Genomic DNA, 49,921 nt, shown 5'->3' with positions numbered 1-49,921 from the left:
AAGTGGGTCAATTTTATTGGCCAAAAGTGGGTCAAAATTAATGGCCATTGACACAAACATTTTGGGCATCGTATTAAAGTGCCATAAAACTGCGCCAACTATTTGACTCGCACTGTAAATCTGACTACCTTTAGGCAAAGATTATAAGTGTGGCCCTCCGCTATCAAAGCACCGGGCCCTATAATGTGTGTTTACAGGACGCCCACCTCGCCTATGTTGCCCAACAGCCATATTTTGCTGATCGATGATGCGCCTCAAGGTCGTCAGGACCTGAGCGTGATTCTTGCCTTCCTGGGCGAAGAAGTTGTTTTGACCACCTCAGCCGATTGGCAAACAGATGTGGAAAAACAGGATACCAGTCCCGGTTTCTTCAAATGCGTGATCCTCGGGTACTGTGAACAGTCAATTGGTGTTCAGGGCTTACTTGGACAGTTGGACAAGTGGGACGAAAACCTCCCGGTCATATTGCAGGACGCAGAACAGGCTGCGCACTGGCCTGAGCATCTCCGCCAGCGTCTACTCGCTGTGCTTACCCCGCCCCTGGGCTATAACCAGTTGCTCGATGCATTGCATCGAGCTCAGGTTTACCGCGAGGTGTTCGACGAGCGCAATCGTCAGCGTCAGCGTGAGCCCAATCTGTTTCGTAGTCTTGTTGGTACCAGCCGCAGTATTCAGTCAGTGCGACAGATGATGCAACAGGTGGCCGATACCGAAGCCACTGTGTTGATTCTTGGTGAGTCGGGCACGGGCAAGGAAGTGGTTGCGCGTAACCTGCATTACCACTCCAAACGCAAGGATCAGCCGTTTGTGCCGGTCAATTGCGGCGCTATACCGGCTGAGCTGCTTGAGAGCGAGCTGTTCGGCCACGAGAAGGGTGCGTTTACCGGAGCGATTACCAGCCGTGCAGGCCGCTTCGAGCTCGCCCAGGGCGGCACTTTGTTTCTTGATGAAATCGGCGACATGCCTCTGCCGATGCAGGTCAAGCTGCTGCGTGTCCTGCAGGAGAGAACCTTTGAGCGTGTCGGCAGCAATAAAGTACAGGTTGCTGATGTGCGGGTGATTGCGGCGACCCACAAAAATCTCGAAACCATGATCGAGGCAGGTGGGTTCCGTGAGGACCTCTACTATCGCCTGCACGTGTTCCCGATCGAGATGCCAGCCATGCGTGAGCGCATTGAGGATCTTCCCCTGCTGCTCAATGAGTTGATCACCCGCCTGGAAAAGGAAAAGCGTGGCTCGATTCGTTTCAGCACCTCGGCCATTATGTCGCTGTGTCAGCACGACTGGCCAGGCAATGTGCGCGAGCTGGCCAATCTTGTCGAACGGATGGCAATCATGCATCCCCACGGCGTGATTGGTGTCGGTGAGTTACCGCGCAAATTCCGTTATGTGGAAGATGATCAGGAAGACCTGCGCAAGCTGAGCGCGGATGAAGATGAGCGTGACGAAGCTTTCAGCGGCCTGGTCGGACTCGATAGTCCAGCTTATCTTCCACCGGAAGGGCTGGACCTCAAGGAGTATCTGGGTGGTCTGGAGCAGACGCTGATTCAGCAGGCGCTTGATGAATGTAATAGCGTTGTTGCGCGAGCTGCTGAACGACTGCGTATTCGCCGAACTACCCTGGTCGAGAAGATGCGCAAGTACGGTATTAACCGTGGCGCTGATCTGTCAGAAGACTGACGCGTATTTGCAAGAATGTCCGTAAGTGCATGATATATATGCATTCGCATTAGATGGCACAGGCCTTGCTTTATCACCCCTGACGAGACGTATTGTAATCAGGGGATACCCAATGGTTCTGACTGCCCAACACCTGCCCGCGACTGACACCGACACTGACCATCAGGTTAGTGACCCCGGCGCACGTCCGCAGCGCAGCGAAGCTCAGCTGCAACGGGCCCATGCGTTGTTCAAGGAAATGTCGGACCGGCTGTCCTCCTCCCATACACTGTTGCAGGCGCAGGTCGCCTCTCTCCAGGGGCAATTGGATCAGGCCCGCGTGCAGCGAGACCAGGAGCTGGCCGAAAAGGCCTGCCTGGCTTCACGCTTGCAGAATTTGCTGGATCTGTTGCCCGGCGGCGTGGTTGTCCTTGATGGCAACGGCAGGGTTCGCGAAGCCAATCCGGCTGCCCGCGAACTGCTCGGGGAGCCCTTGGAAGGTCAGCTCTGGCGTGATCTGATCCGCGAGCGTTTTGCGCCGCGGGACGATGATTATCATGAGGTATCCCTGCGCAGTGGCCGTCGCGTTTCTTTGGCCACCCGCTCGCTCAACGGAGAGCCGGGCCAGATCATCCTGATCAATGATCAGACCGAAACCCGTCAGCTACAAAGCCAGTTAGCCCGCCACGAGCGACTTTCCGCTCTGGGGCGTATGGTTGCGTCGCTTGCCCACCAGATTCGTACTCCACTTTCTACAGCGATGCTCTACGCCAGCCATTTGAATGACACAGCCCTGCCAGCGGAACACCGGCAGCGCTTCGGCGAGCGCCTGACTTGCAGGTTGCAGACTATAGAGCATCAGGTGAGGGACATGCTCTTGTTCGCCAAAGGGGACCTGTCTCTGACCGAGAAGTTGACCGTCGCCGAATTTTTCGATGCGTTGCGCCAGCAAGCCGAACCCATGCTGGGCCATGCCGGCGCGACCTGCCGCTGGGATAATCGTTGTGACAGCCAGGCACTACTGCGCTGTAATCAGGATACCTTGATCGGGGCAATGACCAACCTGATAGACAATGCCATACAGGCCGGCGGACATTATCCGCGGCTGAAAGTCTGTGCGCGATTGATCGAGGGTCAGCTCAGTCTGGCGGTAATCGATACCGGATGCGGTATGGATGCTGCGCAGCGCGCCCAGATAGGTGAGCCCTTCTTTACCACCCGGTCGCAGGGCACAGGTCTGGGTGTTTCTGTGGTCAAGTCGGTGGCTGCGGCCCATGGCGGCGCGTTTTTCCTGCGCAGCAAGGCAGGCTGGGGTACCTGTGCTGAACTCCTTTTGCCTTTACAGGCTGCAGCCACAAATTACATCGATCCGGAAGCAGCTCCATGAGTAAGCCACGCATTCTTCTGGTTGAAGACGACCGCGCCCTGCGTGAAGCCTTGGCCGATACCCTTACCCTGGGAGGGTACGACTATATTGAAGCGGGTGATGGTGAATCCGCTCTGGCGCTGTTGCAGCGCGAGTCGGTCTGCATGGTGGTCAGCGATGTAAATATGCCGGGTATGGATGGGCATGGCCTTTTACGCGCTCTGCGTGTGCAGCATCCGCAGCTGCCGGTGTTGTTGATGACCGCTTATGGCACCGTTCAGAACGCCGTTGGCGCCATGCGCGATGGGGCGGTCGATTACCTGGTCAAGCCATTCGAGCCGAAGGCATTGCTTGATCTGTTGGGTCAGTATGCGCTTGGTCGGTTGCAATCAGGCAAGCTTGAAGGCCCAGTGGCGGTGGAGCCGGCCAGTCAACAATTATTGCAACTCGCCAGCCGGGTTGCGGCCAGTGATTCGACGGTGTTGATTTCCGGCGAGTCCGGCACCGGTAAGGAGGTTCTGGCGCGCTATATTCACCAGGCGTCCTCGCGGGCTCAACAACCGTTTATTGCGATCAACTGCGCCGCCATTCCTGACAACATGCTGGAGGCGACGCTTTTCGGTCACGAGAAGGGCGCCTTCACCGGCGCCGTAGCAGCGCAGTCCGGCAAGTTCGAGCAGGCCAACGGTGGTACCTTGCTGCTGGACGAGATATCCGAGATGCCGCTGGCGCTTCAGGCAAAATTACTGCGCGTATTGCAGGAACGTGAAGTCGAGCGCGTTGGCGGACGGAAGCTCATCCAGCTTGATATCCGAGTGATTGCTACCACCAACCGTGATTTGCCAGCGGAAGTGGCGGCGGGGCGTTTCCGGGAAGATCTGTACTATCGGCTCGGTGTTTTTCCGCTGCAATGGCAACCCCTGAGAGGGCGCGTTGGTGACATCGTACCTATCGCTCAGCGTCTGCTCGACAAGCATATACGCAAGATGAATCAGCCTCCCGTGCGATTCGCTGAGGATGCCTGTCAGGCTATGCGTCAGCATGGCTGGCCGGGTAACGTTCGCGAGTTGGACAACGCCGTGCAACGCGCGCTCATTCTGCAGCACGGTGGTGTGATCCATGCTCAGGACCTGTGTCTTTCGGTATTGCCGGGCAGCCCTGTTACTCCAGCGGCTACGGGGCTCTCTGAGCGCCCTTCGTTCAGTGCTCCGACTATGCCAGATATGGGCTATGAGGACCGCGGCGGCAATCCGACGCCGGCCGGAGATCCGTCTGAGCCCGCCAGTCGCTCTGCCTGCAATCTGACAACCGACCTCGGTGTCGGTGTGCGCCAGCGCGAGTACCAGTTGATTCTTGACGTGTTGCGAGCCGAGCGGGGCCGCCGCAAAGAGGCTGCGGACAAGCTGGGCATCAGCCCTCGCACCCTTCGCTATAAGCTCGCCCAGATGCGTGATGCCGGTCTGGATGTCGAGATGCGTTTTTAGTTGGCATCGATCTTGCTATATCAATCTTAAAGCTACAGTCGCCGTCAAAAAAATACGGTTTGGAGATTGGTATGACCCAGGGTGTCGAGTTCAATCGTTTGATGTTGCAGATGCGTTCCATGCAGATGGAAGCCATGGGTCGGCCGCAAGCGCCGACGCCTTTGGAGCAGAACGCCGACGTCAAAGGCCCCGCTTTCGACGATCTACTGAAAAATGCAGTGGACCGGGTCAGCGAATTACAGAAAACTACTTCTGAACTGCAAACTGGCTATGAGCGTGGCGACGCCGGTATTGATCTCACCCAGGTAATGATTGCTTCGCAGAAATCCAGTGTCGCGTTCCAGGCAGCTTTACAGGTGCGGAACAAGATGGTGACTGCCTACGAAAGCATCATGAACATGCCCATCTGATTTGCTGTGATTGACCGAGGGTAGAAAATGGATTCCGCGAACACTGCAAATACACCGGTCACCCGGCCCCAGGCAAGCACGGGCGCTGACCGCAAGCCGTTTCTGGGTATGAGCTTCCTGGACAACCTGGCTCAGCTACCCATGCTGCGTCAGTTTGGTCTTCTGGTCGGGCTGGCTGCCAGTGTCGCCATCGGTTTTGCAGTTGTGCTCTGGTCACAGCAGCCTGATTATCAGATTCTCTACAACGACATGCAGCGCTTCGATTCGGCTCAGGTGACAGAAATCCTGCAAACCAGTCGTATCGAGTATCGTATCGATCCCAACACCGGCGCGCTGCTGGTCGCCAGTGCCGATATCAACGATGCCCGCATGCGTCTGGCCGGTGCTGGTGTAACGCCCCGTGATGACAATCTGGGTTTCGAAATTCTCGATCGCGAGCGGGGCCTGGGTACCAGTCAGTTCATGGAGGCGGCAACCTACAGACGCGGCCTCGAGGGTGAGATCGCCCGTACCATTTCCAGTATGTACAACATCAAGTCGACGCGTGTGCACATTGCCATGCCCCGTTCCACCGTGTTTGTGCGTGATGAGCGCAAGCCTAGCGCCTCGGTACTGCTGGAGATGTATTCGGGACGTTCGCTTGAGCCGGCGCAGGTCATGGCTATCGTCAATCTCGTGGCTACCAGCGTTCCCGAGTTGGATAAGGACCAGGTCACCATCGTTGACCAGGCGGGCAATCTGCTTTCCGACCAGAGTGAATTGAGCGAGCTGACTGTAGCGGGACGTCAATTTGACTACGCCAGACGCATGGAAGAGAGTTACGAGCGGCGGGTTAACGGAATTCTGCTACCCATCGTCGGGGAAGGCCGCTACCGTGCCGAGGTGTCTGCGGAGGTCGACTTCAGTACTGTTGAGTCCACTGCCGAAATGTACAGTCCCGAGTCTGCTCTGCGCAGTGAGCAGGTCATGACTGAGGCCCGTGGCGCCGGTCAGGAGGCTAGAGGTATTCCCGGCGCTCTGACCAATCAGCCCCCCGGCGCTACACAGGTACCCGAACAGCCCGCCGATCCGGCCGTTGAAGGTGCTCCCCTCCCGGGCGCCTCTCCGATGGATACCCGTCAGCAGGCCACCCGCAACTTTGAACTCGATCGCCAGATCAGCTACACACGCCAGCAGCAGGGCAGGCTTGCGCGGTTGTCTGTGGCAGTCGTAGTGGATGATCCGGTTACCGTTAATCCGGAGACGGGCGAAAGCACACGCATACCGCTGACCGAAGCCGATCTTGCCCGGTTGACGCGACTGGTTCAGGATGCAGTAGGCTATGATGTGAGCCGCGGTGACAGCGTCAGCGTCGTCAACAGTCCTTTCGTGGCTCAAGCAGCATTGGAGCCGCTGCCAGAGATCCCATTCTGGTCGCAGCCCTGGTTCTGGGACGTTGCCAAGCAGATACTGGGTGTTCTGTTCATACTTATCCTGGTATTCGGTGTGCTGCGCCCCGTACTTAAAAACCTGACAACCAATAGTCGTGACAATGGGGCTGGCGGATATCCTGCGGAGTATGGCGGTTCGGACGAACTGGGCAGCGATCTACGCGACGACCACGTCAGTTTGTCTGGTGCTGTCGCTGGTGGCGCAGGGGCCGCTATGCTCCTGCCGTCACCCGGTGCCGATTACGAACAGCAACTGAATGCAATCAAGGGTCTGCTGGCTGAAGATACCGGCCGGGTCGCCCAGGTAGTCAAAGAGTGGATCAACGCCGATGAGTGAAGAAGCAGCTGCCAAGCGCCCCGCCAAGCTATCAAAGCTGGATAAGGCCGCGATCTTTTTGTTGAGCCTGGGTGAGTCCGACGCCGCAGCGCTTCTCAAGCACATGGGACCGAAAGAGGTCCAGCGGGTTGGTAGTGCCATGGCGGGTCTGCGAACCGTCAATCGCGAGCAGGTGCACCAGGTCATGGGTGACTTCATCGAAACTGTCGGAGAGCAGACAGGCCTGGGTGTTGGTGCTGACAGCTATATTCGGACAATGCTTACCCAGGCTCTGGGTGAAGACAAGGCCAACGGGCTGGTAGATCGTATTCTGCTGGGCGGCAGCACGTCGGGCCTGGACAGTCTCAAATGGATGGAGCCCAGGGCTGTGGCCGACGTCATCCGTTTTGAACATCCCCAGATTCAGGCGATCGTAGTGGCCTACCTCGATCCCGATATGGCGGCCGAGGTGATTGGTTATTTCGATCACAAGGTTCGTCTGGACGTGTTGCTGCGTGTGGCATCCCTTAATACGGTACAGCCATCAGCGCTCAAGGAGCTCAACGAGATCCTTGAAAAGCAGTTTGCCGGTAACTCCAATACAACACGGGCCAACATGGGTGGCGTCAAGCGTACGGCAGACATCATGAACTTCCTTGAGTCGAGCACTGAATCCCAGATCATCGAAGCCATCCGTGACATGGATGAAGACCTTTCCAGCAAGATCGAGGATCTGATGTTTGTGTTCGACAACCTTGCAGACGTCGACGACCGTGGCATCCAGGCGCTGCTGCGGGAGATTTCCTCCGATGTGCTGATCATTGCCCTCAAGGGAGCTGACGAGGCGATCAAGGACAAGATTCTCAAGAACATGTCAAAGCGCGCTTCAGAATTGCTGCAAGATGATCTGGAGGCCAAGGGTCCAGTCCGCATCAGCGAGGTCGAAGCTGCGCAAAAGGAAATTCTCACTATCGCGCGGCGCATGGCCGACGCAGGCGAAATTGTTCTGGGCGGCAAGGGCGGCGAGGAGATGATTTGATATGCCGGTACTGGAAAGCCTGTAAATGAAAACTCCAGGCACTACCGCGCCAAGGACAGAGGATAGCGAATTGCTGCGCGGCGGCGAACAGTCTGCCTTTGCGCGATGGGATTTGCCCAGCTTTGACGCCGAACCCCACCAGGTTCCGCTGGACCGCGAGGAGCCGGAAGCTGACCTCAGAGCTCCTCTGGATGAGCCAGACCTGGATGGCGACCAAGAGCCGCAGGAAGAAGCGCCCAAACCTTTCACCGTGGAAGAGCTTGAGCAGATCCGTGAGGAAGCTTACAACGAGGGTTTTGCCACGGGTGAGAAGGATGGTTTCCATTCTGGCCAGCTCAAGGGCCAGAAGGAAGCAAAGTCCAGGATTGATGCTCGTCTGGCCGAACTGGAAGCGCTGATGACGCAGTTGTTGGAGCCGATGCACGATCAGGATGACCAGATCGAAGACATGTTGCTCAAACTCGTCGAGACCATGGTAAGCCAGGTTTTGCAGCGCGAACTCCAGATTGACTCCAGCCAGATCACCAAGGTACTCAGGGGCGCATTAAAGGCGCTGCCCATGGGCGCCGAGAATATTCGTATCTATCTCAATCCGGTCGACTTTGAAGCTGCAAAGGCACTTCGTGAACGCCATGAGGAAAAATGGCGCCTACTCGAAGATGATCAGTTATTACCTGGCGGTTGCCGGCTCGAGACCGAACAGAGCCAGCTTGATGCCACTGTGGAGACGCGTCTGCAGCAAATCATTGATCAGCTGTTTGAGCAGCAACGCGAGCAGCGCGCCCATCCCCCAGAGCCAGATATCAGTGTCGAGCCGCCAGGTTCTGACGATAGCAGCGAGGCGCCGAGCGATGGACAGACCTGAGCGTATCAGCTTCGCCCGCCGCCTGGCCTCATACGAACCCGTTCTGACGTTACCTGACGAGCCCATAGTCGAGGGTCGTCTGATACGCATGGTTGGTCTTACCCTGGAAGCTGAAGGTTGCAAGGCGCCGGTAGGTAGCCGCTGCCTGGTGATCAGTGATACAGCCCAGGGGCGTAGCCAGATTGAAGCCGAGGTCATGGGTTTTGCCGGCAGCAAGATTTATCTGATGCCGGTGGACAGCCTGCAGGGTGTCCAGCCGGGAGCCCGCGTGGTGCCATCGAAGGGCGGCGGCAAGCTACCCATGGGCACAGCAATGCTGGGCCGTGTAGTGGACGGTATTGGTCGACCACTGGATGGCAAAGGCGATTTCCGGGCTGACGACTGGGTAGATCTGAACGGACCGACCATCAATCCGCTCAAGCGCCATCCGATTGAAGAGCCACTGGATGTGGGTATTCGCTCGATCAACAGTTTGCTGACTGTCGGGCGGGGCCAGCGTCTGGGTCTTTTCGCCGGCAGCGGGGTGGGCAAGAGTATGTTGCTGGGGATGATGACGCGTTTCACCGATGCCGATATCACTATCGTGGGCCTGGTCGGTGAGCGGGGTCGTGAGGTGAAGGAGTTCATCGAGCAGATCCTGGGTGAAAAAGGTATGGCCCGCTCAGTCGTGGTTGCTTCACCTGCTGACGATGCGCCGCTCATGAGGCTACGGGCGGCAATGTATTGCACCCGCATCGCTGAGTACTTTCGTGACCAGGGCAAGAATGTGCTGCTGCTCATGGACTCGCTGACCCGCTTCGCCCAGGCCCAACGTGAGATTGCTTTGGCCATCGGTGAGCCTCCGGCCACCAAGGGTTATCCACCATCGGTGTTTGCCAAGCTGCCGCAACTGGTAGAACGGGCGGGCAACGCGGAGCAGGGCGGTGGATCGATCACTGCCTTTTATACGGTGTTGTCCGAGGGTGACGATCAACAGGATCCAATTGCCGATGCATCACGTGCGATTCTGGACGGCCACGTGGTGCTGTCGCGCCGGCTGGCCGAGGAAGGGCATTACCCCGCGATTGATATTGAAGCCTCCATCAGCCGCGCGATGCCGCAGATCGTCAATGATGAGCAGATGCAGGGCGCCCAGCGCTTCAAGCAGATTTATGCCCGCTATCAGCAGAGCCGTGACTTGATCAGCGTCGGCGCCTATTCCGCCGGATCAGATCCGCTGACTGATATGGCCATGGAGAAAATGCCCGAGATGCAGGCTTTCCTGCGCCAGGGCCTGCACGTCAAGGTCAACTTGGCTGACAGCCGTACTGCCCTGGAACAGCTGATCAGCCATGAGTGAAAACCGCATACGGCGACTGGTGCCGGTGCTAGACATGGCTCTTGAAGAAGAACGCAAGGCGGCAGGAAGGCTAGGGGAAGCACAACAGCAGCTTGATAGCGCCCGTGCGCGCCTACAGGACCTGGAGTTCTATTGCAGCGAGTATCAGAAAGGCTGGGTTCAGCGTGGGCAGCAAGGCGTAGGGCGTGACTGGCTACTCAATTACCAGCGTTTTCTGGCGCAGATGCAGACGGCCATCGAGCAGCAGCAGCAGACTGTCACATGGAACGCTCAGAGTCTGGATAAGGCGCGTGAGCAGTGGCGTCAGCGTTATCAGCGGCTGGAAGGTATGCGCAAGTTGATTGACCGTTACCGGGAAGAGGCAAGACTCAAGGCAGACAGGCAGGAGCAAAAGCTGCTTGATGAATTGTCCCAGCGTGCCTTCGAAAGTCGCCCTAAATAAACCCTGACAGGTTACCCTTGCTGTGCTAGAACTTAAAAACATGTGCAGACATCAATAAGGAAGATACATGCCCATCAAAGCCATCCTGTCCCCAGACGGTCAGGAACTAACAATAAAGGTGTCCGGGCGATTCGATTTCAGCGCGCATCAGGATTTCCGAGAAGCCTATGAACGCGGCGGACTGGCCCCCGAACGCTTTGTGGTCGATCTTCATGACACTGACTACATAGACAGCTCTGCACTGGGAATGCTGTTGTTGCTCAGGGATCATGCCGGTGGCGATGCAGCTGAAATACGGATCATTCATTGCAATCAGAATGTGCGCAAGGTTCTGAGCATCTCTAATTTCGAACAGCTCTTCAGTATCGAATAGTCCATGGCTGACAACCGGTCCACGGACCTGCGTCTTCAGCAGGTAGCCCCGCTGAAGATACTGATAGCGGACGATAATCCTACCGACCGGATGATCCTTGCTCGACTGGTCGAGCGGCTTGGTCACGAGGTGCTCAGTGCGGAGAACGGTCTTGAGGCGCTGGTCCAGTTCAGCTTGCAGCGGCCTGACCTGGTGTTGCTGGATGCATTGATGCCCGTAATGGATGGCTTCGAGGCTGCTCGCCGGATGAAGTTGCAGTCGGGCGAGAACCTGATCCCAATCATTTTTCTTACCAGCCTGACTGATACCGGGGCACTGGTTAAGTGCCTTGAGGCCGGTGGTGATGACTTTCTCACCAAGCCCTACAACCCAGTCATCCTGCAGGCCAAGATCCATGCTTTCAATCGCATGCAGGAGATGCATCAGACCTTGCAGGATCAGCGTGATCTGATCAGCAGTCAGCACGAACGTCTGTTACACGAGCAGGAATTGGCGAAGATCATCTATGATCGCGTGGCCCATGCTGGCAGTCTTGGTGCTGACAATCTGCGCTATGTGCAAACGGCTTTTGCGATGTTCAATGGCGATATTCTGCTCGCCGCCTACCGCCCATCCGGCGGCATGCATATTCTGCTCGGCGACTTCACAGGTCATGGTCTCTCCGCCGCCATAGGCGCAATGCCCCTGGCAGAGATTTTCTATTCGATGACCGCCCGTGGTTACAACCTGAGCGATATTCTGCTCGAGGCGAACAGCAAGTTGAGTCGCATACTCCCGATAGATATCTTCTGCTGCGCGGTGCTGATCGAAATCAATCCAGACAAGGGGCTGGTGGCAATCTGGAATGGGGGGTTACCGGAGGTGCTGCTGCTGGATCGCAGCGGCGAGTTACTTCATCGGATCCCTTCCACACATCTGCCTCTGGCCGTAGCGAATTCAGATCGATTTGATCCGACGCCGGTGGTGCTGCCGATGACCACCGGAGAGCGCCTTTTGTGCCTCACTGATGGTGTGATCGAAAGCCGAAATCGGGCTGGTGATCAATATGGTGAAGAGCGAGTGGTCGATCTCATTGGTCGTTATCAGGGCCGGCCTGAGGGTATATTCGACGGCTTGCTGGAATCACTTGAAGCCTTCCATGGTAGCCCCGAGGACGATATCAGTTTGCTGGAGGTTATCATGCAGCCGCTCAGCGCGCCGCCGGCAACACTCCTGCATGAGGATGTCAGACACCTGGATGGTCAGGACTGGCAACTGGCTTATACCTTCCGCGCAGCGTCGATTCGAGAGCATAATCCGCTGCCCTTCCTGCTCAAGGTCCTGATGGAGGTGCCAGGACTGCGTGCCCATGCAGGCAGGCTATTCACAATCCTCAGCGAGTTGTACAGCAACGCTTTGGAACATGGGCTATTACAGCTCGATTCATCCGTGAAGCTCGATTCATTGGGTTTCAATAGTTATTATCGTGACCGCAATCAGCGCTTGCAGGGACTAAGAGACGGTTGGATACGCGTGATGCTGGACCATCAGCCGAATGCAGGTGGAGGGGTCCTGGCCATAGAGGTTGAGGATAGCGGCGAGGGTTTTGTCGAGCAGTGCCCAGGCGACACCCGTGGCGGTTATGCGGGCCGTGGTCTCGAATTGATTCGCGCGCTTTCCGATGAAGTACGCTTCAATCCGCGTGGTAACGAGGTCAGGGTAGTGTTTGCCTGGCAGCTTGGGCATACTGCCGGCACCTGAATGATGACAGGCTGATGAGAGCCAGGGAGACACAAGCGGCATGGCAGATTTGCCCATCGACATTGACTCGAGTGTGCAGGATGCGCTGCGCGAATTGATGCAGGAAGATTATGCGTTGTTGGTTGATACTTTCAGCCGCGATGCGCACAAGCGTCTTGCCCAGTTGCGTCTTTGCCTTGAGTCGGAAGATTGGGAAGCTTTTCGCCAGGCGGCCCATAGTTTCAAGGGCAGCTGCGGTAATATGGGCGCAGTGGCCCTTCAGGAGGCCTGTGAAGTAGCTGAGCGTGCAGGTCTGGAAGCTGATCCGGTAGCCGCGCAGGATGGCTTCGAACAGGTTCAATATTGCTTCCAGCGGGTTGCTCCGTTGCTAGGCATTCCAGCTTCTCGCTGACCCCCCCATACAGACTCTTCTTTTGTAAAAACTCTAAAGCTGGCGCGTGACTTGCATTGACAGGAAATAGGCTTCATTCCCTTTCTTGTAGTGGAGAGTACGCAATGTCGGTCAGTCAGAATCTGCTGGCGTTTTTCAGTGGCGGATCGCCACAGGTTTCATCCTCGGTGACGCCTGCAAGCACCACGGAGAATACCAAGATAGAGGGTTTGGCAAATTTTGCCGAGATTCTCATGGACCAGCAGCCCGACGATGTCGAGGCACTCATGCAACTGCTGGGAGATGCCGAGGGCGAACAGACCCAGGGTCTGTTGGACCTGGCCGAGATTGCCGCAGACGGCAAGAACTTGCCGGCGGGTATGCAGGAATGGCTTGCGCAGCTGGATGAACTGCGTAGCGAAACCGAAGACCAGGCGGCTTCGCTGCAGACAGGAGAGACTTCTGAGGAGCAGCAGCTGGAACTGGGAGCTCTGGTTGAGGACTGGTCCCAATGGTTGGATCAAGCGCGACAGTTCATGGGCAAGGCTCAGGATACGGAAGTTACCGCCAGCGAACCGGTGGACGCCGACGCGGCTGACGCGCTGGCAACCATGGCAGAGCTGGTTGGCACCCAGCTCGCTTCCAAAGCAGTTGAAGCGGCGAACACCGTGCTGGAAGCGCCGGGGGCTGTTAAGACTGCGCCGGCTATTGCCAGCGCGGCGACAAGTGCCGAGCCTCTCCTTGATCCGGTCAGAAAACTGCGTCGTGACGCAGGGGCGACGGGTCTTCAGTTATCCCAGGAACAGACTTCCCGAGCAGAGCGTGATATGCGACAGGAGCCTGCAGGTAATAACGGTTTGCGAGCGATGGCTGAGCGTGGAGTTTCAGCCGATGGGCAGCAACCGGTACAGCGTAATCTGGACATGACGCCCGCCGCGGCAGAGGGCAGGGCGGCCTTTGCCGGCAAGCTTGCCGAGACACTGGAAGCGCTAGGTGGTCGGACTGCAAAGTCTGATCCGGATTCGGCCGAGGCGATGCTTCGCCCAGGGACGCAAACCCAGGCTGCAGCCCAGGGCGCGCTGGCAGCTCGTCCAGTATTGGCTGCGAGTCAGACGCTCAACGTGCCCTTCGGCCAGGCAGGCTGGGGTGATGCGGTCATGGACAAGATGATGTGGATGTCCAGTCAGAACCTGCGCAGTGTCGAAATCCGGTTGGATCCGGCTGATCTGGGACCTCTTGAAATACACATCCAGACGCGGGGTCAGGAGCATCAGGTCCAGTTCGTGACCCAGAACCCCTCAGTGCGTGAAGCGCTGGAGGCTCAGATGTTCCGTTTACGCGAAGCGTTCAATCAGCAGGGTATGGATCTGGTCAATGTTTCCGTCGGTGACTCGGCCGTGGATCAGCAGGCCCATCATAGTGAAGGCGGGGGTTCTGATGGCCGCGGTCGCGGTGTGGTTGGCACCCAGACACGGGAATCTGATGAAGCAGGCATGATGATAGCCTCCGCCGCATTGAGTCAGGCGGAGACTAGTCGGCTGGTCGACTATTACGCCTGATTTCAGGCTTGCGCATTACCTCAAACCGGGCCCAGGCCCGGTTTTGTTTCGTCTGGAATGCTGTAACCTGCAAGCGAAGACATTTGTCTCGCTTAGCTTTATCCTTGGCGCTCTTATACTGCATGGCCTATGGAAGTTGGCACGGTCAGTGCAGCAAGCTATTCAACAGTCTGTGGAAAGGCTTTTTCACGGCACAAGTGACGGTATTCTGGCATGGCAAAGCAGGAACAGGTTAAACAGGCAGCCGCTGATGGCGAAGCCACCCCGGTTAAAAGCAAGAAGAAATTGTTTATTCTGATAGGCGTCGCTTTTCTGGCGGTTTTGCTGTCCGCAGGGGGTGCAGCTTTCTTTCTCATGGGAGGGGAAGAAGAGCCGGAAGAGGCTGCGGCAGATGCTGTACCTGTGCAGCAGTCAGCCCTGTACCAGCCGATGGAACCCGCCTTCGTCGTGAACTATACCCACGAAGGTCGTCGACGCTACATGCAGGTTAACGTGGTTCTGATGGGGCGCGACCCCGAGTTGATGGCAGCGCTTGCCCAGCATATGCCACTGATACGCAACGAACTGGTGTTGCAATTCAGCAGTGAAGAATTTTCGTCGCTCTTTACACCCGAGGGCAAAGAGGCCCTGCGTGAAAGAGCAACGCTGGCAGTAAAGTCGACCCTCGAGAAAGAGTTGGGTAATCCGGTAATCGAAGCCCTGCTGTTCACCAACATAGTCTTGCAATAGGAATTACCGATGGCCGTACAGGATCTGCTGTCACAGGACGAAATCGACGCGCTTTTGCACGGCGTCGACGATGGGGCAGTCGATACAGAGATCGATTCAGATCCCGGCTCGATCAAAAGTTACGATCTCACCAGCCAGGACCGCATCGTCCGCGGGCGTATGCCGACCCTGGAAATGATCAACGAGCGATTTGCCCGCTATACGCGTATCAGCATGTTCAACCTGCTGCGTCGCTCCGCCGATGTTGCGGTCGGAGGCGTGCAGGTCATGAAGTTTGGCGAATACATACACTCGCTCTACGTGCCGACCAGTCTCAACCTGGTCAAAATGAAACCGCTGCGCGGTACCGCCCTGTTCATCCTGGATGCCAAGCTGGTCTTCAAACTGGTGGACAACTTCTTTGGTGGTGACGGCCGGCACGCCAAGATTGAGGGCCGGGAGTTTACCCCGACCGAACTGCGCGTGGTGCGCATGGTGCTGGATCAGACTTTCCTCGATCTCAAGGAAGCCTGGCAGGCAGTTCAGGATGTGAACTTCGAATATGTTAACTCGGAGGTCAATCCGGCCCTGGCCAACATCGTCAGTCCAAGCGAAGTAGTGGTCGTCTCGACCTTCCACGTAGAACTCGACGGCGGCGGTGGTGATATGCATATCACCTTCCCTTATTCGATGATCGAGCCACTTCGCGAGGTTCTCGACTCGGGTGTGCAGTCGGATGTGGACGATCATGACGAGCGTTGGATACGCGCGCTGCGCGAAGAAATTACCGCTGCCCGCGTGCCGCTGAGTGCGACCGTTGTGCGGCGTCAACTGAAACTCAAGGACCTGCTGAGCATGCAGGCCGGGGACGTGATTCCGGTCGAACTGCCCGAGCATATGGTTCTATGCGCCAATGGCGTTCCCACGTTCAAGGCCAAGTTGGGTTCGGTCAAGGGCAATCTGGCACTGCAGATACTGGGGCCAGTAAACAGGCCGCGTTGAGCCCGACCGTAAGACGCACCATAGAAATTGATAAAATCACGCCAATAATCAGCATTGAGGAATAACAAGATGGCCGATGACAAAGATTCCGGCGACGTAACCCCCGAAGAGCAAGCTCTGGCGGATGAATGGGCTGCGGCACTGGATGAGTCGGGCGACGCCAGTCAGGACGATATTGATGCCATGCTCGCGGAGAGCGAAAAATCGCCACGCATGGCCATGGAGGAGTTCAACGCGCCAACTATCCAGCCTGGTGATAACTTCGAGACTGGCGGCGATACGCCCAATCTGGATGTCATTCTGGATATTCCAGTGACCATTTCAATGGAAGTGGGCAACACCGATATTACCATTCGCAACCTGTTGCAGCTTAACCAGGGCTCCGTTGTCGAGTTGGACAGACTGGCCGGCGAGCCGCTTGATGTGAAGGTAAACGGCACTCTCATTGCCCATGGTGAAGTGGTAGTGGTGAACGAGAAGTTTGGTATTCGTTTGACCGATGTAATCAGTCCTTCTGAACGAATCAAGAAGCTCCGCTGATGCGTGCCGCATGTATTTGCAGTGGCGGTGCACTGATGCTGCTGTCTTCACCTGCGGCCTATGCGCAGCAGGCTGGAGAGGGGAGCCAGATCAATATTATGGGGCAGCTGGGTCAGCTGGCGCTGGGTTTGGTATTGGTCGTCGGTCTGATATTCCTGATTGGCTACCTGATGCGCCGCGTTGGTCCGCTAGCCCCACATGGAGGGCAGCAGATCAAGCTGATCAGCAGCCTGGCGCTCGGACCGCGTGATCGATTGATTCTGGTTGACGTTGCAGGAAAGCAACTACTGCTGGGTGCCTCTCCAGGGCGGATAACCACGCTCCATGCTTTTGATGAGCCGGTGGCAGAGGTTCCGGATAGGTCGGGTATGAACAGTGAATTTGCCAAAACCCTGCGGACATTGCTCAAGCGGGAGCCACAGCCATGATTCGCTGGATGTTGCTGTTATTGACCTTTGTGACACCGACAGTATTTGCGCAGGACGCGGGCGATCTCCTGAGCATGGATGCCATTACGCTGACAACCGACGAAGACGGCGGGCAGACCTACGGGGTCAGCCTGCAGATTCTGTTGCTTATGTCTGCGCTGACCTTCATACCGGCTTTCGTGATGATGATGACCAGTTTCACCCGGATCATCATCGTTTTTGCGATTCTGCGACAGGCACTAGGCTTGCAGCAGACGCCGTCCAGCCAGATCATGATCGGTCTGGCGATATTCTTGTCGATCTTCATCATGGCCCCGGTATTCGAGCGGATGAATGAGACCGCTCTGCAGCCCTACCTGAATGAAGAACTTTCACCACAGCAGGCCCTTGAGCGGGCCAGCATCCCCTTGAGAGGGTTTATGCTGGCGCAGACGCGGGAAACCGACCTTGAGCTTTTTGTGCGCCTGGCCCGCCGCGATGACATCACCAGCCCCCAGGAAGTGCCCTTTCATATTCTGGTGCCAGCTTTTGTCACCTCAGAGTTGAAAACAGCATTTCAGATAGGCTTCATGATCTTCATTCCGTTTCTGGTGATCGATCTGGTGGTGGCCAGTGTCTTGATGGCTATGGGTATGATGATGCTGTCGCCGCTGATTATCTCTCTGCCGTTCAAGATCATGCTGTTCGTGCTGGTAGATGGTTGGGCCCTGATCATTGGTACCCTTGCCGCCAGCTTTGCCGTGACATAGGAGCCGGACCATGACCCCCGAAGTAGCTGTAGAGCTGTTTCGCCAGGCACTCTGGCTTACCACTGTACTGGTAGCGATTATCGTCGTGCCGAGCTTGCTGGTTGGCTTGGTCGTGGCGATGTTTCAGGCTGCGACCCAGATCAACGAGCAAACGTTGAGCTTTCTGCCCCGCTTGCTACTCACCTTCATAACTCTGATTTTTCTGGGTCCCTGGATTGTTACCCAACTTATCGAGTACACCGATAGCCTGTATCGCAGCATACCGGGTCTGATCGGCTGATGCTGGAGCTCTCCGGTGCCGATATCAGCCGTTGGGTATCCAGCTACATGTGGGTTTTCTTCCGTATTGCCAGTGTCATGATGACCATGCCGGTGATCGGGACGCAGCTGGTCCCTGCGCGTATTCGCCTGTTTCTCGCAGTGGCGTTGACCTTCCTTGTCGCGCCACATATTCCTTCTCCGCCATCCCTGGATCCATTAAGTCTGGGCACCTGGGCGATTATTGCCGAGCAGATACTGATCGGTGTCACCATGGGATTTGTTTTGCAGCTGCTGTTCCAGGTCCATGTGCTTGCAGGTCAGATTGTTGCTATGCAAATGGGTCTGGGTTTTGCTTCGATGAACGATCCGGCAATGGGTATCTCGGTAGCGGTAGTTGCTCAGGTATTCACTATGCTGACCACGCTGTTGTTTCTGGCGGTCAATGGCCACCTGATTGTTATCGAGGTATTGGTCGAAAGCTTTACCACCCTCCCGATAGGCGAATTTTTCAGAGTGTCGGACTTTCAAGCGGTGGTACTGAGGTTTTCCTGGGTGCTTGCCGCGGCTTTGCTGATTGGTCTGCCGGCGATTACTGCGTTACTGATCGTCAACCTGTCTTTTGGCGTCATGATGCGTGCAGCCCCGCAGTTGAACATTTTCTCGATTGGCTTCCCGCTTACCCTGGTATTCGGCATCTTCATACTCTGGGTGCTGATCGGCAGTGTGGGTGAACAGTACCAGGTCGTGGTTTCCGACACGCTTATCTGGTTGCGTGAACTGGTGAGGGCGAGCTGATGTCTGAGCAGCCGGACAGCGGTCAGGAAAAAACCGAGGACCCCACGGAGAAACGCCTCAAGGAATCCCGTGACAAGGGCCAGATTGCCCGTTCCAAGGAATTGAATACTCTTGTGGTAGTGATGTGCTCGGCAGTCGGTCTGCTCACCTTTGGTCCTGCCATGTTCCGATTGCTGCTCGACCTGATGTCCTACAACTTTGCCATGGAGCGCGAAGAGCTGTTTGGTACTGACAGTATGGGAATACACCTGCTCGAGTCTGTAAACATAGGCTTGATGATCCTCGGGCCCATATTTTTCGTCCTGTTTGTTGCTTCCATTGTGGGCCCGATCATGCTTGGTGGCTGGTTATTCAGTGGCAAATCCCTGGCACCCAAATTCAGCAGGATGGATCCCCTGGCCGGCCTCAAACGCATGTTCTCGCTCCAGGCGCTGGTAGAGCTGCTCAAGGCCCTTGCCAAATTTCTGGTGGTACTGGCGATGGCCCTGGGAGTACTTGCCTTTTTTCAGAACGAAATGCTTGAACTCGACAGCGAATCCGTGCCCGATGCCATCGGGCACAGTCTCTGGATTCTGGGCACGGCCCTGATTTTCCTGGCCTGCTCATTGATTCTGATCGCCGCAGTGGATATCCCGTTTCAAATATGGGACAACAAACAGAAGCTGAAAATGACCAAGCAGGAAATCCGCGACGAGTTCAAGGATTCCGAGGGCAAACCAGAGGTTAAAGGGCGTATTCGCCAGTTGCAGCGCGAAATGGCCGAGCGACGGATGATGGGTGAGGTACCCCAGGCCGACGTGGTGATTACTAACCCGACCCACTTTGCCGTAGCTTTGAAATACGATCCACTGAACTCTGGTGCGCCCGTGCTGGTAGCCAAGGGCGCCGATTTCGTCGCCCAGCGTATTCGCGAGGTTGCCACCGAGCACAATGTAGTTGTGCTGGAGTCACCACCGTTGGCCAGGGCAGTATTCTACAGCACGGAACTGGATCAGCAGATTCCCGCCGGGCTTTATCTTGCTGTGGCACAGGTCCTCGCCTATGTATTCCAATTGCGTCAATATCGAGCGGGGCAGGGCAAACGGCCAGGGCCAATACCCAATCCGGATATACCTGTAGACCTGCGCAAGGATGAGTAAGCGGTTGCTGACAATGGGGCTGAGGCGTATACATTCCAAATAGTGTGGCACTGCATTCATCACGGGAGTTCAAACAATGACAGGAAGGTCCGGTGCGGTATGGCAGATGTTGGCAGGTGCGTTCATCGCCCTGGCCTTGGCATTCATGGCAATTAATATCAAAAGTGGCATGCTGCAGTTTCGCGATGCCGACCGCGTGGTTAGCGTAAAGGGCCTTGCAGAGCGGACTGTCGAGGCGGACCTGGCGCTGTGGCCGATCAATTTTTCGGTCCTCGGTAATGGTCTGGACCAGTTACAGAATGACATCGAGTCGCAACAGAGTCTGATCAGATCATTTCTGCTTCTCAAGGGGTTCGCGGAGGACGAAATCCAGCTATCCATGCCCAAGATTACCGACCAGCATGCCAATGTTTACGGCTCGACGCTTCCAGCGGACCGTTACAGGGCGGAGGCGACGGTGTTAGTGCGCACTCAGGATGTTGAGGGGGTCAAGTCGGCGATGCAGTCAGTTGGCGAACTGGTCAAGTCGGGCGTTGCTTTGACCCAGAGCTATGAGTTTCAGCCGAGCTTCGTCTTTACCGGCCTGGAGTCAATAAAGCCAGAAATGATCGCCGATGCTACTCGCGACGCGCGGGCCGCTGCAGATCAGTTTGCGCACGATGCTGAGGCCAGTGTTGGCAGCATCCGGCGCGCATCACAGGGCTACTTCTCGATCGAGGATGTGGATCCATTTACACCCGAAATCAAACGGGTGCGGGTGGTTACCAGTGTTGATTACATATTGCGTTGACTATTCCAGGCTCTGAATGACGAAGGGGATGAAGTTTTCCCCTTCCACCTCCTGCTCTTCTCCCAGCTCACACCATACCCGCTCAACCAGCACTGGTTCGGGAAGACTTGCGTGGAATGGCGGTAATTGCCCGTTTACTTCGAGAAGAAAGGATTGCTGGTCTTGCGGACTCAAACGGCCTAGAAGCTCCAGAAGAATATCCTGACCAAAATCCAGGGACAGCGCGTGGATTTCCCCGTCATCTCCCCAGGGGACATCAAACAGGGTCGTGCAGAGATCGTGACTCACAAAATCGATTTCGCTGAAGCGTATCTGCAGAAACTCCACAGGTTGATTGGAGGCGAGTGCTTGCAATTGGTACGTCAAACCGAGGTCGGGATTCATGTGAGGCCGTGGCAGTTGTTTTTGTAGTAAACACATACTAGCAGTTGAAGACGCCTGCGTAGAGGCTCCCGCTGATTTTTTACCTGAAAACGGCTTCAATCTTTCATGTCTTTAGTGTTATGTTATAACAGTTTTAAAGGCTGATTGTTATTTGGAGAGCGCATGATGCAACACAATGATTTGCTATTGCCCGTGAGCGTATTGTCGGGATTTCTTGGTGCTGGCAAGAGCACTCTGCTCAACCAGATCCTGCGAAATCGGGAGAACTTGCGAGTGGCGGTTATCGTCAACGATATGAGCGAGATCAATATCGATGCCAGCGAAGTACAGCGTGACGTTACGCTGAATCGTGCGCAGGAAAAGCTGATAGAAATGAGTAATGGCTGTATCTGCTGTACCTTGCGTGAGGATTTGCTAGAGGAGGTAGCGAGGCTCGCCGCAGAGGGTCGCTTTGATTACCTGTTGATTGAATCCACTGGCATATCCGAGCCGTTGCCTGTGGCAGAAACCTTTACTTTTCGAGATGAGACGGGCCGCAGCCTCTCTGACCTGGCACGTCTCGACACCATGATAACGGTGGTCGACGGGGTCAATTTTCTCAGTGACTTTCAGGCGGCTGAGAGTCTGGCTAGCCGCGGTGAGACTCTGGGCGAAGAGGATGAGCGTTCGATTACCGACCTTTTGATTGAACAAGTCGAATTTGCCGACGTCATTCTGATCAGCAAGGTTGATCTGATTTCGTCCTCAGCACGTGAAGAGCTACAGGCTGTTCTGCGTGGATTGAACAGTGAAGCTGAGATGGTACCGATGGTGATGGGTGGCGTGCCTTTGGACAAGGTATTGAACACCGGTCGTTTCAGTTTTGAGCGCGCATCCATGGCGCCGGGCTGGCTCAAGGTAATGCGTGGTGAGCACGTGTCGGAAACTGAAGAGTACGGTATTGCTTCCGGTACGTACGCGGCGCGCAAGCCCTTTCATCCCGAGCGCTTTCATGCCTTCCTTGCACGCACCTGGGACAACGGCAGGCTGCTGCGTTCAAAGGGCTACTTCTGGTTGGCCAGCAGACCGTCCGAGGCGGGCAGCTGGTCGCAGGCAGGTGGGCTTATGCGCTACAGCTATGCTGGCCGCTGGTGGCGCTCGGTGTCCCGGGAGCACTGGCCCAAGGATGATCAGGAAGTTCAGGTCATTATGGCTAAGTGGGATGCCCGTGTGGGTGACTGCAGACAGGAACTGGTATTTATCGGTCAGCATATCGATTTTGACCGTTTGACCAAGGAGCTTGATAGCTGCCTGCTGACTGAGCAGGAAATGGCGCTTGGCCAAGAGGTCTGGCTCCAGCTGGCCGACCCCTTCGGACCCTGGTCTGAAGAGCAGGCTGCCTGATGCGGTTCGCCCATGATCCTGGAGTCCCGACGTGGTTCCAGGCCGACCGGATTGAGAGTCTGCTGGAGATCCTTCGCGATGAGGTCAATCTGGCGGTCTGGCAGCGCCCCCTTGCGCCTCCAGTGCAAGCTTTTGTCAGTGCCTTGCTGCAGCACAGTGGACAGCTGGCTGAAGCCCATACCCTGGAGGTTAGAAAAGATCGTCAGGATGACACCCCGGTGGTTATTCCACGTCTGGCAGGAGCCATGAGCCAGCTCGAGGGCTACACCGAATTCATCGCTGATGTGGCGTATCTGATCGACGCCTTTGCGAGTCTGGTCGATGCGCAATTGATAGGTCTGCGCTTGCGTTTGCTTGATCAGGACATGTGTCCGCGCTGGCATGTCGATCACGTTCCGGTCAGATTGGTCAGCAGTTATGCCGGACCCGGTTCGGAATGGTTGGAGGAGGGCCAGCTGCCGCGCGAGTATCTGGGTGGTCCGGGGATTGATCGCTACTCCCGCGGGGTCAGCAGCCAGATCCTTGGGGTCGGCGATGTAGCCTTGCTCAAGGGTGAGCGCTGGCAGGGCAATGTAGGGCGGGGACTGATCCATCGTTCTCCGGCTGTAGCGGAGGGTGAGCGTCGGCTGCTACTAACGCTGGATTGGTTGAAGTAGTAGTTATAACAGCAACGGGCTACTGACTGGAGGAGCCCCCGGGAGGATCCGATCGGCCGTATAAGCCGCTGACAGATACGTTTCAGGTCTCTAGAATGACGCTTTAATCACAAGAGCCGCCCCCATGCAATTGTTACCCTGGAGTCACGATACCCACGCTGGTTTTACCCTGCGCGGCTGGCATACGGCGCCCAGCGGCAAACCCCTGCTGCATTTTTTGCACGGTAACGGCTTTTGCACGCGCACCTACGAACCGATGCTGGCATTACTGGCACAGGATTTTGATCTCTGGCTCTGTGATCTCCAGGGTCATGGCGAAAGTGATCACGGCGGCTCATTTGTGGGCTGGAACCGCAACGCTGAGTTGGCTCTTGAAGCTTTTACCGTTGGGCGCGACCTGTTTGGAGAGGTACCCGTATATGCTTGTGGGCACAGCTTCGGCGGGGTTCTGACCAGCTTGATGCTGTCGGCTCATCCAGATGTTTTCCGGCGCGCGGTGTTGCTTGATCCGGTCCTGTTTCCGCTGAAGCTGATTGGGTTGCGTGTCAGCCTGAGTCTGCTTGGAATTCGCCGTAATCCGATGGCTGATGGTGCCCGTGCCCGTCGCCACCATTGGCCTGATCGAGAGGCAGCTTATGCTGCCTTGCATGGTCGTGGCATCTTCAGAGGTTGGGAGGACGCCGCGTTCCGCGCCCATATCGATCATGCATTAAAGGATCATGCCGAGCTCGGTGTCGAATTGAAATGCAGGCCCACCCGCGAGGCCGATGTGTTCGAGAGCATGCCCGACCGCCTCTGGCCCGCCCTGAAGCGCATACGCACTGAAACCCTGTTGATTTACGGTGAAAAAACCTACCCGTTCGTCATCCAGTCGGCGCGCAAACTGGCTGCTAACAACGCGCGGGTAACTGCACGCCCGACGCCCGGCGGACACTGTTTCATGCAGGAGCACTCACTTGCAGCTGCACAGCAAGTGAGCGCATTTCTTCTTTCGGATAACTAGCCGTTTTGGCCTTCCGGCTTGGGTTGACGGCTGATGATCGCTCGATTCACCTGCTCTGCAAGGCCATTGCCTGCCTCACTCATGGTTAGATAAGCCAGATCTGCGCCGGCATCCAGAATGCGCTCGGCGATGTCTTCGTACATGGCGTGTGAAACGATCAGGCCCTGAAACCCTCGGCTGCGCAGCTTTTGAACTGCGATTGTCTTGGCTTCAGCATCGTTCATGGCCAACACCACAGAGTGCACTTGAGGCATCTGCAGGCTTTGCCAGAACACCTGGTCTTCTGCGTCGGCAAATAGCGCTCGCCGTCCTGCCACAATGCTTGCCTCGATTGCTACCGGGTCGGAATCCAGACCCACTACCCGGTAGCCCTTAGCAGTGAGACTATCGTATGCGGCGCGCCCCGTGCGGCCTTGACCCATTACCAGTATCTCCGCATCGCCCAGCGACAGTGGCTGTTCGTCTGGATGACGAATATCCCTTTCAAAGGGGATCAGACGACTGGCCAGGCGTTCATAGAGGGGATGAGCAAAGCGATTGATGGGGGCAGAAAAGATAAAGGAGAGCGATACAGTGATGGCTAGGGGAATCAGCCACTCCGGCAAAACCACACTGGCGACGATCAGGCCGAACTCGCTATAGTTGGTCAGGCTCGCACTACTGAGAAAGGCGCTGCGCGCGCGCAGTTTGAACAGCAGGAAAAGAAAGAAGAACAGTACACCCTTGAGGGGAAGCACCACCGCCATGACCAGGGCAAAGACGATCGCGTCGGCGTCAGGCAATCCACCAATACCGATCTGCAGAAAGAAACCGACCAGAAAGACCTCTTTCAGACTCCACAGCGATTGTGACAACTCACCAGCTCGCTTGTGGTTGGCTAACATCGCTCCGAATGCCAGCGCGCCCAGTTCGGAACTTAATCCAACTGATTCGAAACCTACGCCACCGATTACCAGCGCGAGGAACAGACCCAGCAATACCAGTAGCTCCTCGTGGCCACACATATCCAGCAGACGATATAGCATGGGTTTGAGCAGCGGTATTGCGAATACCAGCAATGCCCATGCCGAGGGAGTGGTGCCGCTGGCAATGCTGATGACCAGCAGGGCGATTAGGTCCTGCATGATCAGCACGCCGATGGCTACGCGGCCGTGAAAGGCACGGAGCTCACGCTTGCTCTCAAGTACCTTGGCTGCCAGCACGGTACTGGAAAAGGACAGGGCTACTGCCAGCAGTATCGATTCGCGCATAGTGATGTCCAGCAGCACCAGGATGCCAGGCAGGAAAATCACAGTTGAAAGCACAAAGTGGATCAGGCTGCCGCCGATCACCTCTGGGCGCACCAGATTCTTGAGCTTGAGCTTCAAGCCGACGGTAAAGAGCAGCAGTAGAACGCCAAGATGAGCAATGTGCGCCAGAATGTAGCTGTCCTGCGGACCGACGCCAAAGAAATCACCGAAGGCTGCCAGCGAAAAACCCGCTGCAAGGTAACCAATCAGTGGTGGCAGTCCAACCTGACGCATGATCAGGCCGAGGATGAAAGCAAAGGCGATCCAGACAGCTTCGATCAAAATGGAATTCCCGTTCTTTGTGTCGTTATGGGCCATTCTAGGGGCCTGGCCTGACAGGGGCTAGCAATCAGCCATAAAAAAAGCTGCAAGCATGTACTTGCAGCTTTTTTCTGTTTTGCCGCCATTGTGTTTCAGGTGGCTATGTCACGCGACATTTCACGCGACATTTCATGCGACAGCTATTACATCACCGTGATTTTCGGGCTCAATTAGCGCCCGGTGAAGTGCAGCCACTGCAGCATCGTAATCATCTTCGTTGATGATGCACTGCATTTCCACCTGACGGATCGACTGGTGAATGGCTTGGATGCTGATGTCAGCGCCTGCCAGTGCGGCGACTGTCTTGGCCAGAATACCCTTGACCTTCAGATCGGAGCCGATGGCCGAGACGATGGCGATATTGTGCACGTGCACTTCCGCCATGGGGTACTTTTCCTCGATCAGGCGTGCCGCTCTGTTGATCATCTTCCGTGAGCCGGAGGCGTAATAGGTAATGCTGTTGGCGTCGGAGTCCTTGTTGACTACATACAGCTTGAGCTGCTTGAGCAACTTGGTTATCTCGATATCGTAGGCCACGTCACCGAGCATCTCCTGGTCAAAGACCTCCAGGCCAAAAACGTCCTTGCGACCGGCAATAATCTCTACGCAGGGCTTCTCGCTGCAGTAGTCCTGACTGATCAGAGTACCTGCGTGGTCGGGTTCGAACGCATTCTTGATGCGGAGCTGAATGCCCGCGCGACGTAATGTGCGTGCAGCCTTGGGGTGTATTGCTTCCATACCCAGATTGGATAACTGGTCGGCCACATCGTAGTTGGTACGACCAATGGTGACCACGTTATCCAGGCCTACCAGGTTCGGATCGGCGCTGGAAAGATGGTATTCCTTGTGAATCACGGCTTCGCGCGCGCTGGTAGTGGCAGCAATCTGAGCGAAAGTGATCTCACTGTACCCGCGGTCAAAGGTATTCATCTGACCTTCGCTGCAATGTGTGTAGCCTGTGGCAACCACCAGCTCCTTGCTAAGGTCGATCCCGGCGAAACTGTCCTTGATCATTTCCAGAAACGGCTTCGGTTCAGCCTGATTCCAACCTGTGAGGTCGACCAGGCGTGCATTGACGCCGTACTTCTTCAAGGCCAGTACGGTATTGAAAGCACTGTGAGCCTCACCCAGTGAAGCCAGCATTTCGCGTACTTTCATCAGGTGTTCTGTAAGCTGAAAGTGACCGTAGGTGCACAGCTGCTGCAGGCTGAGCATGCAATCTCGCACGTCGCCTATGCGGCCTTCTATGAAGCGATCTGCTGCCTGACGCTCATATTCACCGCTGAAGAGTTCAGCGTTCTTGGCTTGCATGCTGACCAGTACTGCATCAAGCGCATCCAGCCAGGCATCTTCATTCTGGGCGTCGGCGAATCGCTCGTACACGCCGGGCTCACCGGACTTTTTGTGTTCCAGCAGCAGGTTCGTCATGCCGCCGTAGGCGGAAACGACGAAAACACGGTTGTACAGCTCGCTTTTTTTACGGTCACCGATGAAAAGGGAGTCTAGTACTTCGTCGAAGCGACTCATCGAGGTGCCGCCGATTTTTTCTACTGTATGCATAATTCTCATTTTGCGTTGGTGAATGTTGCTCGCATCCCTGGAAGGGTGCGGGTGACTTCTTACCAACGGCTTCAGCCGTCACTGCCAGCAGGGGCATATAATGCGCTCTTGGCAGACGCCTACTACATGCGCCCCCGCTGGAAGCTGGCAATCAGCCAGAAACGCTATCGTCAACCGGATAGACGCCGTCCTTGTCATGCACTTCCTTGCCGCTCAATGGCGGATTGAATACGCATGCCATTTTCATGTCGGTCTTGCCGCCACGAAGCCAGTGCTCATCGTTCTTGTCAAGAATATATAGCACGCCCGGCTCGATTTTGTAGACCTTGCCATCAGAAATGGTCTCGATCTCGCCGTCACCGCTCATGCAGTAAACCGACTCCAGATGATTCTTGTACCAGATGTGCGTTGTGGTACCGGCATAAATGGTGGTGATGTGGAAGGAAAAGCCCATGTTGTCGTCCTTCAACAACATACGGGTACTTTCCCAGTTATCCGACTTGACCCGGCGATCCGAGGCTTCGCAGTCCTTCAGTGTACGTACGATCATATTATGTTCTCCTCAAGACGCCTGTTCGGCGATTTCCTCATTCATGACTTTCGCGAACGCTGCGTCGAGAATCGTCATGGCCTTGTCAATCTGTTCTTCGGTAATAACCAGCGGTGCAAGGCATTTGACGACCTGGCTGTGATTACCGCTGGTTTCAATGACCAGGCCGTGCTGGAAGGCTTCGCGGCAGATAGCTGAGGCTATCTCGCCGTTGGGGCAGCTGATACCGACCATCATGCCGCGGCCCTTGACGAACAATGAATCAGGGCCATGCTTGCGAACGATCTTCTGCATGCGGTCCTTGACCATCTTGCCTTTGGCCTGGACGCTCTTGGCGAATTCATCAGTGGTCCAGAAGTGTTCCATGGCTGCAGCAGCAGTTACAAAGGCCAGGTTATTGCCTCTAAAAGTACCGTTGTGCTCGCCCGGTTCCCACTGGTCCAGCTCGCGACGCATTACGACCACCGCAAAGGGAAGACCGTAACCGCTCAGCGACTTGGACAAAGTGATGATGTCAGGCTGAATACCCATGCCCTCAAAGCTGAAGAACGTGCCGGTACGGCCACAGCCTGCCTGGATGTCATCAGCGATCAACAACATCTCGTGCTTTCTGCAAAGCTTTTGCAGTTTGCGCATCCATTCTGCGGATGCGGTGTTAAGCCCGCCTTCGCCCTGAACCACTTCAACGATAACTGCAGCTGGCTTGTCTATTCCGCTGCTGGGGTCGCTAAGCAGTTTGTCCATCATGGAGATGGTATTAACGCCTTCACCGAAGTAGTTGGCATAGGGCATGCGGCTGACGTCGGTCAGCGGGACGCCTGCGGCACCGCGGTGGTGTTGGTTGCCTGTTACAGCCAGAGCACCGACGGTAACGCCGTGGAAGCCGTTGGTAAAACTGATGACGTTATTGCGGCCAGTCACCTTGCGGGCCAGCTTAAGGGCTGCTTCAACCGAGTTGGTTCCGGTAGGGCCACTGAATTGGGTAACGTAATCACCAAAACCGCGCGGCTCAAGGATGATCCGATGGAACGCTTCAAGGAAGGTTTCCTTGGCGCCGGAATACATGTCCAGGCCGTGAGTGATGCCGTCTTCGGCAATGTAGTCGATCAGGGCCTTTTTCAGGACCGGGTGATTATGACCGTAGTTCAGCGTTCCGGCGCCGGCGAGGAAGTCGATATAGTGCTTGCCTTCGCTGGTGATCAGTTCTGCGCCGCGTGCCTGTTTGAACAGGACGGGGAAGGAACGGCAGTAGCTACGGATGCCGGATTCATGTTTTTCGAATTGTTCGAAGGTGTTCATGGTATCTCCTGATTTCAATTTCTTAGGCAGTCTTGATTGCAAAAGGTCCTGCGCGATAGAGCACTTCGTCGTCATGCTTACCGCTGAAGTGTTCTGCGCTGGAAAAAAGAACGCTGGTTGCATACTCGGCGCCGAGCTCACGGAAGGCTTTCTTGAACAGCGCTTCGGAACCTTCGTTACCGGGTGAAATCGTAGTTTCGATGTGGTCAACGCCTTCTACTGCAACGCGTTTGACCAGCGTCATCAGCATTTTCAGCGCCAAGCCTTGACCGCGCATCCGGCTATCTACTGCTACTTGCCAGACAAAAAGCGTATTGGACCGGTTGGGTGGCCGGTAGCCGGAAATGAATCCAACCAGATCTCCCTCGTCGGTGAGGGCAGCGATGGCGGTATCGCGAAAATCACTGCACTGCAAAAGGTTGCAGTAAACCGAATTGGTGTCCAAAGGCTTACAGCGCGCCACCAATTCATTCAGGGCGAGACCGTCTGTGGCCTCTGGTTTTCTAAGTGTTACGGGTGTCTGCGTCATGGGTGTCCAATATTTACGTGTAAATACTTTATACATGATAAACATATATGAAAAATTATCTCAACCCGCTGTTAAAGGTGCGTACAGGGCAGAATCCTTGCTCATATAATATTTATAGCTGTTAAATAGATTCGTCATATTAGTGTGCATAGCAGCATTGTCCAAGGGCTGCAGCAGTTCTCTGGGAGCGGTCCGGAATACGCGAATTGGGTGCTCACTATCGTATTGAACCCAGTTGCACAGGTATGATTCTGAAAATATGACCAAACCGAGGATTCCCTAATGGGCCTCAGTACTAGCCTTCGGACACGTCTCGCCGCTCTTATCGCGTTGATCGTGGCCCTGCTGAGCTGGCTGCTTGGCTCCTTCATCAATGCTGACCTGTCCCAGCGGCTGCGCGAGGAGTCGGGCCGCGAGCTGGTGGAGCTGGCCTATCAGATGGGTGACCGGCTGGACCGTGATATGGCAACGCGCGCTGCCATTCTTGAGGTATTTGCTCAGCTTGATGCACTTCGCGAGCCGAGATCGCGTGAGGAGCAAATGCGCTTGCTCGACCAGCTCGGCACCAAGATGCCGGCGTTGGCCTGGATAGGCCTGCTGGATCCCGAGGGAACAGTCTCGGTCGGAAGCAATCGGGTCCTCGAGGGCGTCAATATCTCCCACCGTCCAGTCTACCGTGAGGCCCTGAATGGGCTTTTTATTGGCGATGTGCACGAGGCGCTTCTGCTCCAGAGTCTGCTGCCCAACCCCTCTGGCGAGACTATGAAGTTTGTCGATATCAGTTGGCCCATTCGTGATGCTGACGATCAATTGTTGGGCGTGCTCGCTGCCCATCTTTCCTGGTCCTGGGCCGGGGAGATCAGCCGATCACTGCTGCGAGCCACTCAACAGCGACGGGGAGCCGAGTTTTTCGTCCTGGCAGCTGACGGTTCTGTCTTGCTTGGCCCCAAGGGATGGATCGGCCAACAAGTTGAGGGTTTTTTGCCCGTCTCGGGCCGGGAGCCGGCGGGTCTGTGGCGAGTCGTCGAGTGGCCAGGGGAGGCTAAGTACCTCACGGCTATGGCTTTTGCCGATGGCCACGAAGATTATGCTGGCCTGGGGTGGGTAGTGGTAGCGCGTCAGCCTTTGGCTATTGCCGATCAACCAGCCGATGATGCGCAGGCTTTCATATTTATCGCGGGCTCGTTACTGGCATTGGTCTTTGCTATCGCGGGCTGGTTGCTGAGTAGTTATCTGACAGCCCCGCTCAAACGCATTGCCAAGGCTGCCGACCGGCTTAGTGCAGGACAGTACGCTCAGATTCCGGTTATCAAAGGAGTGCGCGAAATCGAGACGCTCGGCGCTTCGATCCGGCACCTGGTGGATGCATTGGGACACCAGGAAAGTCGGCTCGATGAGATGTCCGAGCTGGCACTTACCGATAGCCTCACTGGCCTGGCTAATCGCGCGGCATTCGAGCGTTTTCTGCATCGCCACGACGGTTCCCTTCCCTTGGCCCTGCTATTTCTCGATCTGGATGGCTTCAAGAAGGTCAATGACGAGATGGGGCATGCGGCAGGTGATGAGTTGTTGGTGGTGGTAGCCGAACGACTGCAGTCCAAGGTGAGGGAGGGCGATCTGCTGGTGCGCCTGGGCGGCGACGAATTTGTCATACTGCTGGCCCCTGGTGCGGGCGAAATCCAGCGTATTGCTCGCCAGCTCGCCGAGCGTATCCTCAAGGCGGTCAGTCTGCCAGTCATGCTGGAGGCGGGTGAGGCTCGGGTGTTTTGCAGTATCGGTGGTGCCTTCTGGCCTGAAGACGGTGCAACCCCTGACGATGTGCTTGAGTGCGCTGACAAGGCGCTCTACCGGGCGAAGGCGAAAGGCAAGAACGTAGCGGTTTTCAGTACGGAATAGGGCCGGATGGCAGCGGCACCGTGAGTGCCGCTGCCAATTGCGCTCTAAAGCGTAAAGCCGCCATCAATTGGAATGATATTGCCGGTCATGTAGGCGCCTGCAGTGCTGGCCAGCATGATAGCCAGTGCGGCCATCTCATCCTCGCGCCCCCATCGTTTCATTGGAATGAACTTGCAGTCTTCTGCTAGTGCCGCCGGATCGTTCTGGATGTGCCCAGTCATCTTGCTCGGGAATCGCCCTGGCGCAATAACGTTGACGTTGATGTGCTCGCCAACCAGTTCCTTGGCCAGCATGCGCGACAGCTGATGTACCGCTGCCTTGCTTGGGCCATAGGAGTAGGCCTGCTCGCCGAAGGCGCTGATGCCAGCGACAGAGCCGATGTTGATGACGCGCGCCGGATTTGCGTCCGAGCCCGCTTTGCGCAGTAGGGGTAGTAGCTGCTGGATGCAGCTGAATACCGAGGTCACGTTCAGTTGCATGACCTTTTCCCAGCCCTTGACTGGGAAGTCTTCCAGAGGTGCGCCCCAGCTGGTTCCTGCATTGTTGACCAGGATATCCAGTTGCTGGCAGTGCGGCTGTAAATCGGCGTATAACTGACGGGCCCCTTCTTCGGAAGAGAGGTCGGCGCTAAGCGCCAGGCACTCTCCGTACTGTCCCAGTTCCTTGGCTGTTGCCTCGCACTCGTCAAGCTTGCGGCTGCAAATGATGACGCGGGCGCCGGCTTCCAGAAACCCCTTCGCAATCATCTTTCCGATTCCACGGCTGCCGCCGGTCACCAGTGCTGTGCGACCAGCAAGGCTGAAATATTGCTGCATGATAATGCTCCTTGATCTTTTTGGCCCTGCGGCCCCATTAGGTGACACGCACATTAGCGGTTGATGGGTATTGCGGCCAGAGGGTGAGGGCCTTCATCCAGATGGTAAATAGGCTGCTATCGGGCTTTGCGGGCAGGCGGGGTTGGCGGTTTTGCTTTATCCTATAGCCTGTTTTCGAGTTTCAGGGGTCTAGAAGACCCTAATTCAGGAGGTGGAATAAATGGTGTCACAGCGACGTTCGCGCAAGGAAGACGCATCAGACTGGACGGTTGCAGACAGCCGCAGCGTTTTCGGAATCCGTCATTGGGGTGCCGGCTATTTCAATATCAATGAACAGGGCCATGTAGATGTGATGCCCCGCGGAGCCGATGGCCGTCCGATTGATTTGCACGAGCTGGTTTCCCAGCTGCGCGACAGCGGACTAGACCTGCCGTTATTAGTGCGTTTTCCGGACATTCTTCAGGATCGTGTACGCCAATTGACCGGTGCCTTCGACCGCAGTATTGCAGAGCTCGATTATGGCAGCGGTTACACGGCGCTTTACCCGATCAAGGTTAATCAGCAGGAGGCTGTGGTCGAGAATATCATCGCCACCGAGAACGTCTCTATCGGCCTGGAGGCTGGTTCAAAGCCAGAATTGATGGCTGTGCTGGCATTGGCGCCGAAGGGTGGCACCATTGTCTGCAACGGTTACAAGGACCGCGAATTCATCAACCTGGCGCTGATCGGGCAAAAGCTGGGTCATAACGTGTTTATCGTTATCGAAAAGGAGTCCGAGGTTCGGCTTGTCATCGACGAGGCCGAAAGGTTGGGTGTTACGCCGCAGGTGGGTCTGCGTGTGCGGCTATCATCGCTGGCTTCGAGCAAGTGGGCGGATACCGGTGGAGAAAAATCCAAGTTCGGGCTCTCCGCTGCGCAACTTCTGCGAGTGGTCGAGCAGTTCCGGGGTGCTGGACTGCAGGACGGTGTGCGCCTGCTGCACTTTCATATGGGCTCTCAGATCGCCAACCTGGCTGATTACCAGCATGGATTCCGCGAGGCGATACGGTACTTCGGTGAGCTGCGCTCCCTCGGGTTACCGGTGGACCACATCGATGTGGGTGGTGGTCTGGGTGTCGATTACGACGGCACACATTCGCGCAACGCCAGCTCTATCAATTATGACGTTGGCGAGTACGCGCACACGATCGTCAGCATGCTCAAGGATTTCTGTGAGGAACAGGATTTGCCTCACCCGCACATTTTTTCTGAAAGCGGACGGGCAATGACGGCCCACCATGCCGTGCTGGTGGTGCAGGTAACCGATGTGGAAAGACACAACGATACGGTACCGCCGATCGAGGATATCGACAGCCTGCCTCAGGTGGTGCGCAATCTTGTCGGACTGCTTGATCACAATGATATCGAGATGGTTACCGAAACCTACTGGCGTGCTACCCACTACATGAGTGACGTGGCGGCCCAGTATGCTGAGGGCAAGCTGAACCTGTCTCAGAAGGCCCTGGCCGAGCAATGCTATTTTGCCCTTTGCTCACGACTGCATACGCTACTCAAGGCGCGTCAGCGCTCGCACAGGCAGGTGCTCGATGAGCTGAACGACAAGATGGCTGACAAGTACATCTGCAATTTTTCCGTGTTCCAGAGTCTGCCTGATACCTGGGCAATTGATCAGGTGCTGCCGATCATGCCGATCAATCGCTTGAACGAGGAGCCCATGCGCCGTGCGGTACTCCAGGACCTGACTTGTGATTCGGATGGCAAGATACGGCACTACGTAGACGAGCAAAGCATCGAGAACAGTCTGCCGGTCCATGAACTACGCGAGGGCGAAGACTACCTGCTGGGCATTTTCATGGTGGGGGCGTATCAGGAGATTCTGGGCGACATGCACAACCTGTTCGGTGATACCGATTCGGTGAACGTGTACCTGCGCAGCGATGGCACGGTCGTCCATGGTGGTATCGAGACCCACGACACCATTGAGGATATGCTGCGATACGTGCATTTCGAGCCCGATGAGCTGGTTACTCGCTACCGCGACAAGGTTGCCGGTGCGAAGCTTACGTCGGCCGAACGAGCGCGTTTTGTCGATGCGCTGCGCCTTGGTCTGACCCGCTCATCCTACCTGACCGCTGAATAAGGCTGCCTGGCTGAACAATGGCAGGCCTCTTGCGAGGCCTGCCAAAGACTCAGAAACGTTGCTGCCATTGTCCCATTAGAATCTGCATGGGTGCGGCGTCCGCCTGATGGCCGGGCTCCCGGATTCCTAGCCAGGACAGCTTGATGTCCCGGTTTCCCGGCAGACGCTTGCGCCAGAACGCTTCAAGATTCATCTGACGTCCGTCCGGCGCCAGATTCAGGGCGAAAGATTGCATGTCGAACAGGTTGCCGTTGTATCCGGTGGCAATCTTGACGTTTGCGCTGGCGGACTCGACCCGCAAAGGCTGCTGTAATACCAGCCCCCAGTCTTCCATACCCTGGGTATAGGCTCCGGAGAGCAACCAGCTGCTGCTGACGATTGGACCCAGGTCACCGAACAACCCCGAGCCCTCTATCTGCGTCTGCCCCAGATAGCCTGCATGCTCGAATGTCAGTGCGCCAAGATGCATCTGGCCGCGCACACCGGTGTAAAGCGTCTGGCTGGCGCTAGACAGGTCAAATGCACCGCGCCCGCTACTGCCGAACAGGCTGTCCCGGCCTCGCAAATAACCGGCTTCGAGGGTCGCTGCATAATGATTATTGGCGGCGCTCAGCCCGATGGATATCCCGTGACGGAAGGCACTGGCAGCGCTGGTGACTTCAATACTCGCGCTGCCCAGCGGTAGACGCTGACGGATGGCCAGGGCCTGCTCGCCTTGCTGCTGTAGCCAGAATGGTGATGCCAGGCCAGCATCCAGTTGGCTCAATCCCACTCGGGACGATCGACCATCAAGCATATCCATGCTGTCGACCTGGCCAACCGAAAGAGATTGGCCGTTGCCCTGACGCAACGTTATTACCAGGCTGTCACTGCGACCCTCCCCGGCAAACCGGGTAAGACGTTGTTGTCCGTTGATTTCAGTAACCTGACTGCGGCTCAGCCGGCTGAAGCCGCGGGCGCTGTCATAACGGAAATTTCGGGGTAATAGAAATTGACCGAGATCGAGGGCGAAGCCGGCGTTCAACTGGTCGGTAGTCATCACCTGCAAGCCGGCGAGGGGGTTGGTTGCACCGAAGGGCGCGCCCAGAATCAGTGCGGAATCACCTATTGGCATAGCGGCGCCGTTTGTACCAACCAGAGTCAATCCACCCACCGGTCGGGTAGCCAGCTCCAGATCAAGCAAACCCTGCCCATACAGGCTGGTATCCGCGTAACGGCCTTCCTTGTTTGCCGTGTAGAGAAGCCGCTGTACTACTTGCGCGCTGGACAGTGTGGGGAATGCCTGACTGACTACGGCCAAGGCTCCCGTTACTGCCGGGGTTGCCATCGATGTGCCGGAAAACCTGCCATAGCGGTTATCGCCCAGATTGATGCTCGAGACGATATCAGTTCCTGGAGCAACCAGGCACCACTGTGCGGCATCGCCACAAGCGCTGGAAAATGAGGAGAGCGCACCGGTATCCGAATCCACGCTTGCTACGGCGATCCAGTGGTTTTGCAGTTCCGGATACAGCGAGGGTAGCGCAGCAAAGACCAGCGGCTGGCTGGCTGATTCGTTGCCAGTTGCCCAGACATAGACGCGTTGATCGCTCACGCCGGTGCGCCACTCGGCAAGTAGTGCCGGAAATGCAGCCTGGATGGTGGTCCGACCTGCCTCGGCCGCAGTGGTATCGACACCCCAGCTGTTATTGAACCAGCGGGCACCATTGTTACGCGCCCAGGCAAAGCCCGTTGCCAGTTGTTGGTCTGTGGCAGTGATTTCGTCGGCGTCGTTGGTGAAGCGCACGTTCAGCAGTTGTGATCCATAGGCGTAACCCACGGTTCCCGTATTGTCGCGCCGAGCGGCCAGAATACCGGCCACATGAGTGCCATGGTCGCCGCTGTCGCTGCCGGCCTGGGCGGTGGTCTGATTGGTCAGTACGTTATAGTGGCCCGCGATCTGACCGTTCAATTCAATGTGCGTACTACGTATACCACTGTCGATTATCGCTATGCGGCTACCTTCGCCAGTGAAGCCGCGGTCATGGGCCACATGCCCATAGGTGAGGTTATAGCCATTGGTAAAGGTATGCTCAGAGGGCAGTGGCAGTAGCTTGTCAGCAGGGTTCTCCGGCCCGGGCTCGGGTCCATAATCCGGCGCTGGGTCCGGATCTGAGGGAGTGGGAGCGGGCTCTTCGTTGGGTGGCGTCACTGGCGCGGTTGGCGGAGTCGGCAGGCCGGGATTCTGGTCAATAACTGGATCCTGTACCGGCGCGCTGCTGCCACCGCCGCCACCGCCGCCACTACTCCCGCCAACTGCCGCAGCAACGCCAACAACGGCCGCACCGCCCAGCAACCAGCCCGTGCTCAGGCCGCCTGTGTTGCTGTCGGCGGCAGGTGGTTTGGATGTAGAGGCCAAGCCGTTATAGCGGTCGTACAACATCTGTTCGAGCAGGGCGGATTGGGCGGTGCTGACCAACCCGAGTGTTTCCACATAGACCGAAAGACCGGATTCGCGACTGCGGTTTATGATCGCAGATGCAGTATTGATTAAGGCCTGATCCGATTGTGATGCAGCGTTGAGCAGGTTCTGCAGCTCGGCTGCGCTTATGCGGTTCTGATAGCCCGGATAATTACCTGCTGCGCTGATTGCATCGGCCAGCGACGGGCCGCTCTGCTGGGCCAGGAGAACGGAGGGGCAGGATAGAGCCAGAGCAGAGGCCAGGTAAGCCAGACGCAACGAAAAAGGCGGCATGGTGAATTCTCTTATCGGTTTTTATCTGGCAAAACCATATCAGAATCACATTACAACTTTCTTGTACCGCCGGACCTCTGTTACACAATCTGTGACCGGTGACCGATATTTCAGTCCGCCCAGCCTCCGCAAACCGGGAATACCTGGCCGACGAAACAGTTGGCGGCATCACTGCAAAGATATGCGGCGAACTGCGCATCCTCATCTGCCGAGACCAGGCGTCCCAGAGGTACCTCGCGTTTAATACGTTCCTGAAAAGCGGGATTGCTCTGAATTGACTGCGGAAAGTAAGTCGGATTGTCGACAAAGTTCTGGGCAATCGCATTGACCTGGATGTTGTGTTTCGCGACTTCAACGCCGACTGAGCGCACGTAGGCCAGCTGCGCGCCCCGCGCGGCACTGTAGCTTGAGGCCCGCTTCATGCCGCGCAGGGCCGAGGCGCTGCCCATAAGCAGTATCTTGCCCTGTTGGCGCTCGATCATGCCCGGCAGTACGGCGCGAACCAACCGTTGCAGTGGATCGACCATCCGCTCGAACATCAGCCGCCATTCGGCATCATCTGCCTGTTCGGCCGGAGTTGAAGGGGCGGGCACGCCAAGATTGATAAGAAGTACATCCAACTCCCCGCTTTGCGCAATCAGCTCGTCTGCCGCGTGGGTCTCCTCTAAAGTCGCAGTGCTGGAGATGACGTCAGCACCACAGCGAAGAAGCGTTTCCATGAGCACCGGACCCATGAAGACATCGGCCTGGGTCAGTAAAATACGTTTGCCAGCTAGATCGGGAAAAGCCATCGGGATGCTCCAGTTGTGTCCGTTGCTCAATAATGCGCTCGCAGGAAGGCAGTAAGCAGCTCGTTGACCTGTTGCGGCTTTTCAGCCTGAATCCAGTGTCCGCAATCGGCCAGCACATGCTGCTCTACCAGCGGTACTACAGAGGGCATCTTCTTGATTGTATAGGCTTCCAGCTCACCTACCGGATCCTGATCGCCGATCAGAAAGAGCGCTGGCTGCAGTATCTGTTGACCGGCAAGGCTGGCAGTGCGTTCCCAGTTGCGTTCGAAGTTGCGATACCAACTGACCGGGCCGTGGAAGCCACTTTGCTCGAAGGTCTTCACATAGACCTCGAATGCCTCTGGCGGGCACCAGGCGGGAGGGCTTCCAGCATCAACTCGATCATCCAGCCAGCGGCTGTCAGCCGGTTTGTCTTGGACCAGCGTACTGCCTCCCGCGGTGCTCGACATGCCGTGCATCATTACGCGCATGGTTCTCGGTATATCCTCGGCCATTTCCGCCTCGGCCAGTCCGAGTTTTTGAAAGTACAGCATGTAGTGGAACTGATCCTGGTAAAGCTCACGCATTACTTCGATTGCCGGTCTCTTGGGACGTCCGCCAAAGGGGACTGACATACCACAGACAACCTTGACACGAGTGGGCTCCAGTAATGCCAGATGCCATGCGATGGGTGCACCCCAGTCATGTCCGATCATGGCCACCTGTTGATGGCCCAATACATTCATGGCTGCCTGAATATCCGCGCAAATGGTGATCAGGTCGTAGGCGCCAGGGTCGGCCGGGGCGCTGGATTCACCATAGCCGCGCATTTCAGGCACATGCACCCGGTAGCCCGCATCTGCCAGTGTGTCGAGCTGATGGCGCCAGGAGTACCAGCACTCGGGAAATCCATGCAGTAGCCAGACCGGAGCACCATCAACCGGCCCCGCCGTATAAAGACTGAGACGGATTCCGTTTACATCGAGCATCTGGTGTTCAGTTGGGCGCATGGTTACTCCGGATCGCGGGAAGGTGACGAATAACCGGTACTATCGCAAACATCGGTTTGCCGCGCCGCTGCATTCACTGTTCGAAGAGCTCGCCATGCATAGGGGCTATGGGTCTATATACTGGGCAGGGAAAGGTCCTCACCCTCTTCCATGAGCTCCTGATAGCTGAGATCGAGCTTCTCCAACAGGCTCTGGCTACCCATGGATGACTGACGGGAGACGATCATGCGTAGTGGAACCCAGTGCAACGGCTTGTTGTTCAGTTTCAGGTCGGGCCGCATACGCAGCGCCTGCTGCATGGGCGCTCCGTAGTTCAGCAGAAACCGGGCTCTGTTACGCTCAAGCATGCCGATGGCACCGCGGTGGCTGTGAGTGCGTTGCACTCTTATGCCGTTGGCTGGGTTATCAATCACGGCGAATAGCGAGGGCCAGTAGTCATAGCCAGTGAGCATGATCAGATTTTCGTGGCGCAGATCTTCTGGCCAGGCCGGAGCAGGCGTGCCGTCGCGGAAATACAAGTTGATGCTGACATAGCCGAGCAGTTGACGACTCACCCAGGTATGTTCTGCCAATTCCGGTTTGCCCTCAACGCCTGGCCATATATGCACTGTCCCGTCCTGCAGGTTCTGGACCAATCGTGCTATGGGCAACACGAGGTACTCGGTCTGGTAGCCAGCCTTCTCGGCTATTTTGTTGATAAGCGGTATAAACATTCCCGCAGGCTGACCAGTTTCATCAAGGAAGGAATAGGGGGGGAAATCGATCATACCCACGCGAAGCAGCTGACGAGTATTGTCCGTTATGGAGGGAGTGAGGGCAGGCGATACCTCAAGGTTGTCCTGCTCATTTGCGAGAACCCCCGACGTGCCAAGTACCAGACAGCAAAGCAATAACAGATTGCGCATTGTGTTGGGACGAACTCCGTCGAGCCAGTTTCGCAGGGCGCAAGGTGATTAGCGTCCTGATCCTGCGCATCACCTTAAGTGCTTTGCCCCGCGCGCCAAATCGCCCAAAAGGGTGGTTGGCCGCAGGGCGCGCGGGTAATGGATAGACCTTCAAGGCGATGAAAGGTATCGAAAAAGGCTCAACCTGTAATGCGTGAGACTGCCCTCAAGATCAGATCACACCAACGGCAATGAGCAGCGCGCCAATGCTGACGACAAGCGCAATTATGCTGATAACCAGACTGATTTTGGCGGTGTTATCAGGTGCCTGTGCCGGTGACTCCGCCAGCGGTTCTGTCATGGCAAGTACCGTACGTGCGGGAGCCGATGCACGAGCTTCGACCACCGGGACGGTAGGGTCAGGTACACCTTGAAGTAGCTGCATCACACGCTCGACCAGATGATGATCAAAACGATAAGGGTCAAAGGTATCGAACCCATGCTCCTCCAGGAGCTTGAGCATGTGCTCATCGACAGGTACGTATTTCATTGACCAGTCAGGGAATGAAAGACGCTTTATAGGCTCACTGGCGAGGACTTTCAGATCCTTGTGACGAGGGTCCTTGAGCAGGGTTTTATAAAGCGCCTGCACCTTGGAGGTTTCGCCTTCCAGACACTGGAAAAAGCAGCCATCACCGTAGTACAGCATGCCGACCAGTCCGTTCTTGCGATTGTTGGCACGCGAAGTCGATAGTATCCGTGCGACCGTAGGTTCGATTCCGTCATTAGCTCTGGATATGGGGAAAGTGGCGCGACTTATATAGACAATGCGAATCAGATCGGTCATTAGAGCACCTGGGTAATCTTCGTTTTATTCAGAGCAGGATAGGCTGTAACGGTCTTGAAAAGGTATTGGTTGTATTTCAAGAAACGTCCATATTCCGGACTCCGCAGCGCGGGATAGATGTAGTTCTGATGATTGAAGATGTTATTCGTTCCTGACTGACAAATGAAATTGTCCGCCTTGCGCCTCCAGGGGCTCAAGCAGGCTTTGACAAAGGTGCAAGTCAGACAACAGGCCAGGCACATCGGCTTGAGCCACAGTACCACTTACGCCCCGCTCCAGATGGTGCGCGGCCGCTTCGATACTCGCCATGCCAAGGGCCGCAGGGTGCCACACAAGATCCTCGATCGCCAAAATCATGCCGGTCTCGGGATCGGCTTCGATTTCCCTTGGCGTGTCGCGAGCCAGCAAACTGGCTGCATCGTCCAGTTCGAGCAGGCTGATGTCGACAAATTCACTGATCTTACACACACCCAGGGTGCGACATAGCTCGTCGAGCGCAACCAGGTGCCTGAGGATGTGTGCCAGATTGTTTGGGTCCTGCTCAAATTCACGGTCATGCAGTGTGGTCAGCTGCAGTCTGTCGGGCATGGTAGGTCCTGAACGGAGAGATTGATCACGCCAGCTTACCCTACCTCGGTTACCTCATAAACCAGCACAGGTTCGCGCCAGCCACCGCCCAGTGCGCGGAACAGGTCAACGCTGGCAAGCAGCAGGATTGCTCGTTGCTGAATGAGCGTATCCTGACTCTGATACCAGGTGCGTTGCGTATCCAGTAAGGAAACAAGGTCGATGGAACCGGCCCGATAGCGGATTTCCGCCAGGTTGAATGCCCGTTCGGCTTCGGTGGTAGCCAGCTCCAGATACTGGTAGCGCAACTTTGCCTGCTGAACCGCGCCAAGTGCGGTATCGGTTTCGCCGAGCGCGCCGAGCAGGGTTCTGCGATAGTCGACCAGGAGCTCCTCCTGGCGAGCACGGGAAACGTCTATCTGTGACCTGAGAGCGCCACCATCGAAAATCGACTGGGCTAACCCTGCGGCCAATGTCCAGCCAGTTGTCGGACTGCTTAGCAGCGTACCAAGCGCGGCGCTTTGCACCCCTAGCTGGCCGGTAAGGGCGATGCTGGGAAACAGCGCCGCCCTGGCTGCAGTCACATTGGCGTTGGCAGCGACCAGGCGCGCCTCGCTGGCGCGAATGTCCGGGCGGCGATTGAGCAATTCGGCCGGTAAACCGACGCCTACCTGCGGCACAGCGATGTCGATAAGGGCTTCGCCTGTGGGCAGCTCTGCATCGGGTGCTTGGCCGAGCAGCAATACCAGGCTGTTGCGCAATTGCAGAGCTTGTTGTTCGAGGCCGGGCAGGTTGGCACGCAACTGAGCGACCAGGGTGCGTTGCTGGCTGACCTCAAGGCTATCGGTTGCTCCAAAGCGGTAGCGTGTCTCGACCAGTTTAAGTACCCGCTCGGCATTAGCCAGGCTGTTGCGGGCCAGCGTCAGGCGCTGCTGGTTTTCCAGAATCTGTAGCCAGTTGCTGACAACGCCCGCCTGGATGCTGATTGCCAGGGTTTGGGCGTCGTATTCACTGGCCTGCAAGGTGGCCTGCGCTGCGTCGGTAACAGCCTGATTGCGCCCCCAGAAATCCAACTCGTAACGGGTGGTCAGAGCCCCGCCATAGGCCGTTATACCGGTATCGTTATTACCACTGCGGTTCACATCTGTACTGGCTGTGAGCTGCGGTGACAGCGATGCGCGGGCCTGACGCAGTTGAGCTTCAGCCTGGCTAAGCCGACTGGCAGCAGTGGCCAGATCCAGATTGCCGGCAATCGCCCTGACCAGCAGTGTCTCCAGTGCGGGGCTCTGGTACTGCCGCCACCAGTCTGTCTCGGGCCATGCATTATCAGTGGTAGCTGCACTCCATTGTTGGGGGGCAATCACCGCCTGCTCAGGCATGGGAGTGGTCAGGCTGCAGGCGCCCAGCAGGAGTGCCGGCAGAAAAAACAGAGAGGATCTAGTCAGCACTGAGGGCCACCACGGGGTCGAGATTGGCCGCCTTGTGGGCGGGCATGTAACCAAATATCAGGCCGGTAGCAAAGGCGCATCCAAATGCCAGCAATACAGGCCCTGGAGTGAACTCAATTGCCGTCCCCAGCGCTTGCAGGCCCGCAGCAAACGCGAGGCCGAATGCAACGCCAAGCAGGCCGCCGAGGGCTGACACCACCAGAGCCTCGACAATGAATTGTTGAAGAATGTGCCGGGTGCGCGCTCCAGTGGCCACCCTGATACCAATCTCGCGGGTACGCTCCGTCACGTTGACCAGCATGATGTTCATTACACCGATACCACCGACCAGCAATGAAATAGCGGCGATCGAGCCGAGCAGAACAGTGAAGGTATTCTGTGTGTCCGCTACGTTTTCCAGCAGGGAGGCCATATTGCGAATCTGGAAGTCTTCGACACCGCCGTGGGCCTGAAGCAGAGTTTGTCTCAGGGTTTCCTGGGTCAGATCTGCCTGGGCCAGATCATCGATCATTACCGTGATCGAGTTCAGATGACGCTGACCTATGAGTCGCAGGCTACCCGTATTCAGGGGAACGAAGAGAACATCGTCCTGGTCGGTACCCCAGGGTGTGGCGCCCTTCGGGGCCATAACGCCGATGACCTGAAACGGCACGTTGTTGATCAGCACATACTCGCCGATTGGATCCACTTCGGCGTCGAACAGATTATCGGCCACGGTAGTGCCCAGCACGGTGACAGCCGCATAACGACGGTTATCCTCTTCTTCAAGAAACACGCCGCTGGCCACCGGCCAGTCGCGGGCGAGCGGCAGGGCCGGGCTTGTGGCGGTTATCTGCGTCTGGTAGTCAGTGTTGCCGGCCCTGAGGGTAGCCCGCCCGCTCATCTCCGGTACGGCGGCGATCACGTTATCGATTTGGCTGGCCAGCTCAGCATCCAGAGGCATCAGCGTATTGGTTGAGCCGTCCTGGGACCTGCGGGTATTCGGCGCGCCTGGTCGTACTAACAGCAGATTGGTGCCCAGGGAGCTGATGCGCTCAATGACTTCCTGGCGTGCGCCATTACCCACTGCCAGCATCACTACTACCGACGCCACGCCAATAACGATGCCCAACAGTGTCAGTACGGTGCGAAAGACGTTCGCGCGAAGGGCTCGAAATGCCATTCGAACTGCTTCTCCTGTGTCAGCCAGGGTTGAGGCGACGGCTTTTTCGCGGAGTTCTTGCGTAGCCGAAGAAGGGGCATCCTGCGCGGTTTCGATGGAGAGCGATTCGGGCACACTACCACTGTCGCGAACGATCCTTCCGTCACGCATTTCGATCAGACGTTGGGCGTGACTGGCGACATCGGCGTCATGGGTGATGATGATGACTGTCTTGCCTTGACTGTGCAGTTGGGCAAGCAGTGCCAGTACATCCTTGCCGCTCTGGCTGTCCAGCGCACCGGTTGGCTCGTCTGCGAGAATGATCTGAGCATCGTTCATCAGCGCGCGGGCGATGGATACACGCTGCTGCTGACCACCGGAGAGCTGGCTGGGCTTGTTGCGCAGTCGCTCGCCCAGTCCCAGGCCAGTCAAGAGTGACTCGGCCCTTTCCCGCCGTTCGAGTCGTTGAAGCCCCGCATAGATGGCCGGCACTTCAACATTCTCCGTGGCGCTCGCTGAGGCAATCAGGTGATAACTCTGAAAGATAAACCCGAATGTCTCGCGGCGCAGCCGAGCCAAATCGTCGCGCCCAAGGCTCGTCACATCCTGGCCACGTAGCAGGTAACGGCCGGTAGTGGGGCGATCGAGGCAGCCAAGCAGGTGCATCAGGGTCGACTTGCCGGAACCCGAGGCGCCCATAATAGCGACAAACTCACCCTGCCTGATCTGCAGGTTGAGATCATGCAGAACCGTGGTTGAAAGCTCGCCGTTACGATAGGTTCTGCTGATGCCCCGTAGATGAATGAGTGAGTCTGCCATACTTACATGAACCGTCTGGAGCTGCGGTTGGAATCGCCGTCAGCAGTTGCGGGCAGGCCACCCGTTATTACCTGTTCACCCTCTTCCAGGCCGTCCAATACTTCAACAAGAACACGTGTGCGCGTACCTACAAGGATGCTTCGTGACTGTACTTGCCCCTGGGCATCTAGAATCTGAACCTGAAAGCGCTCGCCCACCTCTTTAGCTGCGCCTGTCCTTATGTCTTGGGTCGGCACGGCTTGGCCGAGCGCGGCGACTGGAATGGTCAGCACGTTCTCGGCAGCTTCGCGGATAAAGAACACCTGTGCGCTCATTTGCGGCAGGAGCTCTCCATCACTGTTGCTGACATCAAAAAGCGCGTTGAACAGGACGACGTTGTTGATTACTTCGGGGGTGGGCAGAATCTGGCGCAATGTACCTTCCCAGCGTCGCTCGGGGCGGCCCAGGGTAGAAAAGTAGGCTGGCATGCCGACTTCCAACCGGCTGATATCTGCTTCAGACACCTGGGTTTTCACGGTCATGGTCGACAGATCCGCAATTTGTACCACCACGGGTGCCGTCTGATTGGCATTCAGGGTCTGCCCCTGATTTGCCAACTGCTGCACTACCGTCCCAGCCATGGGTGCGTTAATGCGGGTGTAATCGAGGTCCGCCTGGTCGCCACGTAACGTGGACTCGGTCTGGCGTATCTGCGCCTTGATTGCTGCAATCTGCGCCTGGGCCGAGCGCAGGGTGGCTTGGGCGCTTTCAACCGATTCCTGACTGGTTGCATCCAGAGCGATCAGGCCCTGTTGCCGCTCTGCCTGAAGACGGGCGAGTGTATATTGGGCCTCACGGTCAGCTAGCTGGGCCTGCAGGTTTTCAAGTTGGGCGGTGCTGGCCTCCACCCTGGCCAGGTACAGGGTCGGGTCGATCTCGGCGAGGAGTTGGCCTTCCTCGACACGGTCGCCCAATTCCACATGCAGACGCAGCAGTTGGCCGGATACCTGGGTGCCTACATCCACATATTCGAGCGGCCCCAGAGTACCCAGAGCGGTGATGCTGTCTTCAATATTGCCGCGCTGAACCTCAGTCGTCAGGTAGTCCGCCGAACGGCTCTGTGGTGCCAGCCACAGAAACCAGGCCAGAGCACTCGCTATTGCCAATAGGACTGCTGTCGACAATAGAATGGTGAAGAGGGAACGCGTTTTCTCCGCCTGCATGAACCTGCCCTGGGTAAAGTGTCTGCGGCAAGTCTACAGTCGGTAGCGTCAGGGTGGGGACCGGAAAGGTAAAGACTCTGTAAAGAGGCGTATCAACGCTCCACTCCAAGACTGCGCTGGTAGTCCGGGTTTGCCTGGAACAATCGATCACGCGCGCCACTCTCAATCAGCTGTTGCAGCCCGCTGTTGAAGGCATCCATCAATTGCTGCCCCTGGGGATGATTTCGCGGAATGATCATATGGAGCGTAACGTTATCCAACGGCTCGGGTAATTTGCGCACATTACGAGGGGTCAGCAGTGGTGGTACAGCCTGCCAGGCGAGTTCATCGGGATTGCTGATCAATACATCCACGCGGCCAAGCTGAAGCATCGCATGGCACTGCTCCATGCTGCGCGGACGCACAAAGTTCAGACGTTCAGTTTCACGGTATACCCAGCCACTGACTTCATAGCCTGCGGGCAGGCAAAAAATGGCTCTGCTGAGTTCCTCCTGCGTACCGATTTTCCAGGGGCTGTCACTGCGAACATAGAGCCTGAGATTCAATTGATACAGGGGCTCTGAGAAAAGAAAGCTCGCAGTCCGCAGGGGGGTACTCAAGTAAGGAAAGGTGGCGTCGTACTCAAGCCGAAGGGTCTCCTCATAACCACGGGCCCAGGGTTTGAAGTCGACACTGCTTGATTTGTCGCCGGCAGCAAAAGCCTGCCTGACCAGTTGCGTCAGCACCCCCCCATGGGCCAGTACGCTGCCTGTAAACGGGGGGTAATCATTGCCGCTCACTAGCGTAACGGATTGTGACTGCGCGCTGGCCAGGGTAGATAGGCACGCGATAGCCCAGGCCGAGATAACGTTGACTGCCGGTTTGAAGCTCATGACGGTTGATTTCCTTTTCTACCGTATCTGACTACCCAAGAAGCAAAACTGGAGTGGTTTACAAGGCTGGGGATCAGACCTTTTTTCCGGTCACCGAGGCTCGCTCCGAAATCTCTATCCATGTTCCGTCAGGATCAAGTATGAAAGCAATACGGGCGGTATTGCCAAGCGTTTCCGGTGCTCGACCTGAGATCGCTCCCGCCTGCAGGGCTCTGGCATAGGAGGCGTCGCAGTCGAATACCTGTAACGTAAGATAGCGTAACCCCAAAGCTGCCAGGGGGGCGTCCGGCTGGGATGGTTTGCTAGTTTCCTCCAGCAGTAACAGGCTCCTACCGCACGCCATAACGCCCGGCGAGACATCGGTAAGTCCCAATGCCTCCTTGTAGAACTTCTGACTGATTTCCGGACTGGCCACGCTTAGACGTACAGCAAGCCCCTGTATTCCCCTATGCCCCGGCGGCACGATGCTAACAATGGTCCCGTCCGGATCGGCGCCCGTGCTTGGAACAGTGCAATTTGCACAGGCGATAATCAGCTCAATCAGCGGGCTGTTCTCGATCCGCGGAGGCAGGGGAGTACGAGCGTCATTGATCTTCAATACAGCCTGATCTGCTTGATAACGGTGTTGCAGCACTCCGCCACCCAGCTTCAGTGTGTGATCGAATGGCAGGCCCAGTTCACTGTAATAGGCCCGTACAGCATCGGCCTTGTTGGTAAACAGGCCAACGTCAAAAAAATCCTTGGCAAAAGGCATGATTTCACGCTCGCTAAAAAGAATAGACGTTAGCCCATTTAACAGCAGGTTGAACCAGCAATCAGCGGAGGAATTCAGGTTGATCAATGTGGCTGATCTATTGAGCTACGGTGCACTGGGCTAGCGGGGCGGGTTTCAGATACGGCCTGGCAAGTTCTACTGCAGGCTGCACCTGCCCGGGGCAGTTGTCGGTCGTGCGCTCCGTTAATGTGCAGAGTTTCTACTCGGCCTTGAGGTGCGGAGTACTAGCACGCTGGCCGGTTTAGAGGCTCTAAAACGTGGGTTGGCGTGAAAGGTGTGCATCCCTGATTGCTATAGAAATTAAGAGCTTGTGATCTGGTTTTTAGGTATGGCACACGCCGATTGTGTCCTGACTGGACCGGTCTGATCAGGAGGAAAATGCGCCTCGCAAGATTGGCAAACAGCGGAACAGATTCTGGCACACATTCTGCTTAGGATCAGTCAGGCCCGCGTTTTGATGGCCAGCACTCACATTTCAAACGGACAACGGCGTCCACCTCGGTATCGATAAATTTCGATCACCAGGGGGGCGCCGTTTTTTTTGTGTTTTTTTCGGGGGGCAGGACCATGGATGACAGCTTTTTCAACGATCGTCAGAACAAACCGGTCAATAACATCAAGCGCCGGGAGTTTCTCAAATATTCGATAGCCGCAGTCGGCGGTGCAGCGCTCTTGAGCGCGGTACCGCCTGGCATGCGTTCCATGGCCTGGGCCGCCGGCAGCGACAAGTTGGAAACCACCAAGGCCAAGCTGGGTTTCATTGCCCTGACAGATGCGGCACCGCTATTTGTGGCTGACGAAAAAGGCTTTTTCAAGAAACATGGGATGACCGATGTCGAGGTGCTGAAGCAGTCTTCCTGGGGCACAACCCGCGACAATCTGGTGCTGGGCTCGGCGAGCAACGGTATCGACGGCGCCCATATTCTGACTCCCATGCCTTATCTGATCAGCACCGGCGCCATGACCGCCAATAACATTCCCACGCCCATGTATATCCTCGCCCGTCTGAACCTGGGAGGCCAATGCATTTCCGTTGGCCAGGAGTATATGGATATCAAAGTTGGCCTGGACAGCACGTCATTCAAGGCTGCGCTGGAAGCCAAGAAGGCCAGTGGGAAAACCGTGAGCGCCGCGATGACTTTCCCGGGTGGCACCCACGATCTGTGGATTCGCTACTGGATGGCGGCGGGCGGAATAAATCCCAACAGCGACATAGCGACGATTGTCGTGCCTCCGGCGCAGATGGTGGCCAACATGAAGGTCGGGAGTATGGACACTTTCTGTGTGTGCGAACCCTGGAACGAGCAGCTGATCAACCAGAAGATTGGCTATACGGCACTCACCACCAGCGAGCTCTGGCATAACCACCCGGAGAAGGCCTTCGGTATGCGTGCTGACTGGGTCGATGCCAATCCAAACTCGACCCAGGCGTTGATCATGGCAGTGATGGAGGCGCAGATGTATTGCGAAGACCCGGCCAATCGCGAAGAAGTGGCAAAAATCTGTTCCAAGCGCCGCTGGATCAATGCGCCGTTCAAGGATGTAGTCGAGCGCATGAAGGGTAACTTTGACTACGGCACAGGACGCGTTGTGGAAAACAGCCCACACCAGATGCGCTATTGGAAAGACCACGCGTCCTACCCCTACAAGAGCCATGATAAATGGTTCCTGACCGAGGATATTCGCTGGGGCTATCTGCCCGCCGATCTGGACATGGATGCATGGGTCGACAAGGTCAACCGTGAGGACTTGTGGCGCTCAGCTGCCGCTTCCCTCGGTGTGCCAGCTGCGCAGATACCCACTTCTACGTCACGGGGAATCGAGAAATTCTTTGATGGTAAAACCTTTGACCCTGAGAACCCCCAGGCCTACCTGGACAGTCTGGCCATCAAGGCCATCCGCGCCTGAAACCCCTTACCATTGAGCAGACGGAGAACAGCATGAATGCCAATGTCAAAATTGATCCGGGTAAGGCCACAGGCTTTTACCCCGATCCGCGTCACAACACGCAGCCTCCGGCATGGCTGGTGCGTAGCACCCAGGTTTTCGTCCAGCAGGTGTTGCCGCCGCTGATAATACTTATTGCCGCACTGGTGATTTGGGAAATGCTGTGCTCGATGGAGGGGGCAGCGCTGCCCCCGCCCACCCAGGTGGTGACTGATACCTGGGAATTGATCATCAGTCCCTTCTACGACAATGGCGGCAATGACGTGGGCATGGCCT

Annotated in this window: 47 protein-coding genes (1 of these 47 only partly in view); 29 read left to right on the top strand and 18 right to left on the bottom strand. The window is 56.5% G+C overall.

Features of this window, described 5'->3' with window-relative positions; translation table 11 throughout:
• The first annotated feature begins 213 nt into the window (after positions 1 to 213).
• The 22 genes from AAC076_RS10295 to AAC076_RS10190 all read left to right on the top strand — a co-directional run bounded on the left by AAC076_RS10295 (position 214) and on the right by AAC076_RS10190 (position 20,804).
• Positions 214 to 1,680 carry a sigma-54 dependent transcriptional regulator gene (locus AAC076_RS10295; protein ID WP_339845191.1) on the top strand — a complete coding sequence of 489 codons (1,467 nt, stop codon included), beginning with the start codon at positions 214 to 216 and terminating at the stop codon, positions 1,678 to 1,680.
• 112 nt (positions 1,681 to 1,792) lie between these two features.
• Complete coding sequence (locus tag AAC076_RS10290) at positions 1,793 to 3,046, top strand: ATP-binding protein (RefSeq protein WP_339845188.1); 1,254 nt, start codon at positions 1,793 to 1,795, stop codon at positions 3,044 to 3,046.
• The gene (locus AAC076_RS10285; RefSeq protein ID WP_339845185.1) at positions 3,043 to 4,509 is read left to right on the top strand and encodes a sigma-54 dependent transcriptional regulator; all 1,467 of its coding nucleotides are present in this window, start codon (positions 3,043 to 3,045) and stop codon (positions 4,507 to 4,509) included. Before AAC076_RS10290 ends, AAC076_RS10285 begins: the two co-directional genes overlap by 4 nt.
• Before the next feature lie 71 nt (positions 4,510 to 4,580).
• Positions 4,581 to 4,919: a flagellar hook-basal body complex protein FliE gene (gene fliE / locus AAC076_RS10280; protein ID WP_339845182.1), complete on the top strand. Its 339-nt coding sequence runs from the start codon at positions 4,581 to 4,583 to the stop codon at positions 4,917 to 4,919.
• A gap of 27 nt (positions 4,920 to 4,946) precedes the next feature.
• Positions 4,947 to 6,686 (top strand): flagellar basal-body MS-ring/collar protein FliF, encoded by a 1,740-nt coding sequence (gene fliF, locus AAC076_RS10275; protein ID WP_339845181.1) that lies wholly within the window; start codon positions 4,947 to 4,949, stop codon positions 6,684 to 6,686.
• Entirely contained in the window at positions 6,679 to 7,704 is a 1,026-nt protein-coding gene (gene fliG, locus AAC076_RS10270; RefSeq protein WP_339845180.1) for a flagellar motor switch protein FliG, read from the top strand. Before fliF ends, fliG begins: the two co-directional genes overlap by 8 nt.
• Before the next feature lie 25 nt (positions 7,705 to 7,729).
• Positions 7,730 to 8,569, top strand: coding sequence for a flagellar assembly protein FliH (gene fliH / locus AAC076_RS10265; protein ID WP_339845177.1), 840 nt, complete (start codon positions 7,730 to 7,732; stop codon positions 8,567 to 8,569).
• Entirely contained in the window at positions 8,556 to 9,908 is a 1,353-nt protein-coding gene (gene fliI, locus AAC076_RS10260; RefSeq protein WP_339845176.1) for a flagellar protein export ATPase FliI, read from the top strand. The genes fliH and fliI overlap by 14 nt, the downstream gene beginning before the upstream one ends.
• Entirely contained in the window at positions 9,901 to 10,350 is a 450-nt protein-coding gene (gene fliJ, locus AAC076_RS10255; protein ID WP_339845173.1) for a flagellar export protein FliJ, read from the top strand. Before fliI ends, fliJ begins: the two co-directional genes overlap by 8 nt.
• 67 nt (positions 10,351 to 10,417) lie before the next feature.
• Positions 10,418 to 10,723, top strand: a complete 306-nt coding sequence (locus AAC076_RS10250) for an STAS domain-containing protein (protein WP_339845172.1) — start codon at positions 10,418 to 10,420, stop codon at positions 10,721 to 10,723.
• 3 nt (positions 10,724 to 10,726) lie between these two features.
• Positions 10,727 to 12,463: a fused response regulator/phosphatase gene (locus AAC076_RS10245; protein WP_339845169.1), complete on the top strand. Its 1,737-nt coding sequence runs from the start codon at positions 10,727 to 10,729 to the stop codon at positions 12,461 to 12,463.
• 40 nt (positions 12,464 to 12,503) lie between these two features.
• Positions 12,504 to 12,854, top strand: coding sequence for an Hpt domain-containing protein (locus AAC076_RS10240; RefSeq protein ID WP_339845166.1), 351 nt, complete (start codon positions 12,504 to 12,506; stop codon positions 12,852 to 12,854).
• A gap of 104 nt (positions 12,855 to 12,958) precedes the next feature.
• Entirely contained in the window at positions 12,959 to 14,392 is a 1,434-nt protein-coding gene (locus tag AAC076_RS10235) for a flagellar hook-length control protein FliK (protein WP_339845164.1), read from the top strand.
• 213 nt (positions 14,393 to 14,605) lie between these two features.
• Positions 14,606 to 15,121 (top strand): flagellar basal body-associated FliL family protein, encoded by a 516-nt coding sequence (locus AAC076_RS10230; RefSeq protein ID WP_339845162.1) that lies wholly within the window; start codon positions 14,606 to 14,608, stop codon positions 15,119 to 15,121.
• 9 nt (positions 15,122 to 15,130) lie between these two features.
• A complete protein-coding gene (fliM, locus tag AAC076_RS10225) occupies positions 15,131 to 16,102 on the top strand; it encodes a flagellar motor switch protein FliM (RefSeq protein WP_339845160.1) in 972 nt (323 codons plus the stop codon).
• Positions 16,103 to 16,171: 69 nt separating this feature from the next.
• Entirely contained in the window at positions 16,172 to 16,642 is a 471-nt protein-coding gene (gene fliN, locus AAC076_RS10220; RefSeq protein WP_339845159.1) for a flagellar motor switch protein FliN, read from the top strand.
• Entirely contained in the window at positions 16,642 to 17,070 is a 429-nt protein-coding gene (gene fliO, locus AAC076_RS10215; RefSeq protein ID WP_339845156.1) for a flagellar biosynthetic protein FliO, read from the top strand. Before fliN ends, fliO begins: the two co-directional genes overlap by 1 nt.
• On the top strand, positions 17,067 to 17,819 hold the full coding sequence (gene fliP / locus AAC076_RS10210) for a flagellar type III secretion system pore protein FliP (RefSeq protein ID WP_339845153.1): 753 nt from the start codon (positions 17,067 to 17,069) through the stop codon (positions 17,817 to 17,819). The genes fliO and fliP overlap by 4 nt, the downstream gene beginning before the upstream one ends.
• A 10-nt stretch (positions 17,820 to 17,829) precedes the next feature.
• The gene (gene fliQ / locus AAC076_RS10205) at positions 17,830 to 18,099 is read left to right on the top strand and encodes a flagellar biosynthesis protein FliQ (RefSeq protein WP_339845151.1); all 270 of its coding nucleotides are present in this window, start codon (positions 17,830 to 17,832) and stop codon (positions 18,097 to 18,099) included.
• The gene (gene fliR, locus AAC076_RS10200; RefSeq protein WP_339845148.1) at positions 18,099 to 18,875 is read left to right on the top strand and encodes a flagellar biosynthetic protein FliR; all 777 of its coding nucleotides are present in this window, start codon (positions 18,099 to 18,101) and stop codon (positions 18,873 to 18,875) included. The genes fliQ and fliR overlap by 1 nt, the downstream gene beginning before the upstream one ends.
• The gene (flhB, locus tag AAC076_RS10195; protein ID WP_339845146.1) at positions 18,875 to 20,014 is read left to right on the top strand and encodes a flagellar biosynthesis protein FlhB; all 1,140 of its coding nucleotides are present in this window, start codon (positions 18,875 to 18,877) and stop codon (positions 20,012 to 20,014) included. Before fliR ends, flhB begins: the two co-directional genes overlap by 1 nt.
• Before the next feature lie 76 nt (positions 20,015 to 20,090).
• The gene (locus tag AAC076_RS10190) at positions 20,091 to 20,804 is read left to right on the top strand and encodes an SIMPL domain-containing protein (RefSeq protein WP_339845144.1); all 714 of its coding nucleotides are present in this window, start codon (positions 20,091 to 20,093) and stop codon (positions 20,802 to 20,804) included.
• Here AAC076_RS10190 and AAC076_RS10185 read toward each other — a convergent pair whose 3' ends face one another.
• Entirely contained in the window at positions 20,805 to 21,188 is a 384-nt protein-coding gene (locus tag AAC076_RS10185) for a hypothetical protein (RefSeq protein ID WP_339845143.1), read from the bottom strand.
• Between the two features lie 165 nt (positions 21,189 to 21,353).
• Here AAC076_RS10185 and zigA point away from each other — a divergent pair, with 165 nt between their 5' ends.
• The 3 genes from zigA to AAC076_RS10170 all read left to right on the top strand — a co-directional run bounded on the left by zigA (position 21,354) and on the right by AAC076_RS10170 (position 24,230).
• Positions 21,354 to 22,571 (top strand): zinc metallochaperone GTPase ZigA, encoded by a 1,218-nt coding sequence (zigA, locus tag AAC076_RS10180; RefSeq protein ID WP_339845204.1) that lies wholly within the window; start codon positions 21,354 to 21,356, stop codon positions 22,569 to 22,571.
• Positions 22,571 to 23,227: a DUF1826 domain-containing protein gene (locus AAC076_RS10175; protein ID WP_339845141.1), complete on the top strand. Its 657-nt coding sequence runs from the start codon at positions 22,571 to 22,573 to the stop codon at positions 23,225 to 23,227. Before zigA ends, AAC076_RS10175 begins: the two co-directional genes overlap by 1 nt.
• A 124-nt stretch (positions 23,228 to 23,351) precedes the next feature.
• Positions 23,352 to 24,230 carry an alpha/beta hydrolase gene (locus AAC076_RS10170; protein ID WP_339845139.1) on the top strand — a complete coding sequence of 293 codons (879 nt, stop codon included), beginning with the start codon at positions 23,352 to 23,354 and terminating at the stop codon, positions 24,228 to 24,230.
• Here the strand turns inward: AAC076_RS10170 and AAC076_RS10165 are convergent.
• The 5 genes from AAC076_RS10165 to ectA all read right to left on the bottom strand — a co-directional run bounded on the left by AAC076_RS10165 (position 24,227) and on the right by ectA (position 29,778).
• Entirely contained in the window at positions 24,227 to 25,801 is a 1,575-nt protein-coding gene (locus AAC076_RS10165) for a cation:proton antiporter (RefSeq protein WP_339845136.1), read from the bottom strand. The two genes, AAC076_RS10170 and AAC076_RS10165, sit on opposite strands and share 4 nt — an antisense overlap.
• Positions 25,802 to 25,969: 168 nt before the next feature.
• On the bottom strand, positions 25,970 to 27,400 hold the full coding sequence (locus tag AAC076_RS10160) for an aspartate kinase (protein ID WP_339845134.1): 1,431 nt from the start codon (positions 27,398 to 27,400) through the stop codon (positions 25,970 to 25,972).
• Positions 27,401 to 27,551: 151 nt separating this feature from the next.
• Entirely contained in the window at positions 27,552 to 27,950 is a 399-nt protein-coding gene (locus AAC076_RS10155) for an ectoine synthase (protein ID WP_150278465.1), read from the bottom strand.
• 12 nt (positions 27,951 to 27,962) lie between these two features.
• Entirely contained in the window at positions 27,963 to 29,249 is a 1,287-nt protein-coding gene (gene ectB / locus AAC076_RS10150; RefSeq protein ID WP_339845130.1) for a diaminobutyrate--2-oxoglutarate transaminase, read from the bottom strand.
• Positions 29,250 to 29,271: 22 nt separating this feature from the next.
• Positions 29,272 to 29,778 (bottom strand): diaminobutyrate acetyltransferase, encoded by a 507-nt coding sequence (ectA, locus tag AAC076_RS10145; RefSeq protein ID WP_339845128.1) that lies wholly within the window; start codon positions 29,776 to 29,778, stop codon positions 29,272 to 29,274.
• A 282-nt stretch (positions 29,779 to 30,060) separates the two neighbouring features.
• Here ectA and AAC076_RS10140 point away from each other — a divergent pair, with 282 nt between their 5' ends.
• On the top strand, positions 30,061 to 31,674 hold the full coding sequence (locus tag AAC076_RS10140) for a GGDEF domain-containing protein (protein WP_339845127.1): 1,614 nt from the start codon (positions 30,061 to 30,063) through the stop codon (positions 31,672 to 31,674).
• Between the two features lie 44 nt (positions 31,675 to 31,718).
• On the opposite strand, the gene AAC076_RS10135 is transcribed toward AAC076_RS10140, so the two are convergent.
• Positions 31,719 to 32,489: a RhlG family 3-oxoacyl-ACP reductase gene (locus tag AAC076_RS10135; RefSeq protein ID WP_339845125.1), complete on the bottom strand. Its 771-nt coding sequence runs from the start codon at positions 32,487 to 32,489 to the stop codon at positions 31,719 to 31,721.
• A 223-nt stretch (positions 32,490 to 32,712) separates the two neighbouring features.
• On the opposite strand from AAC076_RS10135, the gene speA reads away from it, so the two are divergent.
• Positions 32,713 to 34,629: an arginine decarboxylase gene (gene speA / locus AAC076_RS10130; RefSeq protein WP_339845202.1), complete on the top strand. Its 1,917-nt coding sequence runs from the start codon at positions 32,713 to 32,715 to the stop codon at positions 34,627 to 34,629.
• 49 nt (positions 34,630 to 34,678) lie between these two features.
• On the opposite strand, the gene AAC076_RS10125 is transcribed toward speA, so the two are convergent.
• The 11 genes from AAC076_RS10125 to AAC076_RS10075 form a co-directional block, all read right to left on the bottom strand.
• Positions 34,679 to 37,363, bottom strand: coding sequence for a S8 family serine peptidase (locus AAC076_RS10125; RefSeq protein WP_339845123.1), 2,685 nt, complete (start codon positions 37,361 to 37,363; stop codon positions 34,679 to 34,681).
• Between the two features lie 110 nt (positions 37,364 to 37,473).
• Positions 37,474 to 38,154, bottom strand: a complete 681-nt coding sequence (locus AAC076_RS10120; protein WP_339845122.1) for an SDR family oxidoreductase — start codon at positions 38,152 to 38,154, stop codon at positions 37,474 to 37,476.
• A 26-nt stretch (positions 38,155 to 38,180) separates the two neighbouring features.
• Positions 38,181 to 39,143, bottom strand: a complete 963-nt coding sequence (locus AAC076_RS10115) for an alpha/beta hydrolase (protein WP_339845121.1) — start codon at positions 39,141 to 39,143, stop codon at positions 38,181 to 38,183.
• 113 nt (positions 39,144 to 39,256) lie between these two features.
• Complete coding sequence (locus tag AAC076_RS10110; protein ID WP_339845119.1) at positions 39,257 to 40,048, bottom strand: transporter substrate-binding domain-containing protein; 792 nt, start codon at positions 40,046 to 40,048, stop codon at positions 39,257 to 39,259.
• A gap of 211 nt (positions 40,049 to 40,259) precedes the next feature.
• The gene (locus tag AAC076_RS10105; RefSeq protein WP_339845117.1) at positions 40,260 to 40,874 is read right to left on the bottom strand and encodes a BLUF domain-containing protein; all 615 of its coding nucleotides are present in this window, start codon (positions 40,872 to 40,874) and stop codon (positions 40,260 to 40,262) included.
• A 141-nt stretch (positions 40,875 to 41,015) separates the two neighbouring features.
• Positions 41,016 to 41,462 (bottom strand): hypothetical protein, encoded by a 447-nt coding sequence (locus tag AAC076_RS10100; RefSeq protein WP_339845114.1) that lies wholly within the window; start codon positions 41,460 to 41,462, stop codon positions 41,016 to 41,018.
• A 35-nt stretch (positions 41,463 to 41,497) separates the two neighbouring features.
• Positions 41,498 to 42,889, bottom strand: a complete 1,392-nt coding sequence (locus tag AAC076_RS10095) for an efflux transporter outer membrane subunit (RefSeq protein ID WP_339845111.1) — start codon at positions 42,887 to 42,889, stop codon at positions 41,498 to 41,500.
• Positions 42,879 to 44,849, bottom strand: a complete 1,971-nt coding sequence (locus tag AAC076_RS10090) for a MacB family efflux pump subunit (RefSeq protein ID WP_339845109.1) — start codon at positions 44,847 to 44,849, stop codon at positions 42,879 to 42,881. Before AAC076_RS10090 ends, AAC076_RS10095 begins: the two co-directional genes overlap by 11 nt.
• 2 nt (positions 44,850 to 44,851) lie before the next feature.
• Positions 44,852 to 46,051 (bottom strand): efflux RND transporter periplasmic adaptor subunit, encoded by a 1,200-nt coding sequence (locus AAC076_RS10085; RefSeq protein WP_339845107.1) that lies wholly within the window; start codon positions 46,049 to 46,051, stop codon positions 44,852 to 44,854.
• 92 nt (positions 46,052 to 46,143) lie between these two features.
• A complete protein-coding gene (locus AAC076_RS10080; RefSeq protein ID WP_339845105.1) occupies positions 46,144 to 46,923 on the bottom strand; it encodes an ABC transporter substrate-binding protein in 780 nt (259 codons plus the stop codon).
• Positions 46,924 to 46,996: 73 nt separating this feature from the next.
• Entirely contained in the window at positions 46,997 to 47,677 is a 681-nt protein-coding gene (locus tag AAC076_RS10075; RefSeq protein WP_339845103.1) for a VOC family protein, read from the bottom strand.
• A gap of 588 nt (positions 47,678 to 48,265) precedes the next feature.
• On the opposite strand from AAC076_RS10075, the gene AAC076_RS10070 reads away from it, so the two are divergent.
• Both AAC076_RS10070 and ntrB read left to right on the top strand, forming a co-directional pair.
• A complete protein-coding gene (locus AAC076_RS10070) occupies positions 48,266 to 49,606 on the top strand; it encodes a CmpA/NrtA family ABC transporter substrate-binding protein (protein WP_339845101.1) in 1,341 nt (446 codons plus the stop codon).
• Positions 49,607 to 49,638: 32 nt separating this feature from the next.
• On the top strand, positions 49,639 to 49,921 hold the beginning of the coding sequence (gene ntrB / locus AAC076_RS10065) for a nitrate ABC transporter permease (protein ID WP_339845100.1). 593 nt of this gene lie beyond the right edge of the window; the window shows 283 of its 876 coding nt (coding positions 1-283); the start codon lies at positions 49,639 to 49,641; the stop codon falls past the right edge of the window.

The organism is uncultured Halopseudomonas sp. (genome assembly GCF_963977355.1).
Classification (GTDB): domain Bacteria; phylum Pseudomonadota; class Gammaproteobacteria; order Pseudomonadales; family Pseudomonadaceae; genus Halopseudomonas.
This window is presented reverse-complemented; position numbering and strand designations above follow the sequence as displayed.

Bases quoted from the DNA above. Each gene is read 5' to 3' on its own strand.
- AAC076_RS10295 (WP_339845191.1), top strand. From the start codon at position 214: ATGTTGCCCAACAGCCATATTTTGCTGATCGATGATGCGCCTCAAGGT.
- AAC076_RS10290 (WP_339845188.1), top strand. From the start codon at position 1,793: ATGGTTCTGACTGCCCAACACCTGCCCGCGACTGACACCGACACTGAC.
- AAC076_RS10285 (WP_339845185.1), top strand. From the start codon at position 3,043: ATGAGTAAGCCACGCATTCTTCTGGTTGAAGACGACCGCGCCCTGCGT.
- fliE (WP_339845182.1), top strand. From the start codon at position 4,581: ATGACCCAGGGTGTCGAGTTCAATCGTTTGATGTTGCAGATGCGTTCC.
- fliF (WP_339845181.1), top strand. From the start codon at position 4,947: ATGGATTCCGCGAACACTGCAAATACACCGGTCACCCGGCCCCAGGCA.
- fliG (WP_339845180.1), top strand. From the start codon at position 6,679: ATGAGTGAAGAAGCAGCTGCCAAGCGCCCCGCCAAGCTATCAAAGCTG.
- fliH (WP_339845177.1), top strand. From the start codon at position 7,730: ATGAAAACTCCAGGCACTACCGCGCCAAGGACAGAGGATAGCGAATTG.
- fliI (WP_339845176.1), top strand. From the start codon at position 8,556: ATGGACAGACCTGAGCGTATCAGCTTCGCCCGCCGCCTGGCCTCATAC.
- fliJ (WP_339845173.1), top strand. From the start codon at position 9,901: ATGAGTGAAAACCGCATACGGCGACTGGTGCCGGTGCTAGACATGGCT.
- AAC076_RS10250 (WP_339845172.1), top strand. From the start codon at position 10,418: ATGCCCATCAAAGCCATCCTGTCCCCAGACGGTCAGGAACTAACAATA.
- AAC076_RS10245 (WP_339845169.1), top strand. From the start codon at position 10,727: ATGGCTGACAACCGGTCCACGGACCTGCGTCTTCAGCAGGTAGCCCCG.
- AAC076_RS10240 (WP_339845166.1), top strand. From the start codon at position 12,504: ATGGCAGATTTGCCCATCGACATTGACTCGAGTGTGCAGGATGCGCTG.
- AAC076_RS10235 (WP_339845164.1), top strand. From the start codon at position 12,959: ATGTCGGTCAGTCAGAATCTGCTGGCGTTTTTCAGTGGCGGATCGCCA.
- AAC076_RS10230 (WP_339845162.1), top strand. From the start codon at position 14,606: ATGGCAAAGCAGGAACAGGTTAAACAGGCAGCCGCTGATGGCGAAGCC.
- fliM (WP_339845160.1), top strand. From the start codon at position 15,131: ATGGCCGTACAGGATCTGCTGTCACAGGACGAAATCGACGCGCTTTTG.
- fliN (WP_339845159.1), top strand. From the start codon at position 16,172: ATGGCCGATGACAAAGATTCCGGCGACGTAACCCCCGAAGAGCAAGCT.
- fliO (WP_339845156.1), top strand. From the start codon at position 16,642: ATGCGTGCCGCATGTATTTGCAGTGGCGGTGCACTGATGCTGCTGTCT.
- fliP (WP_339845153.1), top strand. From the start codon at position 17,067: ATGATTCGCTGGATGTTGCTGTTATTGACCTTTGTGACACCGACAGTA.
- fliQ (WP_339845151.1), top strand. From the start codon at position 17,830: ATGACCCCCGAAGTAGCTGTAGAGCTGTTTCGCCAGGCACTCTGGCTT.
- fliR (WP_339845148.1), top strand. From the start codon at position 18,099: ATGCTGGAGCTCTCCGGTGCCGATATCAGCCGTTGGGTATCCAGCTAC.
- flhB (WP_339845146.1), top strand. From the start codon at position 18,875: ATGTCTGAGCAGCCGGACAGCGGTCAGGAAAAAACCGAGGACCCCACG.
- AAC076_RS10190 (WP_339845144.1), top strand. From the start codon at position 20,091: ATGACAGGAAGGTCCGGTGCGGTATGGCAGATGTTGGCAGGTGCGTTC.
- AAC076_RS10185 (WP_339845143.1), bottom strand. From the start codon at position 21,188: ATGAATCCCGACCTCGGTTTGACGTACCAATTGCAAGCACTCGCCTCC.
- zigA (WP_339845204.1), top strand. From the start codon at position 21,354: ATGCAACACAATGATTTGCTATTGCCCGTGAGCGTATTGTCGGGATTT.
- AAC076_RS10175 (WP_339845141.1), top strand. From the start codon at position 22,571: ATGCGGTTCGCCCATGATCCTGGAGTCCCGACGTGGTTCCAGGCCGAC.
- AAC076_RS10170 (WP_339845139.1), top strand. From the start codon at position 23,352: ATGCAATTGTTACCCTGGAGTCACGATACCCACGCTGGTTTTACCCTG.
- AAC076_RS10160 (WP_339845134.1), bottom strand. From the start codon at position 27,400: ATGCATACAGTAGAAAAAATCGGCGGCACCTCGATGAGTCGCTTCGAC.
- AAC076_RS10155 (WP_150278465.1), bottom strand. From the start codon at position 27,950: ATGATCGTACGTACACTGAAGGACTGCGAAGCCTCGGATCGCCGGGTC.
- ectB (WP_339845130.1), bottom strand. From the start codon at position 29,249: ATGAACACCTTCGAACAATTCGAAAAACATGAATCCGGCATCCGTAGC.
- ectA (WP_339845128.1), bottom strand. From the start codon at position 29,778: ATGACGCAGACACCCGTAACACTTAGAAAACCAGAGGCCACAGACGGT.
- AAC076_RS10140 (WP_339845127.1), top strand. From the start codon at position 30,061: ATGGGCCTCAGTACTAGCCTTCGGACACGTCTCGCCGCTCTTATCGCG.
- AAC076_RS10135 (WP_339845125.1), bottom strand. From the start codon at position 32,489: ATGCAGCAATATTTCAGCCTTGCTGGTCGCACAGCACTGGTGACCGGC.
- AAC076_RS10125 (WP_339845123.1), bottom strand. From the start codon at position 37,363: ATGCCGCCTTTTTCGTTGCGTCTGGCTTACCTGGCCTCTGCTCTGGCT.
- AAC076_RS10120 (WP_339845122.1), bottom strand. From the start codon at position 38,154: ATGGCTTTTCCCGATCTAGCTGGCAAACGTATTTTACTGACCCAGGCC.
- AAC076_RS10115 (WP_339845121.1), bottom strand. From the start codon at position 39,143: ATGCGCCCAACTGAACACCAGATGCTCGATGTAAACGGAATCCGTCTC.
- AAC076_RS10110 (WP_339845119.1), bottom strand. From the start codon at position 40,048: ATGCGCAATCTGTTATTGCTTTGCTGTCTGGTACTTGGCACGTCGGGG.
- AAC076_RS10105 (WP_339845117.1), bottom strand. From the start codon at position 40,874: ATGACCGATCTGATTCGCATTGTCTATATAAGTCGCGCCACTTTCCCC.
- AAC076_RS10100 (WP_339845114.1), bottom strand. From the start codon at position 41,462: ATGCCCGACAGACTGCAGCTGACCACACTGCATGACCGTGAATTTGAG.
- AAC076_RS10090 (WP_339845109.1), bottom strand. From the start codon at position 44,849: ATGGCAGACTCACTCATTCATCTACGGGGCATCAGCAGAACCTATCGT.
- AAC076_RS10085 (WP_339845107.1), bottom strand. From the start codon at position 46,051: ATGCAGGCGGAGAAAACGCGTTCCCTCTTCACCATTCTATTGTCGACA.
- AAC076_RS10080 (WP_339845105.1), bottom strand. From the start codon at position 46,923: ATGAGCTTCAAACCGGCAGTCAACGTTATCTCGGCCTGGGCTATCGCG.
- AAC076_RS10075 (WP_339845103.1), bottom strand. From the start codon at position 47,677: ATGCCTTTTGCCAAGGATTTTTTTGACGTTGGCCTGTTTACCAACAAG.
- AAC076_RS10070 (WP_339845101.1), top strand. From the start codon at position 48,266: ATGGATGACAGCTTTTTCAACGATCGTCAGAACAAACCGGTCAATAAC.